At 63.0% G+C, this 57,671-nt stretch carries 39 protein-coding genes and 1 riboswitch (2 of these 40 cut by a window edge); of the genes, 16 read left to right on the forward strand and 23 right to left on the reverse strand.

Going from position 1 to position 57,671, the window contains the following annotated elements:
- On the reverse strand, positions 1-1,693 hold the 5' portion of the coding sequence (locus OGL93_RS05105) for a carbamoyltransferase (RefSeq protein ID WP_263261297.1). It extends 50 nt beyond the left edge of the window; 1,693 of the gene's 1,743 nt are visible here — the first part of the coding sequence; it begins with the start codon at positions 1,691-1,693; its stop codon lies off the left edge, out of view.
- Between the two features lie 165 nt (positions 1,694-1,858).
- On the opposite strand from OGL93_RS05105, the gene OGL93_RS05110 reads away from it, so the two are divergent.
- Positions 1,859-4,798 (forward strand): DUF6543 domain-containing protein, encoded by a 2,940-nt coding sequence (locus tag OGL93_RS05110; protein ID WP_263261298.1) that lies wholly within the window; start codon positions 1,859-1,861, stop codon positions 4,796-4,798.
- Positions 4,799-4,857: 59 nt separating this feature from the next.
- Here OGL93_RS05110 and OGL93_RS05115 read toward each other — a convergent pair whose 3' ends face one another.
- From OGL93_RS05115 to glnE, 8 genes are all read right to left on the reverse strand, one after another.
- A complete protein-coding gene (locus OGL93_RS05115; protein ID WP_263261299.1) occupies positions 4,858-6,294 on the reverse strand; it encodes a lipopolysaccharide kinase InaA family protein in 1,437 nt (478 codons plus the stop codon).
- Positions 6,294-7,046: a lipopolysaccharide kinase InaA family protein gene (locus OGL93_RS05120; RefSeq protein ID WP_263261300.1), complete on the reverse strand. Its 753-nt coding sequence runs from the start codon at positions 7,044-7,046 to the stop codon at positions 6,294-6,296. Before OGL93_RS05120 ends, OGL93_RS05115 begins: the two co-directional genes overlap by 1 nt.
- Positions 7,043-7,777 carry a lipopolysaccharide kinase InaA family protein gene (locus tag OGL93_RS05125; RefSeq protein WP_263261301.1) on the reverse strand — a complete coding sequence of 245 codons (735 nt, stop codon included), beginning with the start codon at positions 7,775-7,777 and terminating at the stop codon, positions 7,043-7,045. The genes OGL93_RS05120 and OGL93_RS05125 overlap by 4 nt, the downstream gene beginning before the upstream one ends.
- Positions 7,777-8,583, reverse strand: coding sequence for a lipopolysaccharide core heptose(I) kinase RfaP (gene rfaP, locus OGL93_RS05130; RefSeq protein WP_263261302.1), 807 nt, complete (start codon positions 8,581-8,583; stop codon positions 7,777-7,779). Before rfaP ends, OGL93_RS05125 begins: the two co-directional genes overlap by 1 nt.
- The gene (locus tag OGL93_RS05135; RefSeq protein WP_263261303.1) at positions 8,580-9,704 is read right to left on the reverse strand and encodes a glycosyltransferase family 4 protein; all 1,125 of its coding nucleotides are present in this window, start codon (positions 9,702-9,704) and stop codon (positions 8,580-8,582) included. The genes rfaP and OGL93_RS05135 overlap by 4 nt, the downstream gene beginning before the upstream one ends.
- Positions 9,704-10,765 carry a lipopolysaccharide heptosyltransferase I gene (gene waaC, locus OGL93_RS05140; RefSeq protein ID WP_263261304.1) on the reverse strand — a complete coding sequence of 354 codons (1,062 nt, stop codon included), beginning with the start codon at positions 10,763-10,765 and terminating at the stop codon, positions 9,704-9,706. Before waaC ends, OGL93_RS05135 begins: the two co-directional genes overlap by 1 nt.
- Positions 10,766-11,815: a lipopolysaccharide heptosyltransferase II gene (gene waaF, locus OGL93_RS05145; RefSeq protein ID WP_263261305.1), complete on the reverse strand. Its 1,050-nt coding sequence runs from the start codon at positions 11,813-11,815 to the stop codon at positions 10,766-10,768.
- Positions 11,816-11,876: 61 nt separating this feature from the next.
- Positions 11,877-14,747 carry a bifunctional [glutamate--ammonia ligase]-adenylyl-L-tyrosine phosphorylase/[glutamate--ammonia-ligase] adenylyltransferase gene (gene glnE / locus OGL93_RS05150; protein WP_263261500.1) on the reverse strand — a complete coding sequence of 957 codons (2,871 nt, stop codon included), beginning with the start codon at positions 14,745-14,747 and terminating at the stop codon, positions 11,877-11,879.
- A 437-nt stretch (positions 14,748-15,184) separates the two neighbouring features.
- On the opposite strand from glnE, the gene aceE reads away from it, so the two are divergent.
- The 4 genes from aceE to msrA all read left to right on the forward strand — a co-directional run bounded on the left by aceE (position 15,185) and on the right by msrA (position 23,582).
- Entirely contained in the window at positions 15,185-17,830 is a 2,646-nt protein-coding gene (gene aceE, locus OGL93_RS05155; protein WP_263261306.1) for a pyruvate dehydrogenase (acetyl-transferring), homodimeric type, read from the forward strand.
- 11 nt (positions 17,831-17,841) lie between these two features.
- Complete coding sequence (gene aceF, locus OGL93_RS05160; protein ID WP_263261307.1) at positions 17,842-19,821, forward strand: dihydrolipoyllysine-residue acetyltransferase; 1,980 nt, start codon at positions 17,842-17,844, stop codon at positions 19,819-19,821.
- 360 nt (positions 19,822-20,181) lie between these two features.
- Positions 20,182-22,875: an EAL domain-containing protein gene (locus tag OGL93_RS05165; protein WP_263261308.1), complete on the forward strand. Its 2,694-nt coding sequence runs from the start codon at positions 20,182-20,184 to the stop codon at positions 22,873-22,875.
- 59 nt (positions 22,876-22,934) lie between these two features.
- Positions 22,935-23,582, forward strand: a complete 648-nt coding sequence (gene msrA, locus OGL93_RS05170) for a peptide-methionine (S)-S-oxide reductase MsrA (RefSeq protein WP_263261309.1) — start codon at positions 22,935-22,937, stop codon at positions 23,580-23,582.
- 66 nt (positions 23,583-23,648) lie between these two features.
- Here the strand turns inward: msrA and rlmJ are convergent, their stop codons facing one another.
- Together rlmJ and putP are read right to left on the reverse strand one after the other, a co-directional pair.
- A complete protein-coding gene (gene rlmJ, locus OGL93_RS05175) occupies positions 23,649-24,485 on the reverse strand; it encodes a 23S rRNA (adenine(2030)-N(6))-methyltransferase RlmJ (protein ID WP_263261310.1) in 837 nt (278 codons plus the stop codon).
- A 72-nt stretch (positions 24,486-24,557) separates the two neighbouring features.
- Positions 24,558-26,045, reverse strand: coding sequence for a sodium/proline symporter PutP (gene putP / locus OGL93_RS05180; RefSeq protein WP_263261311.1), 1,488 nt, complete (start codon positions 26,043-26,045; stop codon positions 24,558-24,560).
- 329 nt (positions 26,046-26,374) lie between these two features.
- Here putP and putA point away from each other — a divergent pair, with 329 nt between their 5' ends.
- The 5 genes from putA to yccS all read left to right on the forward strand — a co-directional run bounded on the left by putA (position 26,375) and on the right by yccS (position 39,462).
- Positions 26,375-30,325: a trifunctional transcriptional regulator/proline dehydrogenase/L-glutamate gamma-semialdehyde dehydrogenase gene (gene putA, locus OGL93_RS05185; protein ID WP_263261312.1), complete on the forward strand. Its 3,951-nt coding sequence runs from the start codon at positions 26,375-26,377 to the stop codon at positions 30,323-30,325.
- A 178-nt stretch (positions 30,326-30,503) separates the two neighbouring features.
- Positions 30,504-32,246, forward strand: a complete 1,743-nt coding sequence (locus OGL93_RS05190; RefSeq protein ID WP_263261313.1) for a potassium/proton antiporter — start codon at positions 30,504-30,506, stop codon at positions 32,244-32,246.
- Between the two features lie 135 nt (positions 32,247-32,381).
- A complete protein-coding gene (mscK, locus tag OGL93_RS05195; protein WP_263261314.1) occupies positions 32,382-35,681 on the forward strand; it encodes a mechanosensitive channel MscK in 3,300 nt (1,099 codons plus the stop codon).
- Positions 35,682-35,721: 40 nt separating this feature from the next.
- The gene (locus OGL93_RS05200; protein WP_263261315.1) at positions 35,722-37,185 is read left to right on the forward strand and encodes a protein adenylyltransferase SelO; all 1,464 of its coding nucleotides are present in this window, start codon (positions 35,722-35,724) and stop codon (positions 37,183-37,185) included.
- Between the two features lie 75 nt (positions 37,186-37,260).
- Positions 37,261-39,462, forward strand: coding sequence for a YccS family putative transporter (yccS, locus tag OGL93_RS05205; RefSeq protein WP_263261316.1), 2,202 nt, complete (start codon positions 37,261-37,263; stop codon positions 39,460-39,462).
- Here the strand turns inward: yccS and OGL93_RS05210 are convergent.
- Together OGL93_RS05210 and OGL93_RS05215 are read right to left on the reverse strand one after the other, a co-directional pair.
- Positions 39,457-40,161 (reverse strand): transporter substrate-binding domain-containing protein, encoded by a 705-nt coding sequence (locus OGL93_RS05210; protein WP_263261501.1) that lies wholly within the window; start codon positions 40,159-40,161, stop codon positions 39,457-39,459. The genes yccS and OGL93_RS05210 overlap by 6 nt on opposite strands.
- A 160-nt stretch (positions 40,162-40,321) precedes the next feature.
- On the reverse strand, positions 40,322-42,439 hold the full coding sequence (locus tag OGL93_RS05215) for an EAL domain-containing protein (protein WP_263261317.1): 2,118 nt from the start codon (positions 42,437-42,439) through the stop codon (positions 40,322-40,324).
- A gap of 335 nt (positions 42,440-42,774) precedes the next feature.
- Between OGL93_RS05215 and OGL93_RS05220 the strand changes: the two genes are divergently transcribed.
- Entirely contained in the window at positions 42,775-43,449 is a 675-nt protein-coding gene (locus OGL93_RS05220) for a polysaccharide lyase family 7 protein (protein ID WP_263261318.1), read from the forward strand.
- A gap of 100 nt (positions 43,450-43,549) precedes the next feature.
- Here OGL93_RS05220 and fba read toward each other — a convergent pair whose 3' ends face one another.
- The 7 genes from fba to tkt form a co-directional block, all read right to left on the reverse strand.
- Positions 43,550-44,614, reverse strand: a complete 1,065-nt coding sequence (gene fba, locus OGL93_RS05225) for a class II fructose-bisphosphate aldolase (protein WP_263261319.1) — start codon at positions 44,612-44,614, stop codon at positions 43,550-43,552.
- A gap of 103 nt (positions 44,615-44,717) precedes the next feature.
- The gene (locus OGL93_RS05230) at positions 44,718-45,047 is read right to left on the reverse strand and encodes an MliC family protein (protein WP_263261320.1); all 330 of its coding nucleotides are present in this window, start codon (positions 45,045-45,047) and stop codon (positions 44,718-44,720) included.
- Positions 45,048-45,095: 48 nt separating this feature from the next.
- A complete protein-coding gene (locus tag OGL93_RS05235) occupies positions 45,096-45,299 on the reverse strand; it encodes a hypothetical protein (protein WP_263261321.1) in 204 nt (67 codons plus the stop codon).
- A gap of 64 nt (positions 45,300-45,363) precedes the next feature.
- Complete coding sequence (locus OGL93_RS05240) at positions 45,364-45,603, reverse strand: hypothetical protein (protein ID WP_263261322.1); 240 nt, start codon at positions 45,601-45,603, stop codon at positions 45,364-45,366.
- 6 nt (positions 45,604-45,609) lie between these two features.
- Positions 45,610-46,773, reverse strand: coding sequence for a phosphoglycerate kinase (locus tag OGL93_RS05245; protein ID WP_263261323.1), 1,164 nt, complete (start codon positions 46,771-46,773; stop codon positions 45,610-45,612).
- 10 nt (positions 46,774-46,783) lie between these two features.
- On the reverse strand, positions 46,784-47,842 hold the full coding sequence (gene epd / locus OGL93_RS05250) for an erythrose-4-phosphate dehydrogenase (RefSeq protein WP_263261324.1): 1,059 nt from the start codon (positions 47,840-47,842) through the stop codon (positions 46,784-46,786).
- A gap of 83 nt (positions 47,843-47,925) precedes the next feature.
- Positions 47,926-49,923: a transketolase gene (tkt, locus tag OGL93_RS05255; protein ID WP_263261325.1), complete on the reverse strand. Its 1,998-nt coding sequence runs from the start codon at positions 49,921-49,923 to the stop codon at positions 47,926-47,928.
- 185 nt (positions 49,924-50,108) lie between these two features.
- Between tkt and OGL93_RS05260 the strand changes: the two genes are divergently transcribed.
- The 4 genes from OGL93_RS05260 (at position 50,109) to OGL93_RS05275 (ending at position 54,574) form a co-directional block, all read left to right on the forward strand.
- Positions 50,109-51,104 carry a metalloregulator ArsR/SmtB family transcription factor gene (locus OGL93_RS05260; protein WP_263261326.1) on the forward strand — a complete coding sequence of 332 codons (996 nt, stop codon included), beginning with the start codon at positions 50,109-50,111 and terminating at the stop codon, positions 51,102-51,104.
- A gap of 20 nt (positions 51,105-51,124) precedes the next feature.
- A complete protein-coding gene (gene metK / locus OGL93_RS05265) occupies positions 51,125-52,315 on the forward strand; it encodes a methionine adenosyltransferase (RefSeq protein ID WP_263261327.1) in 1,191 nt (396 codons plus the stop codon).
- Positions 52,316-52,436: 121 nt separating this feature from the next.
- Positions 52,437-54,182 (forward strand): NAD-dependent DNA ligase LigB, encoded by a 1,746-nt coding sequence (gene ligB / locus OGL93_RS05270; RefSeq protein WP_263261328.1) that lies wholly within the window; start codon positions 52,437-52,439, stop codon positions 54,180-54,182.
- The gene (locus tag OGL93_RS05275) at positions 54,179-54,574 is read left to right on the forward strand and encodes a DUF1090 domain-containing protein (RefSeq protein WP_263261329.1); all 396 of its coding nucleotides are present in this window, start codon (positions 54,179-54,181) and stop codon (positions 54,572-54,574) included. The genes ligB and OGL93_RS05275 overlap by 4 nt, the downstream gene beginning before the upstream one ends.
- A gap of 21 nt (positions 54,575-54,595) precedes the next feature.
- Here the strand turns inward: OGL93_RS05275 and OGL93_RS05280 are convergent, their stop codons facing one another.
- The 3 genes from OGL93_RS05280 to OGL93_RS05290 form a co-directional block, all read right to left on the reverse strand.
- A complete protein-coding gene (locus OGL93_RS05280; protein ID WP_263261330.1) occupies positions 54,596-54,982 on the reverse strand; it encodes an MAPEG family protein in 387 nt (128 codons plus the stop codon).
- A gap of 14 nt (positions 54,983-54,996) precedes the next feature.
- Entirely contained in the window at positions 54,997-55,833 is an 837-nt protein-coding gene (locus tag OGL93_RS05285) for an EamA family transporter (RefSeq protein WP_263261331.1), read from the reverse strand.
- 386 nt (positions 55,834-56,219) lie between these two features.
- The gene (locus OGL93_RS05290) at positions 56,220-56,624 is read right to left on the reverse strand and encodes a hotdog domain-containing protein (protein WP_276583420.1); all 405 of its coding nucleotides are present in this window, start codon (positions 56,622-56,624) and stop codon (positions 56,220-56,222) included.
- A 175-nt stretch (positions 56,625-56,799) separates the two neighbouring features.
- Positions 56,800-56,928, forward strand: a riboswitch (S-adenosyl-L-homocysteine riboswitch).
- Between the two features lie 22 nt (positions 56,929-56,950).
- Between OGL93_RS05290 and ahcY the strand changes: the two genes are divergently transcribed.
- Positions 56,951-57,671, forward strand: the 5' portion of a protein-coding gene (gene ahcY, locus OGL93_RS05295) for an adenosylhomocysteinase (RefSeq protein ID WP_263261332.1). 689 nt of this gene lie beyond the right edge of the window; 721 of the gene's 1,410 nt are visible here — the first part of the coding sequence; its start codon is at positions 56,951-56,953; the stop codon falls past the right edge of the window.

The raw sequence follows: 57,671 nt of genomic DNA on the forward strand, positions 1-57,671 counted from the left end.
ACTGCAGGTCCGAGCCAAAGAACATGTTCAAGGCATCGGTTGGCGAGCAGATCATCGGTTCGCCGCGGCGGTTGAGCGAGGTGTTGAGCGACACGCCGTTACCGGTGAGGTCTTCCAGCGCCTTCATCATGTCGTAGTAGCGCGGGTTGTATTCGCGCTTGAGCACCTGAGCGCGCGAGGTGCCGTCTTCGTGTACCACTTCCGGCACGCGGGTTTTCCACTCGTCCGCCACTTCGAAGGTGAAGGTCATGAAGGGGGCGGGATGGTCGACCTTGATCATCTGCGGCGCCACGGTGTCGAGCATGGACGGGCAGAAGGGGCGCCAGCGTTCGCGGAACTTGATCTGGTGATTGATGCGATCCGCCACGCCCGGCACGCTCGGGCAGCCGATGATCGAACGGCCACCCAAGGCCCGCGGGCCGAACTCCATGCGCCCCTGGAACCAGGCCACAGGGTTGCCATCGACCATGATCTGGGCAATCTGCTGCGGCATGTTTTCGATTTGCCGCCACTTGGGTTTGCTGGGATGACGGGCGCAGGCGGCGATCACGTCTTCGTTGCTGTACGCGGGGCCGAGGTACACGTGCTCCATCTTCTCCACCGGCACGCCACGTGCGTGGGAGACATACGCCGCTGCGCCGACGGCGGTACCGGCGTCACCGGAGGCCGGCTGCACGAACAGCTCTTTCACGTCCGGGCGGGCGATGATCTTCTGGTTCAACTTGACGTTCAGCGCACAGCCGCCAGCGAAGGCCAGCTTGCCGGTTTCTTTCAGCACGTCGCCCAAGTAATGGTCGATCATCTGCAGCGCGAGCTTCTCGAACAGCGCCTGCATGCTGGCCGCGTAGTGAATATAGGGCTCGTCGGCGATGTCCCCTTCCCGCTTGGGCCCCAGCCATTCGATCAGCTTGGGCGAGAAGTAGAAGCCCTTGCCCTTTTCCTTGTAGCGGCGCAGGCCAATCACGTTGGCGTAGTCGGTGTTGATTACCAGCTCGCCATGTTCAAAGGTAGCCAGGCGCGAGAAGTCGTACTGGCTAGCATCGCCATACGGGGCCATGCCCATGACCTTGAATTCGCCATCGAGCATTTCGAAGCCGAGGAATTCAGTGATCGCGCCGTAAAGGCCGCCCAACGAGTCCGGGTCGTAGAACTCCTTGAGCTTGTGGATCTTGCCGTTTTCGCCGTAGCCGAAGAAGGTGGTGGCGTATTCGCCCTTGCCGTCGATCCCCAGGATCGCGGTTTTCTCGGTGAAGCCTGAGCAGTGGTAAGCGCTGGAGGCGTGCGCCAGGTGGTGCTCGACCGGCTCGATCTTCACTTTCTTGGGATCAAAGCCCAGTTGCTCAAGGCACCAGACGATCTTCTTGCGGTAGCGCTTGTAGCGGCGGTTGCCCATCAGCAGGGCGTCCAGCGCACGGTCCGGGGCATACCAATAGCGCTTGGCATAGTGCCAGCGGGCCTTGCCGAACAAGCTGATCGGGGCAAACGGAATGGCGACCACGTCGACATCCGCCGGGGTGATACCGGCCTGTTCGAGGCAGAATTTCGCCGATTCGTAGGGCATGCGGTTCTTGGCATGCTTGTCCCGCACGAAACGCTCTTCTTCGGCGGCAGCGATCAGCTTGCCGTCGATGTACAACGCTGCGGAAGGGTCGTGGCTGAGGGCGCCGGACAGCCCGAGAATCGTCAATGCCAAGGGTCAGAGCCTCTGTGTACTCAATACGCGCCAGCTGGGCGCCAATATTGCTGTTAATCGAAAACGCGCGAGTATAACCCAACCGCTCGCGAGCCAATACCTATGCACGCCCAGGCGCTCGCCGTGCAATGGCAGGCTGCCCCCCTTTTTCTCAGGGGCACGCCAATGACCGAACATTACCAAACCGACCCAATGACCCAGCTGGACACCCTGGATAACCTCCTTTCACAGGGCTTGGCACAGCTACCCACGTTACGCTCGGTCGTCGAGCAACGCTTCAGGGATGCCATGCCCACCCCGCTGGCCGAAGTGCCACTGGAACAGCTGTACCTCGGCGGAAAGTCACTTATTCAGCATCTATGTGCCGTGGCGCGAGGGGCCTCGTTGGTTGAAGGCCTTATACAACGCCGGCTTCCCAACGGCTTTGCACCCATCAGCGAGCAGGAACATCATTGGGCGCGGCGATTCCTCGAGCGCACTGGACATGATTTGAAGCAATTGCACCTCGACGGGCTCACGCGCTTTTGGGCAGTCGTTCGGGTAAGCGGGAAGCCGGCGCGCCAGTGGCTGATCGAATTGTGCCGGGAGCATCTGCGCAGCCAGGCTCGCCTGCGCCATGCCGACCGCACCTTAGGCGAAGTGGCCTACCGGCAATTGCTGGACGTGCTCGGGGGTGCGACTGCCGCCCCAACGTGGAAAGGCGCCGTGACCTTGCACAGCGGCTATGCTCGCTGGGTGCTGCCAGGGGCGTTCGTGGTCTGCCGGCTCGACCCTCGCCGGTCGCTCGCCGAGCCTGTGGTGCTGAGCACCTGGACCCACGGCCTGGAAACATTCGAGTCCCTGCAAGCGCTTTATCAGGAACTCGGCGAGCGTTTGGAAGACGATCGCCAGGGTGCCGCCCTGCTCGCCTCGCTCGACCCTGAACGGCAAAGCGCCTCACTGCGCTGCAACGGCTTGACCTTCGAACCCATCTCCGGCGATTTGCTTGTGTTTCTTCAGCTCAGCCTGGAGCGTCGCCAACACGCCGTCGTCCGCCACGCCTGGGCGCACGCCGAAAAATACCTGCAACAGGATGACCTCGGCTCCGCCAGCGATGTCCTCGCCGGCGCGGCCAACCCCTATGCACTGTTGTCCAGCCAAGGCCCAAGGCTCACCCGCTATATGCTCCTGCTGGAGCGGGACATGCCCGCCTGGATGACTCGCATGTCGCAACCGCAGCGCTTGGAGTTGCTGCAAGGCATGCGCGAGTTGGGGCTGGCCACTGCCAATGCGATCGCGCCAGGGCTGCCCTCCGCCCGAGAATTCGCCGACCCCCAGTGGCTGCGCCAATATGCCCATGACCAATTGACCCAGCTGCTGGAGCCGTTAGGCATCACGTTATCTCCGGAGCGGATCCTTATCTCCGTGACGTCGAGCGACCCAGGTGGCCCGCTGGTCAATCCGCTCCACCCGTCCGGGTCCGTGCCTGCACGGGTATCCGGGCATACCAGCAGTTCCGTCATTTTGACCACACAAACCCGGACCCTGGTTCAGCTGGCCATAGAAAACATATCGCCGCTCGACTGGGACTATTTCCTCACCGCCAGGGTACGGGACGACGCAGGGCGGCCCATTCCGGGGCTAAGCCCGGCCAAGGTACGCCAACTGGTGCGCCGGGCTAATGTCGGCGGCGAGTATGGGCGCTATCTGTTGCGCCGCCTGCGCTATGGGCCAGAAGCCGAATGGCGTCGGGAACGGCATGCCCGGTTGTTGCGTGCAAAGCTCCAGGTCGAAACCCTCAAGGCCCGCTATCGCGAGCAACTTGGGCCTGGAGGGCAGGCCGGGAGCTGGATATCGGCAGTGTTGGAGGCGCCCTCGCCAGCGCTACGGCGGAGGGTGGGCGGGCAGGCTGTCGGCGTATGGCAATTGTTCATTCGCAATACACCGATCGATGGGGTGTACCTGTTCGGCCCTGTGGGCTCCACCAGCGCGCAACCGGTTGCGCTCTACACCCCCGGAAGCCCGCTGCGACAAAGCTGGCGCTGGTTCAAGAACAGGCAAGCGGTCGCCACGCAGTGGTTGAACGATCCCGCTACCAAGCCGTACATCGTGCAACGTGTAGCTTTGGCTGAACGCGGCGCCATCGAGGCACTGCTCGGCACACCGGCATTGGCCTCGCATGTGGCAGCGCGGCCAGTGAGCCATAACTTTTTCGATAATGCCTACCGCTCAGAAACGCGGCTGGTGATGGCCAATGCCGATGCCCTGAGCGCGTCGAACCGGGAACTCAACCTGCAAGCCATCGCCGAAGTGGCGGTGACCCTTACTGAAATTGTTTGCCTGGTATTGCCCAGCCGCGTGGCAGGGGTGCTATCGCTGAGCCGGGCAATCTGGTCGTTCCTCCAAGCCTACCTGGCCGTTGGCGAGGAATCGGAGAGCGTAGTGCTGCTGCATGCATTCGATGGCTACGCGAACCTCTTCGAGGCCACGGTCGCCCTTTCAACCAGCCCACTGTTCGGCAAGCTCGCACGGCGCCTACCGTTAGGGGCGCCGGTTCCTTTGCATACCCATTATGCGATCAAGCAACAACGCGTTTATCTGCGTTACCGCCTTGTCACCGATTACGCAGAGGGGGTGTACGAAGCTCAGGGAATGGAAGGCGGCGCTTCGCAGTACTTCATTACTGATCGCGACGGACGTCAGTACGAAGTCCTTAACGACGGTGAGCACTGGCGAGTGGTTGATGCACGCATGCCACACGCTCGATACAAACCGATAGTGCGGCGCAACCGCGAAGGAAATTGGGAAATGGTCGATGAAATCCGCTGGCGTGGGCCGGTTCCGGATATCCCGGCGCTACTGCAACGTGTGCGGTTACCTGACCCGCCCGCGGGCGTGAGCCCGGGCTTACCGAGCGTTATCAATGGCCAGCATTACCTGCGCATTGGCGAGAGCGTGTTGGCGGTTCGCCCAAGCCTGCTGCCTGGGCGCTATACCGTCTTGATTCCACCGACTCAGCAGCCAGAGGCAGTGCTCACGGTGCTTTTCCGCCATGACCCCGCGCGCGGCTGGGAAGCGAAGGTACGGCAAAGCGACCTGAGCAGCGAGTGGTTCGAGCTCGGCTAAAACGCAGGGCCGTGCAACCGGCTCGCGGGATTCGCCACACCCCCGCAGCTCGGCTGACGCTACAAACGAGGCAGCCGTTCATCCAGCCGTTGATACAACGCGCTGGATGCCGGCCAGTTGCGCAAGAAACGCGCGCGATCCCGCCCATAGGCGGCAATGAAGCTGGCTTGGGAGGAGTACTGCTGCATGGCATCCAGGTCGATCATCGACCACTGGCCCCGCTCCCAGAACAGGTTGTACGCCTTCATGTCACCGTGGCTGATCCGCTCGCGGATCAAGCTGGCGAACAAGCGATCGAGCGCCTCCAACTGAGCTTCTGGAACTTGGGCATCGTCGACATGGGCGCTGAAGCACTGCATCAGGTCTGGCCCCTGCAAGTGCTCGGTGATCAGATAAGCGGAGCCCCGTAGGCCCAGCGTGCGGTGTTCCAGTACGCCCAAGGGGCGTGGCGTGGCAATGCCGAGAAAACCGAGGCGCTGCGCCTCGATCCACGAGTGCCAGGCGCGGCTGGGCCGCCAGAAGCGCTTGAACCAATGGGCCACGCCCTTGATGTTGTATCGCTTGATAAGCAGCGGGCGCCCATTGGCGTTGACCTTCGCAACCGTGGCCGCGCCGCCGGTCTTGTACAGATGGCCATGCTCGATCAGTTGGTCGGCATTGGCCAGCACGGGCAGGATCGCCGCCTCTTCATCGCGGGGGATCGCGCGCAGCATCGACGGCCCACGGCTAACGCTGAACAACGTGCAGTCGCGCCCCGCCTTGGCCAGCAGGTCGCGCAAGCGCCACGCGCGTACCTTGGCAATCTGTTTCTCCAGCGCCTCTAGCGGCAAGGCATGCTCGCTGTTGGCCAGCAGGTAGTACACCAGCAGCTCTTCAATAAAGGGCGATAACGCCTGAGGCAGCTGTGCGAAGAATACGCCCAGGTTCTCCAGCACCCGTTGCCGGGACAGGGGCTGGCCAGGTTGCTCGGCGCGCACGCCACCACCATCGACCACATAGACTCTCCCGCCGCAGCGCAACAGGTTGTCCAGGTGCAGGTCCTCCTGCCACAGGCCCTTGGCGTGCAGGCCGGCAATGGCCTGAAGGGCCTCGCCGAGCACTTGGGTCTGCGCATCGGCCAGCGGCTCCAGCGGCTCGATCTCGGCCCAGGCGGTGGCGAGGTTTTCAGCACCCTGGAGGAATTCGAACAGCAACCAGCCGCCTTCGCCCTCGCGCAGGCCCTCGGCCAGCAGCGTCGGCGTGGCCAAGCCTTGCGTCGACAGCAAACGGGCGCCCTCGCGCTCACGCTGGAACTGCCGCGCCGCGCGGGGCCCGACCAACAGCTTGGCGAGCACCGCGCGCCCGCGCCATACACCCGCCCCAACGTAACGCTGCCCCGGCAAAACCCGCAGCAAGGTAAGCAGTTGCAACTGGGCCGGGCCGGCGGCGTCGGCCAGGGTCAGGGAAAGTGGCAACGCCGGCGTTCGACCCGCCCGCGCCAACTGTTGCAAAGACATCAACGTGCCTCCTTGTGGCGCCGGCGCACAACCAGTTGCTCCATCCAGGCAGTGACCTGCGGGTCATTGGCGGGGGCTTGCAGATAAGCGGAAAGAAAGCCGCGTATATCCGTCTCGGACCAAGCCTGGGCCCGCCGCAGCAACGGTTCCAGATCCCGGACCCGGTCGCGCTGGCCAAGCCAGGTGCCGCGGGTTTTCTCAAGGTCGATCAGGCGTGCTTCGAAACCCTCACCCTCGGCACGCAAGAAGATGTGCTTGGGATAGAAGCAGCCGTGAACCAACCCGGCGCGGTGCAGCCGACGCGCCAGCTCACCGCATGCCTGCGTCAGCGCCGCACGGCGTGTGGAGGTGAGCACCGGCCACTGCGCCAGCCATGCGCCCAGCTCGCTCCAGCCATCCAGGGCACGGGTGAGCAGCATCGCTTGCCATTCACCATTGTGGTGGCGCTCGGCAAAGTAACTGGCTTCAAGGGCCGGGACCCCGAGCTGCTGGTAACGGCGAATGTTGCGAAATTCCCGGGCTACCGTTGGCTCCCCTAGTGGGTGGCGAAGGCTGCGGGTCAGGTAGTTGGCCTGGCGCTTGAGATAAAAGCCTTGATCGCCCAGGTCCAGGCGAAACACCTGGCTCCAGCCGCCTCGGCCAACATTGGCCTCATCGACGGCGGTCAACGGCAGCGCCCACAGCGTATCGAAAGCGGTGAAGCCCCGGCTGGCCAATAGGGCCTGGTCACCTGGCGCGATAAAGACCTTCATTCCCGGCCCTCGAAGAAACCGACGATATGCCGGATGCGTTTTTTATCCGAGGCATTGAGCCGATCGCGCCTGCGGTACTGCAGATAGAACCGTAACCGCTGAGTCGCGGACAGTTGGTACTTGGCAACCTTGTCCAGGCAGGCCAGGTCCTTGGTGATCCGGTAACGCAACATGAAACCCCACCAGAAGGCGCCATTGGGGCAGTCGATCAAGTACAGCGTGCCGTCGGCGTCGACCAGCAGGTTGCGCCACTTCAAGTCGTTATGGGTGAAGTGGTGATCATGCAGGGTGCGGGTATGCTGGGCGAGTTGCCGGCTGACGTGGTCGACCCAGCGACGGTCACGCAGGCGCGGGTCCTCGCGCCTGACCAGCAGCCAGAGGTCCTCGGTAGCCGGCAGTTCGCGGGTGATCATCGCGCCGCGCTCAAAGGAGCCGTTGTCTCGCTCCAGGCCAAAGCCCACCACCTGCGCCGTGGGAATGCCCCACTTGGCGAAGCGCTTGAGGTTCTGCCATTCGGCCTTTACCCGCGGCTTGCCCAAGTAACGGCGCAGGCCCTTGCCGGCACTGGTGTAGCGTTTGACGTAATACGCCACGCCCTGGTGCATCACTCGCACCAGCTCTGAGAGCGGGTCGCGGGTCAGCCGCTCGCCCTGAAGGGCGAACACCGCGTCCAGGCTACCGAATACGCTGGCCAGCTCCTCGCAGCCCGGGTCCAGTTTCCATCCGGCCATCAGAGCGCATCCCCGTAGCGTTGCTTGCGTGCGTACAGCTTGCTGGCCTTGTGCTCCAGCCAACTCAAGAGCGGTGCTTCGTCGCGAAGCACCTGGCGCAGCGGCTGCTGGAAGTAAGCGCGAAGAAAGCGCAGCTTGTCGCGGCGGGTAAGGCCGATGTCCAACGCAGAGAAATACAGCGCGGCCAAGTCCTTGTTGCGCCAGCGGCGAGTGATACGTGAGCGGGTCTGGGCGCGGTGCAGGTCGATCACCGACAAGCGAAAATCGGCCGGGTCGAATGGGCGATCGGTGTGCAGCAGGAAATGGCAGATATAGCAATCGCGGTGGTTGACCCCCGCGCGGTGCATGCCGCCGGTCATCTCTGCGACACGCTGGATCAACGCCCACTTCGTCCGCGGCGCCGGAGGCCGGGCGCGCCAGTCGAGGCTGTAGTCTTCCAGGCTGACGGTGGGCGCCAGTTCCTCGGTGACGATGAACGAGTGCTGCGCGGCAGGGTTGGCGCCACGCTCGCCATAAGCTACGGCGGTCATGGTCGGCACACCGGCTTCGTGCAAGCGGCGAATGGCAAGCCATTCCTGGCCGGCACCGAGCACTGGCAGCTTGGCGCTGAAGAGGTTCTTGAACACCTCGCCCCAGCCGATGCCACGATGGATCTTCACGAAGTACCCGCGCCCCTGAACCTCGGTACGCAACGTGCGGCGCCCTTCCAGCTCGCGGTATACCTGGCCCTGCAGGCCTTCGACCGCAACGAAGGGGTCCGCACCGGCCCACAGGCGCTTGAACGGCTCTGCCAACATCAGCTTCATGCTGCCCGCTCCTGCAAGATCACGTCGGCAGCATGTTCGGGCATGCTGTACAGGTCCGCATGGTCGGCGAAGGCCAGGCCGTTGCGCGACCACTCGGCGCGAGCGCGATCATCTTCGAGCAGCCGCTGCAATTGGCGGTTCAACTCACCCTGATCGAACGGCTCCGGGAGCACCACGCCGGCTTGCGCCTCGTCGATGTAATGGGCATACCCGCACACGGCGGTCACCAAGACCGGCAAGCCGGCCACCACGGCTTCGAGCAGCACGGTGCCAGTGTTTTCGTTGTAGGCCGGATGGATCAACGCGTCGGCACCCAGCAGGAAGCGCGGGATGTCGCTGCGCCCCTTCATGAAGCGGACCTGATCGTTCAGGCCCAAGGCGGTGCTTTGCAGTTGGAACACTTTGGGATCGTCCTGGCCGATCACGAACAGCCGGGTGCGCTGGCGCAGCTCAGGCGGCAGCGCGGCGAGCGCCTTGAGCGAGCGATCGACGCCCTTGGTCTTGAACCCCGAACCGATCTGCACCAGCAACCTGTCCTGCGCGCCCAGGCCGAACTCCTCGCGAAACGCGGCGCGTACTTCGGCGGCGTTGGCCGGCGCCCGGCGGTCGAGGGAGATGCCAGGGGGTAACAAGTGGAAACGGCTATCGGGTGTGCCGTAATGCTTGATGAACAGCGGCTGCTGTACCTGGGAAATCATCAGCACTTCGGTCCGTGCTTCAGGAGCGAACACCGCACGCTCGTACTCGGCGAAGTGCCGGTAGCGGCCCCAGCGGCGATACAGCGGGTTGCGCAAGGTTTGCGCCTTGTCTTCATAGCAACCGTCGGCGGCGTAGTAAACGTCCAGCCCCGGCATCTTATTGAAGCCAATCAGCCGATCCACCGGGCGCCGGGCCAGATCCGCGGCCATCCAGGCGCTGAGTTTTTCGTTGCGCCGATGATTGAACAGGGCCTTTACGGGCGCTACCAACACTTCGAAGCCAGCTGGCACATCGCCCTCCCAGATCAACGTGTACACGCGAATCTGGTGGCCGCGCCGCTGGCATTCAAGGGCGATGCGCATGAAATCGCGTTGCAATCCGCCGAACGGGAAGTATTTGTATAGAACGAAAGCCAATTGCATCAACGCAGGTCCTCGGCCAACAACAGCGCGCTCAGGCGTCCTGCCACTCGCTCGGGGTTCACGCGGGTGAAGCACAGCGGCCACTCGCGCTTGATGTCGTGCCGGCGCAGGTCTTCCGGCGTCGGCTTGTAAGTGCAGGTTTTCTGCAGGCAGGGTGCGCAGGGCCAGTCGCTGCCCAAGTGTTCCTGGGCGCGCCCGTAGGCACCGGTCAGGCCTGGATTGGTCGGCCCATACAGCGACAGCGTAGGCACGTCCAGCGCAGCGGCCAGATGGCCCAGGCCGGTGTCCACGGCCACGCAGGCGCGGGCCTTGACCAGCACGTCGGCCACGCCGGCCAGGTTAAGCTTGGGTAGCACCGCCACGTTGTTCAGGCCCGCGGCAATGCGATGGGCGCGGCGAAACTCCGCCTCGTTGCCCCAAGGCAGGCGCACGCCGATATTGGCCAGCCTTAGCCGCTCGGCCAGCTCGCGCCAATAGGCCTCTGGCCAGTGCTTGCTGTCCCAGGTGGTACCGTGCAGGAACACCACGAAGGGCACCGGATGCGGCACCGCCAGCTGACGCGAACGGCTTAGGCCGTATTGCCCCAGGGTATGCGGCAGGTCATAGCCCAACGCCAGCGCGAACAGCTGGCGTACCCGCTCCACGGCGTGCTGCCCACGCACCACGCCCAGCTTACGGTCATAAAAACGGCTAGCCAGCGGCTCGCGGGCCGAACGTTTGTCCAGCCCGGCTACCGGAGCCTTGACGTAGCGAGTCAGCCAAGCACTTTTCAGCAAGCCTTGGGCGTCGATCACCAGGTCGTAGTGGCGTTCGCGCAGCTGCTGCTTGAAGCGGCGCCACTCGCCGGTTTTTATCGTTTGCCAGAGGTTCTTGCGCCAGCGGCGCACCGCGACCGGGATGACCTTATCGACCGCCGGATGCCAGGTAGGGAGTTCCGCGAAACCCTCCTCTACCACCCAATCGAAGCGGATCCCGGGGATGGCCCTGGCGGCATCGGTAAGCGCTGGCAGGCTGTGGATGATGTCCCCGAGCGACGAAGTCTTGATCAGCAATACCCGCACTTAATCGGCCCCTGCCATGAGGTGGCCAGCGTCTGCCGGCTCCATGCCTTGCAGGGCGTCCACGACTCGCTGTGAGTCGAGCAGGCGCAGGCAGTTGTAATGGCCGAAGCGGCAGGTGCGCTCAAAGCACGGGGAGCAATCGATACCCAGGCGTACAACCGCGACCTGGTCGGCCAACGGCGGGGTAAAGCCTGGCGAGGTAGAGCCGTAGACCGCCACCAATGGACGGTTCAATGCGGCCGCCACGTGCATCAGCCCCGAATCGTTGGAAACCACCGCCGCGGCGCAGGACATCAGGTCGATGGCCTCGGCCAGCGAGGTGTTGCCGCACAGGTTGATGGCTTCCTCGCGAAGGCCTGGGATCAGCCGATCGCGGATAGCCTCTGCGACGGGCTGATCCTTCTGCGAACCGAACAGCCATACCTGCCAGCCCTGGCGGATACGCGCTTCGGCGACTTCCGCATAGTGCTCGGCCGGCCAACGCTTGGATTCGCCGAACTCCGCCCCTGGGCATAGTGCAAGCACGGGGCGGTCCAGCATGAGATCGAACCGCGCCAGTGCCTCGGCGCGGCTGGCCGGGTCGATGCGTAACCGCGGCTGCGGGTACGGCGTAGGCAGCTCTTCTCCGGGCGGGTAGGCCAGGGCCATGAAGCGCTCGATCATCAGCGGGTAACGGGCTTTGTCCAGCACGCGCAGGTCGTTCAGCAGGCCATAGCGGAATTCGCCTTTCCACCCGGTGCGCCGGGCTACACCGGCGAAGAATGGCACCAACGCGGACTTGAGCGAGTTCGGCAACACAATGGCCTGATCGTACTGGCCCCTGAACGAGCGGCCGATCTTGCGGCGAGTCGTCAGGTCCAGCACACCGTGGCCGAGCGGGAAGCTGAGTGCCTGCCGCACCTGGGGCATACGCTCGAGGATCGGCCGGCTCCACTCCGGGGCGAGCACGTCGATCTGGCAGTCGGGATCGCGGTCCTTCAGGCACTGGAACAGCGTCTGGGCCATCACCATGTCGCCGACCCAACTGGGCCCGATGATCAGAATTCTCATGGGTTTCCCGCAAACGATCGGGGAGGCCGACGCCTCCCCATGGATTTCAACAACATGCAATTCAGCCTAGCCCCAGCCCCGCCCAGATCCGCATGACTTCGCGGCGCTCGGCAACGAATTGGTCCCCGGCGATGACCCCCGCCTGTTTCTGCAAGGCGCGCCGGTGGGCGGCGGAGCGGTAGGCCTTGTAGGCTTCGCGCAGCAGGCTGGCATCGGCGGCGGGCAACAATTGCGCTTGCTCAAGCCCCTCGAGGATCCGGATGTTATCGGTGTAGCGCAACAACGCAGGGTGCTCGCGCGACCAGGCCAAGGCCGCGTATTGCACCATAAATTCAATATCGACGATACCTCCGGCGTCTTGCTTGATATCGAACGGCATGTGCGCATCGAAGGCGTTATCGCCACGCCCGGCCGCGGTGGCGCGGGTGCCGAGGTTATCGCGCATCTTGGCGCGCATTTCGGTCACCTCTTCACGCAGGCGGTGCACGTCGCGCTCACGCCCTAGCACGGCCCCGCGAATGCTTTCGAAGGCGCGGGCAACATCGGCGGCACCCACCAACACCCGCGCGCGTACCAGTGCCTGATGCTCCCAGGTCCAGGCTTCCTGCTGCTGGTAGCGCTCGAAAGCGCCCAACGAGCTCACCAGCAGCCCGGCCGCGCCCGAAGGCCGCAGGCGCATGTCGACGTCGTAGAGCTGGCCGGAGTTGGTTTGCGTGGTCAGCAGGTGGATGATCCGCTGTCCCAGCCGGGTAAAGTACTGAGCGCCATCGATCGGCCGCGCGCCGTCGGTTTCCGCCAGGCCATCGCCATCATGGATGAACACCAGGTCCAGGTCCGAGCCATGGCCCAGCTCCAGGCCGCCCATCTTGCCGTACCCGACGATGATGAAGCCGGGGTCGCACAAGCTGCCGTCGGGCCTCAAGGGTGTGCCATGCCGCGCCACCGTCTGGCGCCAGGCCAGGGCCAGCACCTCGGCGAGAATCGCCTCGGCCAGCCAGGTGAGGTAATCGCTGACTTTCATCAGCGGCAGGGTGCCGGCAATTTCCGCAGCTGCCACGCGTAAGCTATGGGCGAGCTTGAAATGCCGCAGCGCTTCCATCTGCTGCTCCAGGTCGTCCTCGGGGATGCGCGCCAACCGCTCACGCAACTCGGCGGCCAGCTCCGGCGCCAGCGGCGGGTTGAACAGCCGCGCCTCGTTGAGCAGCTCATCGAGCAACAGCGGGTAGCGAGTCATTTGCTCGGCAATCCACGGGCTGGCCGCGCACAGCGTGAGCAATTGCCGCAGCGCGCTGGGGTTCTCGGTAAGCAGCACCAGGTACGCGGAGCGGCGCGCCACGGCTTCGACCAGCGGCAACACCCGTTCGAGCACCAGGTCCGGCTCGGCATGCTCGCTGGCCTGGGCCAGCAGGCGCGGGATGAAGGCATCCAGGCGTTCACGCCCCATCCGTTGCATGGCCCGCAGCTGGCCGCTGTTGCGCAGGCTAGCCAGCCGCTCGAGGGCCTTGGGTGGGTCCGCGAAGCCACCTTCGGCCAGTTGCCGGCTCGCCGCTTCGTCGTCCTGGCGCTCTTCCCACAGCGGCAGCCATTCGGCACCCACTACGATATCGCCGCCGTCATCGTCTTCGTCGGGATCGGCGATCACGCCGCGAAAATGCCAATCGATCCGCCCTCGCCAGCGCATCAGCTCGGCGTGGAAGGCCGCCCAACCCTCAAAGCCAAGCATGAATGCCACGCGCGCCTGGTCCAGGGGAGTATCGGGCAGCATCTGGGTCTGGCGATCGGCGATCGCTTGGAGCGCGTGCTCCGTGTAGCGAAGAAATTCATAGCCCTGGCGCAACTCGGTGATCACTTCTGCCGGCAGATAACCTTGGCGCTCAAGGGTGGAAAGTACGCCGAGCAAAGGCCGCTGTTGCAGGCTCAGGTCACGCCCGCCATGGATCAGCTGGAATGCTTGGGCGATGAACTCGACTTCACGGATGCCACCGGCGCCCAGCTTGATGTTGTCCGCCATACCCTTGCGCCGGACTTCCTGCTGGATCAGCTGCTTCATCGTCCGCAGGGCTTCGATCGCCGAGAAGTCCAGGTAACGCCGGTAAACGAACGGCCTTAGCATCGCCAGTAATTGCGCCCCAGTGGCCTGGTCCCCCGCCACCACCCGCGCCTTGATCATTGCGTAGCGTTCCCAATCCCGGCCCTGGTCCTGGTAGTACTGCTCCAACGCATTGAAGCTCAGCACCAGGGCACCTACCGAGCCGTAAGGGCGCAGGCGCATGTCCACGCGGAACACGAAACCGTCCACGGTCACCGGGTCCAGCGCCTTGATCAGGCGTTGGCCGAGGCGAATGAAAAATGCCTGGTTATCGATCGAACGGCGGGCCCCCTGGGTTTCGCCGCCCTCTGGATACGCGAAGATCAGGTCGATGTCCGAGGACAGGTTCAGCTCTCCGGCGCCCAGTTTGCCCATCCCCAGCACAATCAGCGGCTGCGGCTCACCTGAGCGGCGGCCTACCGGCGTGCCCAATTGCTGGCAATAGCGTGGATATAACCATTGGTAGGCCTCGTCTATACAGGCATCGGCCAGGTCAGACAAATCGCGGCAGGTGCCTTGAAGGTTGGCCAGGCGCAGCAGGTCCCGCCAGATGATGCGCACCTGTTGCCGGGTTCGCTCGCGGCGCAAGGCACTGCCGAGGGTGTCCTCGTCAACGCAACGTGCCAGCGCGGTGCGGACCTGCTGGCGCAATTCACCGGGGGCGAGCTCGCGATCCAGCTCCCCGCTTTGCACCAGCCCGAGCAACATGGCGGGGTCGCGGCAGGCCTGTTCGTAGACGAAGTCGCTGGCAGCGCTGACCCGGCCGAAGGCTTCTGAATGCGCTGGCGACCAGTGAGCCGTGCCGTCAGCCACGCCAGCGAGGGCTTCCTGAAAGGCCGCCATACGCGCGGCAGCCGTTGCCTGCAGCACGTCGGGCAGTGGGATCGGCTCCGGACGGCTCATGGTCTATCCTTCAGGTCGCTCGCTACCACGCGGCGCCTTTGAAAGCCTGCGGCTGATCGGACTGTCCAACAAAGGTTATAAATAGCTGAAACTTGATGAGCTGTGGCAGTGGGCATCAATAAATACCTTTTTCAGGCTTATTTTCGATCAGCTGGATCGGCTATATACACAACCCGAGGTAGGGTTCGAGCGCAGCGACCTGTAGTTTTACTACTGCTCCCCCTACAACGGCACATGAAAAGAACATTGATTTGTAGTAAAACTACAGCACACCGGGCCAACCCACCGGTGATCCAAGAATTCATGTCGTCTGCCCACAAGGCCAGTCGCAAACTCAGGTCATCGATTCTGGTGGCCTTTCCGCCCTGGAGCAAGCCATGCAAGACCTCGATCCCGTCGAAACCCAGGAATGGCTGGACGCCCTGGAGTCGGTTCTCGACAAAGAAGGCGAAGACCGCGCTCACTACCTGATGACCCGCATGGGCGAGTTGGCCACCCGCAGTGGTTCGCAACTCCCCTACGCCATCACCACGCCATACCGCAATACCATCCCCGTGACCCACGAAGCGCGTATGCCCGGCGACCTGTTCATGGAACGCCGGATCCGTTCGTTGGTCCGCTGGAACGCGCTGGCCATGGTCGTTCGCACCAACCTCAGGGATTCGGACCTGGGCGGACATATTTCCAGCTTCGCCTCGAGTGCGACGCTGTACGACATCGGTTTCAACTACTTCTTCCAGGCACCTACCGAGGAGCACGGCGGCGACCTGATCTTCTTCCAGGGCCATGCCTCGCCCGGTGTCTACGCCCGGGCCTTCATGGAAGGCCGCATCAGCGAAGAACAGATGGACAACTTCCGCCAGGAAGTGGATGGCAAGGGCCTGTCCTCGTACCCGCACCCCTGGCTGATGCCAGACTTCTGGCAGTTCCCGACCGTTTCCATGGGCCTGGGGCCCATCCAGGCGATCTACCAGGCGCGCTTCATGAAGTACCTGGAAAGCCGCGGCTTCATCCCTGCCGGCAAGCAGAAGGTCTGGTGCTTCATGGGCGACGGCGAGTGCGACGAGCCGGAATCCCTGGGTGCCATTGCCCTGGCTGGCCGCGAGAAGCTGGACAACCTGATCTTCGTCATCAACTGCAACCTGCAGCGCCTGGACGGCCCGGTGCGCGGTAACGGCAAGATCATCCAGGAACTCGAAGGCGTGTTCCGTGGCGGCGGCTGGAATGTGAACAAGGTGGTCTGGGGCCGCTTCTGGGACCCACTGTTGGCCAAAGACGTCGATGGCATCCTGCAGCGTCGCATGGACGAAGTCGTCGACGGCGAATATCAGAACTACAAGGCCAAGGACGGCGCGTTCGTCCGTGAGCACTTCTTCAACTCGCCAGAACTCAAAGCCATGGTCGCGGACCTGTCCGACGACGAGATCTGGAAGTTGAACCGTGGCGGCCACGACCCCTACAAGGTGTACGCCGCCTACCACTCCGCGGTGAACCACAAGGGCCAGCCGACTGTAGTCCTGGCCAAGACCATCAAAGGTTACGGCACCGGCGCTGGCGAGGCGAAGAACACCGCCCACAACACCAAAAAAGTGGATGTGGACAGCCTGCGCAAATTCCGCGACCGCTTCGACATCCCTGTGCGCGACGAAGACCTGGAAAAAATGGCCTTCTTCAAGCCCGAGCCGGGCAGCGCCGAAGCCAAGTACCTGAGTGAGCGCCGCAGCGCGCTGGGTGGCTTCGTGCCGCAGCGCCGCGCCAAGAGCTTCAACGTGCCGGTGCCACCGCTGGAAACCCTCAAGGCCATTCTCGATGGCTCGGGCGACCGTGAAATCTCCACCACCATGGCCTTCGTGCGCATCCTGACCCAACTGGTCAAGGACAAGGAACTAGGCCAGCGCATCGTTCCGATCATCCCGGACGAAGCTCGCACCTTCGGTATGGAAGGCATGTTCCGCCAGCTGGGCATCTACTCATCCGTAGGCCAGCTGTATGAACCTGTGGATAAAGACCAGGTGATGTTCTACCGCGAGGACAAGAAGGGCCAGATCCTCGAGGAAGGCATCAACGAAGCCGGCGCCATGTCGTCCTTCATCGCTGCCGGCACCGCCTACAGCTGCCACAACCAGCCGATGCTGCCGTTCTACATCTTCTATTCGATGTTCGGCTTCCAGCGCATCGGCGACCTGGCCTGGGCCGCGGGCGACAGCCGTACGCGTGGCTTCCTGGTCGGCGGCACTGCCGGGCGTACCACACTCAATGGCGAAGGCTTGCAGCATGAAGATGGCCACAGCCATCTGATGGCGGCGACCATCCCTAACTGCCGCAGCTACGACCCCACCTATGGCTATGAACTGGCGGTGATCATCCGCGAAGGCATGCGCCAGATGATGGAAGAGCAGCAGGACATTTTCTACTACATCACCGTGATGAACGAAGCCTATGCCCAGCCAGCGCTGCCGGCTGGCGCCGAGGACGGCATCATCAAGGGTATGTACCTGCTCGAAGACGATACCCGCGATGCCGCGCACCATGTGCAGCTGCTGGGTTCGGGCACCATCCTGCGGGAAGTGCGCGAGGCCGCGAAGATCCTGCGCGAGGAGTTCAATGTGGGCGCGGACGTCTGGAGCGTTACCAGCTTCAACGAGCTGCGCCGCGACGGCCTGGCCGTGGAGCGCAGCAACCGCCTGCACCCTGGCCAGAAGCCTGAGCAGTCTTATGTGGAGCAGTGCCTGAGCGGCCGTAAAGGCCCGGTCATCGCCTCGACCGACTACATGAAACTGTTCGCCGAGCAGATCCGCCAGTGGGTTCCAAGCAAGGAGTTCAAGGTCCTGGGTACCGACGGCTTCGGCCGTAGCGACAGCCGCAAGAAACTGCGCCACTTCTTCGAAGTGGACCGCCATTTCATCGTGCTGGCCGCGCTCGAGGCTTTGTCAGACCGTGGCGATATCGAACCGAAGGTGGTGGCTGAAGCCATCGTCCGGTTTGGCATCGACCCTGACAAACGCAACCCCCTGGACTGCTGAGGAGAACATTCGTGAGCGAGCTTATTCGCGTACCCGACATCGGCAGCGGTGAAGGGGAAGTTATCGAGATTCAGGTCAAGGTCGGCGACCGCATCGAAGCCGAGCAAAGCCTGGTGACACTCGAGTCAGACAAAGCCAGCATGGAAGTGCCCGCCCCCAAAGCCGGGGTGGTCAAGGCCATCAAGGTCAAGCTGGGCGATCGCCTGAAGGAAGGCGACGAACTGCTGGAGCTGGATATCGAAGGCGGCCAGGCTGCTGAGCCTGCCGCCGAAGCGGCGCCGACCAGCGCTCCGGACGAGGCCGAGGAAACCCGCCCGGCGGCCCCCGCCTCGGCACCCGCGCCCAGCGCTGCGGGCCAGGGCGCCAGCCAGGACGTGAACGTGCCGGACATCGGTTCGTCGGGCAAGGCCCAGGTTATCGAGATCCAGGTGAAGGTCGGCGACACCGTCGAGGCGGATCAGTCCCTGATTACCCTGGAGTCGGACAAAGCCAGCATGGAGATTCCCTCTCCCGCGGCGGGCGTCGTTGAAAGCATCAGTGTCAACCTGAACGACGAAGTGGGCACCGGTGACTTGATCCTCAAGCTCAAGGGCGCGGGTTCGGCGCCCACCCAGGCTGCCAATACCGCGGCTGCTTCGGCACCCGCCCCCGCTCCCGCCGCGGCTCCGGCCGCCGCGAGCGCGCCTGCAGCTGCGCCAGTGGCAGATAGCGTGAAGGACATCCACGTGCCGGACATCGGCTCGTCTGGCAAAGCCAAGATCATCGAAGTACTGGTCAAGGCCGGCGACAAAGTAGAGAAAGACCAGTCGCTGATCACCCTGGAATCCGACAAGGCCAGCATGGAGATCCCTTCGCCGGAAGCGGGCGTGGTGGAAAGCGTGATCGCCCAGCTGGAAAGCGAAGTCGGCACCGGCGACCTGATCCTCAAGCTGAAAGTTGCCGGTAGCGCCCCGGCGCCAGCAGCCCAGGCCGCTCCGGCACCAGCGTCCGCTCCCTCGGCATCCGCGCCCGCGACCAGCGCGGCCAAGCCGGCCAGCGCACCTGCCCCCGCTGCCGCGCCCGCGGCACCGAGCGGCAAGGTACACGCGGGCCCCGCTGTACGTCTGCTGGCCCGCGAGTTCGGCGTGGACCTGGCCCAGGTATCGGCCACCGGCCCGCACGGCCGCATCCTCAAGGAAGACGTGCAGGCGTACGTCAAAACCATGATGACCAAGGCCAAGGAGGCGCCTGCCGCCACTGCGGCCACGGGCGGCGCGGGCATCCCGCCGGTACCGGTGGTGGACTTCAGCCGCTTCGGCGAAATCGAAGAAGTGCCGATGACCCGCCTGATGCAGGTTGGCGCGGCCAACCTGCACCGCAGCTGGCTCAACGTCCCGCATGTGACCCAGTTCGACCAAGCCGACATCACGGAGCTGGAAGCTTTCCGCGTGGCTCAGAAAGCCGTAGCTGAAAAGGCCGGCGTGAAGCTGACCGTGCTGCCGTTGCTGCTCAAGGCCTGCGCGCACCTGCTCAAGGAACTGCCGGACTTCAACAGTTCGCTGGCCCCGAGCGGCAAGGCGATCATTCGCAAGAAGTACGTGCACATCGGCTTCGCCGTGGACACGCCAGATGGGCTGCTGGTGCCGGTGATCAAGAACGTTGACCAGAAGAGCCTGCTGCAGCTGGCGGCCGAGGCCGCGGCCCTGGCAGAGAAGGCCCGCACCAAGAAGCTGGCTTCGGACGACATGCAAGGCGCCTGCTTTACCATCTCCAGCCTCGGCCATATTGGCGGTACGGGCTTCACGCCTATCGTCAACGCGCCGGAAGTGGCCATCTTGGGCGTGTCCAAGGCGACCATGCAGCCGGTATGGGATGGCAAAGCGTTCCAACCCAAGCTGATGCTGCCGCTGTCGCTCTCGTACGACCACCGCGTGATCAACGGCGCCGCCGCTGCCCGTTTCACCAAACGGTTGGGCGATGTGCTCGGCGACATTCGTACGCTGCTTCTGTAATGAACTCGCCGCGTAGCTTCTACGCGGCATCACTGTTTTGGGCTGCTACGCTCGAAAACCTCAACCCCGCTCCGGCGGGGTTTTTTTTGCAGCTTTACGTAAGCGATCTGCTACCCTCGGCTGCATCACAGACATGAAGTTCATCCATTTGACGCCAAATAGATGTCAACTATAGTGAAGCGGCTTCGTTGCCGGCATTTCGGCGCAATGTTTGTAAGAAAACCGACGTTTAACCTACCGCATGAAGGCATAGGGCCACTGTATCGCTTGTCAGCCGCAGCGGCATGATGCAACCTTGCTACACGCGACAACATCCACCAGACGGATCTGCGCAACCCGTATTTCTGAAGCGAGTTCTCGATGAAAAGCCAGCCGGATGCCGCCACTCGTATGGCGGCCGAGGTCGTTACGCAGCTGCCGGTGCCCTCGCGCCTAGGCATGCTGCGTTTCGAGCGGCTGAACGAGGCGAATTGGGCCCTGCTGTATCTGGACCCCAGCTGCGAAAAAGACTTCGGCCTGCCCGCGGCCGAGCTGTGTGCGCTCATCGGCTCGCCATACGCCAGCTTGATGGAACCAGAAGCCCGCTATCAGTTGCACGACGCCATCCAGGCGCAGCTGGCCAAGCGTGCGTATTACCTGGTGCGCTATGTGCTGCACGCCAGTGACGGGCCGATCAACATCCTCGAAGTGGGTGAACCTTATAAGCAGCACAATCGGCAGCTGCTGCGCGGGTACTTGCTGGCCGTGGACGACCTGGCCAGCGAAGCGCCGGACGTCGAGCACGGCGAACTGGAGACCCAGAACGGCCGCCTGCAGATCGCCCTGGAACTCAACCAGCGCGCCCAACGCGAGCAACTCCAGCACCTGGAGCGGGTGCGCGGCCAGCAGGATCTTATCCTGCGCCTGGCGCGCCAACGCTACAGCACCAATGATCCCCTGCGCGAAGCGGCAGAGCTGATCACCCGCAGCGCCTGCGAGATCTTCCAGATCGACGGCACCAGCATCTGGCACCTCGAAGGGCAGCGGCTGGTGCCGATCGTGGCCTACAACGCTTCCACCAAGACCTACAGCATTCCCGCCCCGATCGATGCGAGCCGTTACCCCGACTACCTCGATGCACTGCACCGCAGCCGTGCCGTGGACGCCAACAACCCCACCGGTGACCCACGCATTCGCGACCTGACTGCCGCCTCGCGGCGGGGAGACGCAGGTTCCGTGCTCGACGCCAGTGTTCGAGTGGACGGCCAGGTGGTGGGGGTGCTTTGCCTGGAGCAGCGCGGTGTAGAGCGCGCCTGGCAGTCGGACGAAATCGCCTTCGCTGGCGAGCTGGCCGACCAGTTCGCGCAAGTCATCACCAGCCACAATCGGCGCACCGCGGCGAGCGCGCTGCATTTGTTCCAGCGTGCCGTGGAGCAGAGTGCTAACGCCTTTTTGCTGGTCAACTGCGACGGCGTGGTGGAGTACGTGAACCCCAGCTTCACCGCCATCACCCAATACACGTCCGACGAAGTCCACGGCCATCGACTGGCCGAGCTTCCTGCGCTGGAAAACCTCAGCGAACTGCTGTTCGATGCGCCCTCTAGCCTGGCCAAGAGCAACAGCTGGCAAGGCGAATTCAAAAGCCGGCGCAAGAACCTGGAACCCTACTGGGGCCAACTGTCGATTTCCAAGGTATTCAATGACCATCGGGAGCTGACGCATTACATCGGCATCTACGAGGACATCACCCAGTCCAAGCTGGCGCAACAGCGCATCGAGCGGCTGGCCTATACCGACAACCTCACCAACCTGGGCAACCGGCCGGCCTTTATCCGCAGCCTGGACGAGCGTTTCGCCACAGACGTGGAAACACCGCTGGCCTTGATGCTGGTGGACATCGACAACTTCAAGCGCATCAACGATAGCCTCGGTCATCAAACCGGCGACAAGCTGCTGATCAGCCTTGCCCGCCGCCTGCGCAACAGCTTGAGCCCTTCGGGCACCCTCGCCCGCTTCGCCAGCAATGAGTTCGCCGTGCTGCTGGACGATACCGATCCCGAAGCCGGGCAGCAGCTGGCGTTGCAAGTGCTCAAAACCCTCGACAAGCCCATGTTCGTCGACAATCAGTTGATCAACGTTACGGCCTCGGTGGGCTTGGCGTGCGCGCCCCTGCATGGCCGGGACCCGCAAACGCTGATGAAAAACGCCGGCCTGGCGCTGCACAAGGCCAAGGCCAACGGCAAGCACCAAGTGCAGCTGTTTACCGAAGCGCTGAACGCTGAGGCCAGCTACAAGCTGTTTGTGGAAAACAACCTGCGCCGCGCCCTGACCCAGAACGAACTCGAGGTCTTCTACCAGCCCAAGCTATGCCTGCGCTCCGGCCGGCTGCTGGGAATGGAAGCACTGCTGCGCTGGAACCATCCGGAAAAAGGCATGATCCGCCCGGATCAATTCATCAGCGTGGCTGAAGAAACCGGGCTGATCATCCCCATCGGCAAATGGGTGGTGCGCCAGGCCTGCCGCATGAGCAAACAGCTTACGGCGGCGGGCTACGGGCCGCTGCATGTGGCCATCAACCTGTCGCCCAAGCAGTTTTCCGATCCGGACCTGGTCGCCTCGATCAGCCAGATTCTCACCGAAGAAAAACTCGCGCCCAACCTGCTGGAGCTCGAGCTGACCGAAGGCCTGCTGTTGGAAGCCACTGAAGACACCCGCCAGCTGCTGGGCCAGCTGAAAGGCCTGGGCCTGTCGTTGGCCATGGACGACTTCGGCACGGGTTATTCGTCGCTGAGCTACCTGAAGAAATTCCCGATCGACATCATCAAGATCGATCGCAGCTTCATCAACGACATCCCCACCAGCCAGGACGACATGGAAATCACCTCTGCGGTGATCGCCATGGCCCATAACCTCAAGCTCAAGGTGGTGGCTGAAGGGATCGAGACCGCCGAGCAGCTCAACTTCCTCCGCCGCCACCGCTGCGACGTAGGCCAGGGCTACCTGTTCGACCGGCCGATTCCGTCGGCGAGGCTGGTCGACGCACTCAAGCGTTACCCGCGGGGCCCGGCGACCTGACAGCCGCGCTCGGCTCGGGCACACTGTGAGCCTGTGACTGACCTTCTGCGGAGAACACCATGGTCTTGCGCTCGGAAATCCTCGTGAACAAAAACGAACTGCCTACGGCACAGCAGGCACTGCCTGGTCGTGACACACCCATGGCGGTGCCGGCTGAACATTTTGTAAACGGCCAGCCGTTGCAAGCGCCCTTCCCTGAAGGCCTCGAAGTGGCCTACTTCGGCCTTGGCTGCTTCTGGGGCGCCGAGCGGCGCCTGTGGCAACAACCCGGCGTGTACACCACGGCGGTCGGTTATGCCGGCGGCCATACCCCAAACCCTACTTATGAAGAAGTGTGCTCAGGGCTGACCGGGCACAGCGAAGTGGTGATGGTGGTGTTCAACCCTGGCGAAACCCGCTACGAAGACCTGCTCAAGGTGTTCTGGGAATCCCATAACCCCACTCAAGGCATGCGCCAGGGCAACGACGTTGGAACTCAATACCGCTCGGTGATCTTCACCACCAGCGAAGCTCAGTTGCATGCGGCGCTCGCCAGCCGCGAAGCCTTCCAGGGCGAATTGCGCAAGGCCGGGCACCCAGACATCACCACGGACATCCAGGCAGCGCCGACCTTCTTCTACGCCGAGGCGTACCACCAGCAATACCTGGCGAAAAACCCGGGTGGCTATTGCGGCATCGGCGGCACTGGGGTTTGCCTGCCAGCCTGATCCAGGCGTACGGGTTCGCGGACCTTAGGGTTCGGGGGCCCTAAGGTGCGTGGTTTTTGCTTGCTTCTATTCGGGAATCGGCCAATCCATGCGCCAGCTGCCACCGCTCTGCCCGAGCAACTCGGCGAGCCATGGCAGCAGCGCCTTGAGCTCATCCTCGAGCCCCCATGGCGGGTTGGCAATGGCCAGGCCAGAGCCGTTCAGCCGCTCGCCGCTGTCAGCCGGATGCACGAACAACTCGACCTTCAGCAGCTTGGGCGCGCCGGTACTGGTGAGCTCCTGATAAAAGCGTCGCAGGCTTTTCTCATCCTTGATCGGATACCACACCACCACGACGGTCTGGCGCATACGGGCAACGGCCTCCTTGACCGCCCGGGTGCAGCGCTGTAGCTCATCCGGCTGCTCGAAGGGGGGGTCGATCAGCATCACGGCGCGCTTTTCTGGCGTGGGCAGCAGCGCCCTCGGCACATGCCAGCCCTCGCCCCGGTGCACGGCCACGCGCGGGTCGCGCTTCATGTTGTCCTTGAGCGCAAGGCCATCGTCAGGATGCTTTTCATTGAACTGCAGGCTGTCCTGCTGCCGCGCTAGCCGGCGTGCCAGCTCGGGAGAGCCAGGGTAGTAACGCAATTCGCCATCAGGGTTGAGCTTGCGCAGGATGCGCAGGTAGTCGGCCGCCAGTTCCGGCGGGTTCTCGGCTTGCCACAAGCGGGCAACCCCCTCCAGGTACTCGCCGGTGCGGCTGGCCTGGTCACCTTGCAGGTCATACAGGCCCACACCGGCATGAGTGTCCAGATAGGCGAACGGTTGTTCCTTGCGCGACATCAGTGCAATCAGGCGGCTCAACACCAAGTGTTTGAAAACATCGGCGTGGTTGCCGGCATGGAAGGCGTGGCGGTAGTTCATGGTTACTCCTGCGGGGTGCCGGAGTTTACCGCGCACCGGCCCCAGAGCCAAAGGCCAGGGGCCGGGTGGCGTTCATCCGCGCTCAGCGCGCCAGGCTTTGTCCGCTGCGTCGAAACGCTGCTTTACGGTTTCGCACGGCGTGCCGAGGCGGCTCACCAATACGATCGCCAGGCAAGCCAGGGCAAAGCCGGGAATGATTTCGTACACATCCTGGTGGCCGTAGAGCTTCCACAAGACTACGGTGGTCGCGCCGGTAACGATCCCTGCCAAGGCGCCGTTGCGGCTCATGCCTTTCCACAGCACAGAGATGATCACCACCGGGCCGAAGGCCGCGCCAAAACCGGCCCATGCATAGCTGACCAAGCCCAGCACGCGGCTGTTGGGGTCCGCAGCCAGGGCGATGGAGACCAGCGCCACCAGCAACACCATGCCCCGGCCGACCCACACCAGTTCGCGCTGCGAAGCGGCCTTGCGCAGGAAGTGCCGGTAAAAGTCCTCTGTTAACGAGCTGGAGCACACCAGCAGCTGGCAGCTGAGGGTACTCATCACCGCCGCCAGGATGGCCGACAGCAGCACGCCGGCCACCCAGGGGTTGAACAGCAGTTTTGCGATTTCGATAAAGATCCGCTCAGGGTTTTCCGTGACCGCGCTGGCCAGCGCCGGGTTGGCATGGAAGTAGCCGATGCCGAAGAAGCCAACGGCGCAGGTGCCGCCGAGGCAGAGGATCATCCACGACATGGAAATGCGCCGGGCGCGGGTAATGGATTTCACCGAGTCCGCGGCCATGAAGCGCGCCAGGATATGCGGCTGGCCGAAATAGCCCAGGCCCCAAGCAAGCAGCGAGACGATGCCGATCCAGGTTTTATCGCGGAACATGTCGAAGCTCGCGATGTTGGCGCTTTCAATGTGCAGGAAGGTCGTGTCCACGCCCCCAGTGGCCAGCAGCACCACGATAGGGGTGAGGATCAGCGCGAAGAGCATCAGCGACGCCTGCACGGTGTCGGTCCAGCTGACCGCGAGGAAGCCGCCGATGAAGGTGTAAGCGATAGTGGCGGCGGCACCTACCCACAGCGCGGTTTCATACGGCAGGCCGAAGGTGCTTTCGAACAACCGCGCGCCGGCGACGATGCCCGAGGCGCAATAAATGGTGAAGAACACCAGGATCACTACCGCGCAAATGACCCGAAGCAGGCCGCTGTGGTCGTTGAAGCGGGCGGAGAAATAATCCGGAAGCGTCAATGCATCACCACTGTACTCGGTGTGCACTCGAAGGCGCCCGGCCACCAAGCGCCAGTTCAGGTAGGCGCCCACGATCAGCCCCAAGGCGATCCAGGCTTCCGACAGCCCGCTCATGTAAATGGCGCCTGGTAGGCCCATCAGCAGCCAGCCGCTCATGTCCGAAGCGCCAGCGGACAACGCGGTCACCACGCCGCCGAGCCGTCGGCCACCAAGGATGTAGTCGGAAAGGTCCCGCGTTGCGCGCCAGGCCAATAGGCCGATCAGCAGCATGACGCTGATATAGACCAGAAAAGCGATCAGGGTTGGGTTGCTCAGGCTCATTCGGTACTCAGGTCCTTGTTATTGGAGGTGCACCTTGGTTGCACCGAGAGGGCGCATCCTAGGGAGAGCGCAACTACCCTTTCAAGTGAGCTCCAGCGCTTTAGGAATAGTCCTACACATGTTTGGGAAGCGTCTTAAACCTCAAAGAAGCTGGGCAACGCTGAGCGCACTCTCTGAGTGCAGTGATCTGCGCGGCTCCGCGCCGCCGAACCGCCTGGGAAATAGTTCAACTATTTGGGTTGCACCGGGTTGCACCCCATTCGGGGCCCGGATAATCTTGCCGCCACGCACAAGCCACGCGACAGTGGCAACCCGATGAGGATAATTAAATGGCGACGACCACCCTTGGGGTCAAACTTGACGACCCGACCCGCGAGCGCTTGAAGGCTGCGGCGCAGTCCATCGACCGCACGCCGCATTGGCTGATCAAGCAAGCGATCTTCAATTATCTGGAGAAACTCGAGGGTGGTGCGTCCTTGACCGAGCTCGATGGCAGCGCTGCCATCGCCAACGACGATGCGGGTGAGGTGCAGGTCGACACGGCTCATCAGTGTTTCCTGGAGTTCGCCGAGAGCATCCATCCGCAGTCGGTGTTGCGTGCCGCCATTACCGGTGCCTACCGCCGCCCCGAGCAGGAAATGGTTCCGATGCTGCTGGAGCAGGCGCGCCTGCCGGCAAGCATGGCCGAGGCCGCGAACAAGCTGGCTGCCGGCATCGCCGAAAAACTGCGCAACCAGAAGAACGCCACCGGCCGCGCCGGCCTGGTGCAAGGCCTGCTGCAAGAGTTTTCGCTGTCATCCCAGGAGGGCGTGGCCCTGATGTGCCTGGCCGAGGCACTGCTGCGTATTCCGGACAAAGGCACTCGCGATGCACTGATCCGCGACAAGATCAGCAACGGCAACTGGCAGCCCCACCTGGGCAACAGCCCGTCGCTGTTCGTGAACGCCGCCACCTGGGGCCTGCTGCTGACCGGCAAGCTGGTGTCCACCCATAACGAGACTGGCCTGACCTCCTCGCTGAGCCGGATCATCGGCAAGAGCGGCGAGCCGATGATCCGCAAGGGCGTGGACATGGCCATGCGCCTGATGGGCGAGCAGTTCGTCACCGGCGAAACCATCGCCGAAGCCCTGGCCAATGCCAGCAAATTCGAAAGCAAGGGCTTCCGCTACTCGTACGACATGCTGGGCGAGGCAGCGCTCACCGAGCACGACGCGCAGAAGTACCTGGCGTCCTACGAGCAAGCGATTCATTCCATCGGCAAAGCCTCGCATGGCCGCGGCATTTATGAAGGCCCTGGCATTTCCATCAAGCTGTCGGCGCTGCACCCCCGCTACAGCCGCGCACAGTACGAGCGTGTGATGGAAGAGCTATACCCGCGCCTGCTGTCGCTTACCCTGCTGGCCAAGCAGTACGACATCGGCCTGAACATCGACGCCGAGGAAGCGGACCGCCTGGAGCTGTCGCTCGATTTGCTCGAGCGCCTGTGCTTCGAACCGCAACTGGCCGGCTGGAACGGCATCGGGTTCGTGATCCAGGCCTATCAGAAGCGTTGCCCCTATGTGATCGACTACGTCATCGACCTCGCTCGCCGCAGCCGCCACCGGCTGATGATCCGCCTGGTCAAGGGCGCTTACTGGGACAGCGAGATCAAGCGCGCCCAAGTCGAAGGCCTCGAAGGCTATCCGGTCTACACCCGCAAGGTGTACACCGACGTGTCCTACATCGCCTGTGCCCGCAAGCTGCTCTCGGTGCCTGAGGCCATCTACCCGCAGTTCGCCACGCACAACGCCCACACCCTGGCGGCCATCTACCAGATCGCCGGGCAGAACTATTACCCTGGCCAGTACGAATTCCAATGCCTGCACGGCATGGGCGAGCCGCTGTACGAACAGGTCGTGGGCAAGGTCGCCGATGGCAAGCTCAACCGGCCGTGCCGCGTGTACGCACCGGTCGGCACCCACGAAACGCTCCTGGCCTACCTCGTCCGCCGGCTGCTGGAGAACGGGGCGAACACGTCGTTCGTCAACCGCATTGCCGATCACTCCATTTCCATCCAGGAACTGGTCGCCGATCCTGTCTCCACCATTGAGCGCATGGGCAGCCAGGAAAGCGTCCTTGGCCTGCCGCACCCACGCATTCCATTGCCGCGTGACCTTTACGGCAGCGAGCGGAGCAACTCCGCCGGTATCGACCTCGCCAACGAACACCGCCTGGCGTCGCTGAGCAGCGCCCTGCTGGCCACTGCCCACAACGACTGGAAAGCCGGCCCGATGCTGGGCTGTGAACCTACGCCAGGCACCGCACAGCCGGTACTCAACCCCTCCGATCACCGTGACGTGGTTGGCCATGTGCAAGAAGCCGACGTGGCCGATGTGGACGCCGCCATCCAATGCGCGCTGATCAACGGGCCGATCTGGCAAGCCACTCCGCCGGCCGAGCGTGCCGCCATCCTGGAACGCGCCGCCGACCAGATGGAAGCGCAGATCCAGCCGCTGATGGGCCTGCTGGTACGCGAGGCGGGCAAGACCTTCGCCAACGCCATCGCCGAGGTACGCGAGGCGGTAGACTTCCTCCGCTACTACGCCGTGCAGGCGCGCCACGACTTCAACAACGACGCTCACCGGCCTCTGGGCCCGGTGGTCTGCATCAGCCCATGGAACTTCCCGCTGGCCATCTTCACCGGCCAGGTCGCCGCAGCCTTGGCCGCTGGTAACCCGGTGCTGGCCAAGCCCGCGGAGCAAACCCCCCTGGTGGCGGCGCAGGCCGTACGCCTTCTGCTCGAAGCCGGGATTCCCGAGGGCGTGGTACAGCTGCTGCCTGGCCGCGGTGAAACCGTGGGCGCCGGCCTTGTGGGCGACGAGCGCGTGAAGGGCGTGATGTTCACCGGCTCCACCGATGTGGCAAGGCTGCTGCAACGCAACATCGCCGGGCGCCTCGACAGCCAGGGCCGGCCGATTCCGCTGATCGCCGAAACCGGCGGGCAAAACGCAATGATCGTGGATTCCTCGGCGCTCACCGAGCAGGTAGTGATCGACGTGGTGTCCTCAGCGTTCGACAGCGCCGGCCAGCGCTGCTCGGCGCTGCGAGTGCTGTGCGTGCAGGAAGACAGCGCCGACCGTGTCATCGAGATGCTCAAGGGCGCCATGGCCCAGGCCCGCCTCGGCAACCCGGAGCGCCTCGCCGTAGACATCGGCCCAGTGATCGACGCCGAAGCCAAAGCTGGCATCGAGCAACACATCCAGGCCATGCGCGAAAAAGGCCGCACGGTGTATCAGGTGGCGATCGCCGACACCGCCGAATGCCGCCGTGGCACTTTCGTGATGCCAACGTTGATCGAGCTGGAAAGCTTCGATGAGCTCAAGCGCGAGATCTTCGGCCCGGTATTGCATGTGGTGCGCTACAAGCGCCGGGAACTCGATGCGCTCATCGGCCAGATCAACGGCTCGGGCTATGGCCTGACCCTGGGCGTGCATACCCGCATCGACGAAACCATCGCCAAGGTCACCGAAAGCATCAATGCGGGCAACATCTATGTGAACCGCAACGTGGTCGGCGCTGTGGTGGGCGTGCAGCCTTTCGGCGGCGAGGGCCTCTCGGGCACCGGGCCAAAAGCCGGTGGGCCGCTGTACCTGTATCGCCTGCTGTCCACGCGCCCGGCGGATGCAGTCAGCCGGACCTTCGACCGCAGCGACCTGAGCTCCCCAGACAGCCGCGTTCACGATGCACTGCTCAAGCCTCTGCACTCGCTCAAGGCGTGGGCCGAAAACACCCAGCAGTCGAGCCTGGTGGACCTGTGCAACCAGTTCGCGGCGCAGTCCCAGAGTGGGGTTTCACGCTTGCTGCCTGGCCCCACCGGCGAGCGCAACAGCTATGTGATCCTGCCGCGTGAACACGTGCTCTGCCTGGCGGATACCGAAGCCGACCTGCTCTGCCAATTGGCGGCGGTGCTGGCGGTCGGCAGCCGCGCGGTTATGGTCGAAGGCGACGTGGCACGCACGCTGTTTGGCCGGTTGCCCAAGGACGTTCAGGGCCGCGTGCAACTGATCGCTGACTGGAAGCGTGACGAAGCAGCGTTCGACGCAGTGATCCACCACGGCGACTCGGACCAGCTGCGCGGGGTATGCGAAACCATCGCGGCGCGTGCCGGCGCCATTGTCGGCGTGCAGGGGCTATCCCACGGCGAGACCAACATCGCCCTGGAACGCTTGGTGATCGAACGTGCGGTGAGCGTAAACACCGCTGCCGCGGGCGGTAACGCCAGCCTGATGACCATCGGCTGACAGCGGCCTGTAGCGCAAAACGGCTCGGCGATTCGCCGGGCCGTTTTCGTTTGGGTGGCTGCCGCTCGCGTGGTGTTATCGGCAATGCGCTTTGACAGAAGACCAAAGGCGCGGGTTAGAATCGGTTGGCACGTTCTCTGCACGTGCCTCCCCCTGGATTTTGAACGGAGTACTGCCCTTGGATGCCGCTACCATCAACAGCCTGTTTCTGATCGGCGCGTTGCTGGTCGGTGCGAGCATTCTGGTCAGCTCGCTGTCCTCGCGGCTCGGCATCCCAATCCTGGTCATTATTCTTGCGGTCGGCATGGTGGCGGGCGTCGACGGCGCCGGGATCGTGTTCGACAACTACCCCACTGCCTACCTGGTCGGCAACCTCGCGCTGGCCGTGATCCTGCTCGATGGCGGCCTGCGCACGCGCGTGGCCAGCTTCCGAGTCGCCCTCTGGCCGGCGTTGTCGCTCGCCACCGTAGGGGTGCTGATCACCACCGGGCTGACAGGCTTGGTGGCCGCCTGGCTGTTTAACCTGAACTTGATGCAGGGCCTGCTGATCGGCGCGATCGTCGGTTCCACGGACGCCGCCGCAGTGTTCTCGCTGCTGGGCGGGAAGGGCCTGAACGAGCGGGTGTCCGCCACCCTGGAGATCGAGTCCGGCAGTAACGACCCGATGGCGGTGTTCCTCACCGTCACCTTGATCGATGCGCTCGCCAGCGGGGAAAACGGCTTTCACCTGAGCCTGCTGCTGCATTTGGTGCGCGAGTTCGGCATCGGTAGCTTGCTGGGGCTGGGCGGGGGCTGGGTAATGCTTTATCTGGTCAACCGCATTAACCTCGCGAACGGGCTCTATCCCTTGCTGGTCATCAGCGGCGGCCTGGCGGTGTTCGCGCTGACCAACGCTGTGCATGGTAGCGGTTTCCTGGCGGTGTACTTGTGCGGGTTGGTGTTGGGCAACCGGCCGATTCGCAGCCGCCACGGCATCCTCCATATGCTCGACGGCATGGCCTGGCTGGCGCAGATCGGCATGTTCCTGGTGCTCGGGCTGTTGGTTACCCCGCACGAGCTGTTGCCGATCGCCTTGCCGGCGTTGGGTTTGGCGCTGTGGATGATCCTGTTCGCACGGCCGCTGTCGGTGGCGGTCGGCTTGATTCCGTTCAAGGCCTTCCATGGCCGCGAAAAGGTCTTCATCAGCTGGGTGGGCCTGCGCGGCGCAGTGCCGATCATCCTGGCCGTGTTCCCGCTGATGGCGGGGCTACCCCAAGCCCAGCTGTACTTCAACCTGGCGTTCTTTATCGTGCTGGTTTCGTTGCTCGTGCAGGGCACCAGCTTGCCGTGGGTTGCCAGGCTGTTGAAGGTCACGGTACCGCCAGACCCGGCACCTATTTCCCGTTCCGCCCTGGAAGTGCACCACACCAGCGAGTGGGAGCTGTTCGTCTACCGTCTGGGCGTAGAAAAGTGGTGCATCGGCGCTGCCTTGCGGGAGCTCAAGATGCCCGAAGGCACGCGCATCGCCGCGCTGTTTCGCCACGAACAACTCTTGCACCCCTCGGGGAGCACGGTACTGGAGGTCGACGATATTCTCTGCGTCATCGGCCATGAGCATGACCTGCCTGCCCTGGGCAAGCTGTTCAGCCAGGCACCGCAGCGAGGGCTGGACCTGCGTTTCTTCGGCGACTTCGTTCTCGAAGGCGATGCCGAGCTGGGCGCGGTAGCGGCGCTCTATGGCCTTCAGCTCGACGGCGAAGACCCGCAGACCACCCTTGGCCGGTTCATCAGCCACCGCGTTGGCGGGGCGCCAGTGGTCGGCGACCAGGTGGAATGGAACAGCACCCTGTGGACCGTCGCCGCCATGGATTCCAACCGCATCGCCAAGGTGGGTGTGCGCTTCCCCGAGGGAGCCAAGCCAGGGCCAGGGCTGTTTTTGTAGCCGCGCATGGGCGTGTGCGTAGCCTGCGAACAGCGCCACAGCGGTTCGCGGGCATCGCCCACGCCGACAGCGGTGGCCGTAGTTGGTCTAAAGCCCGTAAAATACCGCGTTCAGTCATTTGACCTGCCTCTGAACATGCCAATCTTGCGCGCTCTACTGTGCACCGCCCTGCTCGGGTTGCTAACCATTCCGGCGTTCGCGGCGGATGCCCCAACGACCGATACCATCCAGCAAAGCCTGGACCACATCGCCGACCGCAAGCTGTCGGATGCGGACCAAAAAGCCCTGGAGCAGGTGCTCGAGCAAACCCTGACCTTCCTGGCGCAGAAGGCTGATCGTGAGCAGCAGCTCACCGCGGTCAAGCAGCAGATCGCCGAAGCGCCCCGGCAGACCGCTGACAATCAGCGTGACCTGGATCGCCTGAAGGCCACTCGTATCCTCCCGGTTGCGCAGCGCTATGCCACCATGACCGTGCCTCAGCTCGAACAACTGCTGGCCGACCGAGGCGCCCAGCAGAGTGACCTGCAGCGAGCGCTCGGCGACGCCAACACCCTGAGTATCGCGGCGCAAACGCGGCCGGAGCGCTCCCAGACCGAAATCGCCGACGCGCAAAGCCGCATCCAGCAGATCAACGCCACCCTTAAGAACGGCAGGGAAAGCGGCAAGCTGGTCAGTGCCGACCTGCGCAACCAGTACCTCGCCGAGCAAGCGTCACTGGCCGCACTGATCGCCTTGCGTCGCCAGGAGCTGGCCGGCAACAGCCTGCTGCAGGACCTGGGCAACAGCCAGCATGACCTGCTGATCGAGAAGATCGGCCGCCTCGCCCAAGAGGTGCAGGACCTGCAATCGCTGATCAACCAGAAGCGCCTGGCGCAGTCCCAGGAAACCGTCACCCAGCAGTCGCTGGAGGCGCAGAAGGCTGGCAACAGCAGCCTGTTGGCTACCCAGAGCGCAACCAACGTCAAGCTCTCGGACTACCTGCTGCGCAGCACGGATGAACTCAATGAGCTGACCCAGCGCAACCTGCATACGCGGCAGCAGCTCGATACCCTCACCCAGGCCGACCAGGCGCTGGACGAACAGATCAGCGTGCTCAAGGGCAGCCTGCTGCTGTCCAAGATCCTCTACACGCAAAAGCAGGCCCTGCCCGCGCTCAAGGTGGACCGTAACCTGGCGGACAAGATCGCCGACATTCGCCTGTATCAGTTCGAGGTCAACCAACAGCGCGAGGCACTAAGCAGCCCGGCGGCCTATGTGGACAGCCTGATCGCCACCCAGCCGGCCGAAGACGTCACCCCCGCGCTGCGCAAGTCTTTGCTGGACATCGCGGTGACCCGCGCAGACCTGCTCGAGCGGCTGAACCGCGAGCTGAGCGCCTTGCTGAACGAATCCATCACGCTCCAGCTCAACCAGAAGCAATTGCTTGATACCGCCCAAAGCCTAAGGGCCACGCTGGACGAGCAGATGTTCTGGATACCCAGCAACAGGCCGCTGGACACCGAATGGCTGGGCAACCTGCCGCGCCGGCTGGCCGCGCAGGTCACAACCCTGCCTTGGGCGTCGAGTGTCAGCGAACTGGCCGAAGGTCTGGCCCAGCGCCCGCTGCTGTTTCTCCCGCTGCTGCTGGTGATAGGCGCGCTGCTGTGGCGGCGCAGTTACCTCTACGGCAAGCTCAACCAGGTGCACCGCAACGTCGGGCACTTCCGCCGTGACAGCCAGTGGAATACCCCCCTGGCCATTCTGGTCAACGTGCTGCTGGCGATGCCCGTCGCATTGGCCCTCGCGGTGTGTGGCATCGCCCTCCAGATCGACGCCCGCGGGCAGAACCTCAGCCTGGGCTCGGCCTTGCTGCAAATGGCCAAGGCCTGGCTGATGTTCTATACCGCCTACCGGGTGCTGTCACCCGGCGGGGTGGCGGAGCTGCACTTCCGCTGGGACAAGGCGCAGGTGGCCTTTCTACAGGGCTGGGTGCGCAGGCTGGGTATCGTGGTCATGGCGCTGGTGGCCGTGGTTGCGGTAGCGGAGTTGCAACCGTCCGGCCTCGCCGAAGACACCCTGGGCATCCTGGTGGTGCTGACCTGCTTCGCCCTCATGGCCTGGCTGCTCAGCCGGTTGCTGTTGTCGAGCCCCAACCACAGCAATGCCTCGTTGTTCCGCAAGCTGATCGCCGTGCTCTTCACCTTGCTGCCGGTCGGCTTGTTCCTGGCGGTGTGCTTTGGCTACTACTACACCGCCCTCAAGCTCACCGACCGCCTGATCGCCACCCTCTACTTGCTGATGTTCTGGCTGGTCATCGAGGCGGCGTTCGTTCGCGGCCTGAGCGTCGCGGCCCGGCGCCTGGCCTATAACCGCGCCCTGAGCAAGCGCCAGGCAACGCGCGAAACCGGCGGCGACCCGGAAACCCTGATCGAGGAGCCCACCCTGGACATCGACCAGGTCAACCAGCAGTCGTTGCGGTTGATCCGGCTGGTGCTGCTTGGCAGCTTCCTCGGCGCGCTCTACTGGGTATGGTCGGACCTGATCAGCGTGTTTGCCTACCTGGACAACATTACCCTGTACGAATACACCAGCGGCACCGGCACCAGCATGAGCAGGGTGCCGATCAGCCTCGGGGATCTCCTGGGCGCCCTGGTGATCATCGGCATCACCTTCGTGCTCGCCGGCAACCTGCCTGGTTTGCTGGAAGTGTTCGTGCTGTCCAAGCTCAACCTGGGCCAGGGCAGCGCCTACGCCACCACGACCCTGCTGTCCTACACCATCGCCGGCATCGGCTTCGTCACCACCCTGTCCACCTTGGGCGTGAGCTGGGACAAACTGCAATGGTTGGTGGCGGCCCTCTCGGTAGGGCTGGGGTTCGGGATGCAAGAGATCTTCGCCAACTTCATCTCCGGGATCATGATCCTGTTCGAGCGACCGGTGCGCATCGGCGACACCATCACCATCGGCAACCTCTCCGGCACGGTCAGCAAGATCCGCATCCGCGCCACTACCATTACCGACTTCGACCGCAAGGACATCATCGTCCCCAACAAAACCTTCATCACCGGCCAACTGATCAACTGGTCGCTGACCGACACCATCACCCGGGTCACCCTGAAGGTGGGCGTGGACTACGGCTCAGACCTGGACACCGTGCGCCGGCTGTTGCTGCAGGCCGCTGATGAGAACCCGCGTGTGCTCAAGGAGCCAGCCCCTATCGTATATTTCCTGGCGTTCGGCGAAAGCAGCCTGGACCACGAGCTGCGCATGCACGTGCGGGACCTGGGCGACCGGAACCCGGCGCTGGATGAGATCAACCGGTTCATCAACCGCGAGTTCAAGAAGCATGGCGTGAACATTTCCTTCCGCCAGCTCGAAGTCCATCTGAAAAACCCGGAGGGCTTCGAACAACTGCTGGTGGGCAGGGCCAACCCTGATCAAACCGATCCGGTATAGAGCAGTCCCATACGTAATGGCTGATTTCCAGGGGGCGTCAATGAAAGCGTTGGACGAACTAGAGTTCGATAACCGCTTCGCTCGCCTGGGCGACGCCTTTTCGACCCGCGTGACGCCGGAGCCCATCGAGGCGCCGCGGCTGGTGGTTGCCAGCGAAGCGGCCCTGGCGCTGCTGGACCTGGACCCTACCGAAGCGTACACCCCGCTGTTCGCCGAGGTTTTCAGTGGGCACCAGCTCTGGGCCGACGCCGACCCCCGGGCCATGGTGTATTCCGGCCATCAATTCGGGCACTACAACCCGCAGCTGGGCGACGGCCGCGGATTACTTCTCGGCGAAGTATTCAACGACGCAGGCCAGCACTGGGACCTCCACCTCAAGGGCGCGGGGCAAACGCCTTGGTCGCGGATGGGCGACGGTCGAGCGGTGCTGCGCTCGTCGATCCGCGAGTTCCTTGCCTCCGAAGCCTTGCACGCCTTGGGCATCCCCACCACCCGGGCCCTTTGCGTGATCGGCTCGGACACCCCGGTATGGCGTGAACGGCAGGAACGAGCGGCCATGTTGCTGCGGATGTCGCCCAGCCATGTGCGCTTCGGTCACTTCGAGTACTTCTACTACACCCGCCAGCCTGAGCTGCACAAGCAGTTGGCAGACTACGTGCTGGCCGCGCATTTCCCGGACTGCCTGGCTGCCGAACAGCCCTACCTGGCCATGTTCCGCACGGTGGTCGAGCGCAATGCCGAGCTGATCGCCAAGTGGCAGGCCTATGGCTTTTGCCACGGGGTCATGAACACCGACAACATGTCGATCCTCGGCCTGACCTTCGACTTCGGCCCCTACGCGTTCCTCGATGACTTCGACGCGCAGTTCATCTGCAACCACTCCGACGACCAAGGCCGCTACGCCTATAGCAACCAGGTGCCCGTGGCCCATTGGAACCTCAGCGCGCTGGCGCAGGCCTTCACCCCGCTGATCGAGGTCGACGCGCTGCGCGATGCGCTGTCGCTGTTCCTGCCATTGTTCCAGGCGCACTACCTGGACCTGATGCGCCGACGGCTGGGCCTCACCACTGCCGAGGACGACGACCAAGCCCTGGTGGAGCGGCTGCTCAAGCTGATGCAGGGCAGCGCCGTGGACTACACGCTGTTCTTCCGCCGCCTGGGCGAACTGGCGCCACAAGCGGCCCTCGGCCTTTTGCGCGACGACTTCGTCGACCTTGCCGGGTTCGACGCCTGGGCCGCGGCCTATGTGGCCCGGCTGGAACGCCAGCCGGCCGAGGCGTCCACCGCCCGAAGCGCTCGCATGAACGCCGTGAACCCGCTGTACGTGCTGCGCAACTACCTGGCGCAGAACGCGATCGAAGCGGCGCAAGCTGGCGATTACAGCGAGGTGCGCCGGTTGCACCAAGTGCTATGCCGCCCCTTTGAGGCGCAAGAAGGCATGGCAGCCTATGCCCAACGGCCACCGGATTGGGGCAAGCATCTGGAAATCAGCTGTTCGTCCTGAGCAGCGGGCCGGCTCCTCGCTTAAACGCGCCCTTGTTCCTGTATGATCGCGACATCAGGACCAGGCCCTACCCCCATGGCTTCGAAACCTTTCGGGAATACCCTGCGCCGCCTCTGGGCGCGAGACAAATTCAGCTACAGCATTCGGGTATTCATCGCCCTCACCGGGAGCATGGCGCTGTGCTGGTCGCAGAACGAGCTGCATATGCTGATCCCGTTGTTCTTGGGGATCATCGCAAGCGCCCTCGCCGAAACCGACGATAACTGGCAAGGCCGCCTGACCGCCTTGCTGGTGACGCTGGTGTGCTTCAGCGTCGCCGCGTTCTCGGTGGAGCTGCTGTTCCCTTACCCGATCGTATTCGTTACGGCGATGGCCCTGGCGAGCTTTTCCCTGACCATGCTTGGGGCTTTGGGCGAACGCTACGGGGCGATCGCCTATGCAACCTTGATTCTCTCCGTGTACACCATGATCGGGGTGGACCAACGCGGCGGCGAACTCACCAGCTACTGGCACGAGCCTGCGCTGCTGGTGGCCGGCGCGGCGTGGTACGGGGTGCTCTCGGTGCTATGGCAGGCGATGTTCTCCAACCAACCGGTGCAGCAAGGGCTGGCCAGGGTGTTTCGTGAGCTGGGCCTGTACCTGAAGATCAAGTCTTCACTGTTCGAACCCATCCGCGGCCTGGATGTTGAAGGCCGGCGGCTCGAGCTGGCTCGGCAGAATGGCCGCGTGGTGGCGGCGCTGAACACCTCCAAGGAAATCATCTTCAACCGGGTGGGCAGCTCACGCCCTGGCTCGAAGGTCAGCCGTTATTTGAAGCTCTATTTCCTTGCCCAGGATATTCATGAGCGCGCCAGTTCCACCCATTACCCCTACAACGCCCTGGCCGAGGCCTTCTTCCACAGCGATGTGCTGTTTCGCTGTCAACGCCTGCTACGCCAGCAAGGCAATGCCTGCCAGCGGCTAGCCGAAGCCCTGCAGCTGCGCCAGCCCTTCGTTTACGACGACACCTTCGCCGAGGCACTGAGCGACCTGCATGCCTCTCTGGAGCACCTGCGCATCCAGAGCAATCCGGCCTGGAAAGGCCTGTTGCGCTCATTGGGGGCACTAGCCACCAACTTGGGAACCCTGGACCACGTGCTCAGCGACGCGAGCAACCCCGACACCCTGGCAGAGGCCACCGACAGCAGCCTGCTGGACCGCTCGCCGCGCAGCCTCAAGGATGTGTGGCTGCGGCTGCGCCAGCAGTTGACTCCAACCTCCTTGCTGTTCCGCCATGCGCTGCGCCTGCCATTGGCGCTGACTATCGGCTATGTGATGGTGCATCTGATCCACCCGAGCCAAGGCTATTGGATCATCCTGACCACGCTGTTCGTGTGCCAGCCCAGTTACGGCGCCACGCGTCGCAAGCTGGGCCAGCGCATCATCGGCACGGCGATCGGCCTGACGGTCGGCTGGGCGCTGTTCGATCTCTTCCCCAGCCCGGTCATCCAGTCCTTGTTCGCGATCGCCGCGGGGCTGGTGTTCTTCGTCAACCGCACTACCCGTTACACCCTGGCGACGGCGGCCATTACGCTGATGATCCTGTTCTGCTTCAACCAGACCGGCAACGGCTACGGGCTGTTCCTGCCGCGCCTGCTCGATACCCTGCTGGGTAGCTTGATCGCCGGCTTGGCAGTGTTCCTCTTCCTGCCGGACTGGCAGGGCCGCCGCCTGAACAAGGTGCTGGCCAATACGCTGAGCTGCAACAGTGCTTACCTGCGGCAGATATTGCGCCAGTACGCCGAGGGCAAGCGAGACGACCTCGCCTACCGATTGGCCCGGCGCAATGCGCACAATGCTGATGCGGCGCTGTCCACCACGCTGTCGAACATGCAGCTCGAGCCAGGGCATTTCCGTAAGGAGGCCGATGCCGGCTTTCGCTTTCTGGTGCTCTCCCACACCTTGCTCAGCTACCTCTCCGGCCTGGGCGCGCACCGTGGCACCAGCTTGCCGGAACCGGTACGCGATGAGCTGATCGCAGGTGTGGGCGAACAGTTGGCGGCGAGCCTGGAAGAAATCGCCAAGGGCTTGGCCGAACGCAGCAGCGTGGCCGTACACAACGAGCAGGAGCAGGCATTGGCTGAACAACTGGAGCAGATGCCCGAAGAACTCGATGAAAGCCAGCGGCTGGTGCAAACCCAGCTGGCCCTGATCGCCCGCCAGCTGGCGCCCTTGCGGACCATGGCGGCGCATCTGGCACAGCCGCGGCCTGCCAACCGGCCCGCACCGGGCCTATAGGCCGTAGCGCTTGAACAACCGAGCCAGCGAACCATCGTCGCGCATGGCCGCGATGGCCTGGTCGAACCCAGTAACGATGGCGTCGTGTTCAGGGTGCTTGAGGCTCACCAGGATATGCAGGCTGTTCTCGGCCAGCGGCGGCTCCAGCAGCTCAACCTGATTGCGCACCGCCAGTGGTTCCTGGTTGAGCTGGTAAGTGGCAACGTATTCATCTTCGATGGCCAGCTTGACCCGCCCCCCGAGCAACATAGTGATTGCCGCGGCAAAGTTCTGCACAGGGACTTTCTGCAGCTGAGTGGCGTTATCGAAGTCTGGGGAGTAGGCATAGCCACGCACCACTGCGATAGGGTATGGGGCCAGCCCTTGTAGACCGTTGCTGAAGTCGACATTGCTGTCACGCCGGCGGATAAAGCGGACGCGGTTGGTCAGGTAACCGCTGGAGAACTTCCCTAGCCGGGCTCGCTCGGCGGTGTACCAGGCGTCGACCAGCACATCGTAGCGGCCGTCGCCAATGCCTAACAAAGCACGGGCCCACGGCACCTCATCAACGTGAACGCTATAACCCGCGCGTTCCAGGGCCATGCTCACGATGGCCGTTGCCAGGCCGCCTCCTTCCATCCTGGCGTCGGAAAAAGGCGGCCAGGGGTCTGCAACCAGCCGAAGCGTTTCGCTCCAACCGCTGCCCGGCGCTATCAGCATGACCACAACACAACAGCATCGAAGCGATCGCCACATGCTTTTTATCCTGTTCGGCCGGTGCCTCGGGCGCGCTGCGGTTAGGCCAACTCCGCTGGCAGCCGTGATGGCCAGGTGGTGCTCCCGGCTCGCTTTCCGTAATACGCCACGCGCTACCTGGGAATCAAGCGAAATCCGATTGGTATCGGGAAGGGAAATGGCTGGCATCCGTGGCCGTCAGCGGGTGCGCGATCATGAAGCCTTGAACATATTCACAGCCGTTATCGACCAACCAACGGTATTGCTCGGCAGTCTCCACCCCTTCGGCAACAACCGTGATAGAGAACTGGCGGCACAGGTCGATGATCGCCCGCGCAATCCCAGCGTCGCGCTCCGACTGGGGCAACCTGGCAATCAGCTGGCGGTCGAGCTTGATCGTGTCGATAGGTAGTTCGCGCAATATGGTCAGAGAGCAGTGCTCCCAGCCAAAGTCGTCCAACGCCACGCGCACACCCAGGCCTCTGAGCAACAGCAGCTGACGGCGGGTTTCGTCCAGGTTGTGCAGCAAGGAGGGCTCCACGACTTCGATTTCAAGCTGATGAGGCATCAGGCCGTTGGCGGAAATCGCATACTGCAACTCGGCCACAAGGTTAGGCATGCTGAACTGAGCGTTACTCAGGCTCACGCCCAACACCAAGTCGTCGTCAAACCGCTCACGCCACTCCCGCCGCTGGGACGCGCCCTCTTGGTAGATCCAGGAGGTCAACCGGCTGATCAACCGTGCCTCCTCGAGCAAGGGGATAAACAGGCCAGGGGGCACATCGCCAACACTGGGGTGCTGCCAACGCAGCAGCGCCTCGAAGCCCCGCAGGCGGCCATCGGCGAGGCGGATCTGCGGCTGGTACACCAGCGAAAATTCCTTGTGCTCGATGGCCGCTGAAACGCTTTCTTCGAGCAACAGCCGTGAACGGGCGCGGACGTTGAGGTCCTGGTCGTAGTAGCGGTACTGCTGCTTGCCGGCCTGCTTAGCGGCATACATGGCGATGTCCGCTGCGCGCAGCAGGTGCTCGAGGTTGACCCCGCATTCCGGATAGGTGGCAATGCCGATACTTACCCCCAGGGTGACTTCCAGACCGTCGATCTGGCTGCAGCTGCGCATGCGCTCGAGGATTTTCTCTGCGACCTTGGCGGCCTGCTCGGGGTAGTCCAGGGTGTCGAGCAGCGCCGTGAATTCGTCGCCGCCAATACGCCCGATGATGTCGTACGGGCGTAGCAAGTCTTTCAACTGCGTGGCGACCCAGCGCAGCACTCGGTCGCCGGCATCGTGACCATGGGTGTCATTGATCCGCTTGAAGCCATCCATGTCCAGGTACAACAGGGCCTGGCTCTTCTCCGGGCGTTCGTTGCGCACCAAGGCACTTTCGACGGTCTGGTAGAAGCCGCGGCGGTTGAGCAGCCCGGTGAGCGGATCGGTGACCGCCTGGAACTCCAGCTGTTGGTGAAGGTTGCGCACCACGGACATGTCTTGGACCGTGAGCACCATGGCTTTTTCCGAAGCCAGCGGCGCGCACGACAGCGAGACCGGCAGGGACTGGCCGGCATAGGTGCGCAGGATGGCGTCGTGCACCCTGTGGATATCCCGCAGCGTGTAAGCGCGGAAGAACTCCGATTCATGCCAGCTGGCAACGCTGGGCTTTTCAATGAAATCCAGTAACCGGGCGCTTTGCAGCTCATCGATAGTCGCGCCCAATAGACGGGAAATGGCCGGGTTGGCGAAGCGGATGTTGCCCACCTCATCAATGACCAGGATGCCTTCGGCAGCGTTCTCCAGCACGGAGGCATTGAATGCCCTGGCCGTCTCCAGGTCGCGCGTCAGCCGCTGTAATTCGCGGCGGCTGCGCTGCTGCTCGAGGATGGCCTGAACCTTGGGCTTGAGGATCTCCGGGTCGATCGGCTTGAACAGGTAGTCCACCGCCCCATTGGCGTATCCCTTGAGGACCGCGGCATCCGATTGTTCATTGGCAGTGAGGAAGATGATCGGGGTGAGGCGAGTACGCTGGCTTCCCTTCATCAGCCGGGCCACCTCGAAGCCGTCCATGCCAGGCATCTGCACGTCCAGCAGCACCAGATCGACCTCATGCTGCAATAGCAGGCCCAGCGCTTCCACGCCCGACGGTGCCGTCATCACCTGCCAGTCCTGGCGCTCCAGCAGCGCCCGCATGCTCAGGAGATTCTCCGGATAGTCGTCCACCACCAGGATGGTCGAGCGGTCTTCGGTCGGTTTGGTGTGCGCGCGATCCATGCTACTTCTCATCTACAGGGTGGCCACAAGCCAGCGTTCGCTGGGCATGGGTAGAAGACACTCTAGCCGCGCTTTTGTCGCATAACGCAACGGTAAAACTCACAAATTGTGACGTAGCTGACGAACGGTATTTTGCTGAAACGCCCCAAATCAAGGGGTTATGCAAGGCCGACAAACGGCTGGCGCCAAAGGGATGGCGGGAAGCTTTGGAGCGTGTATCGTTCTTTTCATACAAAGGGAGGCCACCTTTTATATGCCCGGATTGTTCCGGGTTTTTTGATCACTTCATTCGGCCATTAACTTTTCTTCAGCTTTAGTAGTGTAGGTGAATTATCATGATCGACCTCTCCACCTGGAACCTCAGCATCCCTGTCGGCACTCCCGCTACCACTATCGATACCCCGGTTTTGGTAAAGGGCTACAAGGACCAGTACTTCCATGCGGACACCAATACCCTTTTCTTCTGGGCACCGGTTACCGGCTCGGTTACCAAGAGCGCCAAGTATCCGCGTAGCGAACTGCGTGAAACCAACTCTGATGGTTCGGTGCATAACTGGAAGTACCCCGCTGCCGATAACTATCTGCGCGCTACCCTCACGGTCAACCAAGTGCCGTCCAGCGGCAAAGTGGTGATCGGCCAGATCCACCAGAACGGCAGCAACGAGCCGCTGATCAAGCTGGAATACCAGTACAAAACCAGCAGCAAAACCGGCAACATCGTGGCAAAACTGCGCTCGTCGCCATCGCAGGACGAGCCGACCGTTATCCAGATCGGTACTGGTGTAAAACTGAATACCAATTTCGATTACACCATCCACCTGGACCCGAACGGAACGCTTTCGGTAAACGCAGCGAACTACCAGTGGACTACCAAGCTTAACAGTGCGTGGAAAACCAAAGACCTGTACTTCAAGGCAGGCGTATATGTACAAGACAACACGGGTTACGCTACGGAAGGTGGCCAAGTAACATTCAGCAAGCTGGCCATCAGCCATGTTAAGCCGTCTTGATGTAACTATTATGTCGCTGTCTTAAGCGCAAAATAAAAAGCGGCTGGTGCCGCTCCGTTAAACGGAGCAGGCACCAACCGCTTTTTTTATGCCTGGCTGCTTAGTTTACTTTTGCTGCCAGCTCGCCCTTGGCATAACGCTGGAACATGACTTCCAGGGACAGCGGTTTGATCTTCGAAGCCATACCGGCGGTACCGAATGCCTGATAGCGGTCGATGCACACGTCGCGCATGGCAGTGACGGTGTGCGCCAGATATTTACGCGGATCGAACTCACTAGGGTTCTGAGCCATGAACCGACGGATAGCACCGGTGGACGCCAGGCGCAGGTCGGTATCGATATTCACCTTGCGCACGCCGTACTTGATGCCTTCAACGATCTCTTCAACAGGCACGCCGTAGGTTTCTTTGATGTCGCCACCAAACTCATTGATGATCGCCAGCCAATCTTGCGGCACAGAGGAAGACCCGTGCATTACCAAATGGGTATTGGGGATGCGCTTGTGGATTTCCTTGATGCGGTCGATCGCCAGGATGTCGCCGGTTGGCGGCTTGGTGAACTTGTACGCGCCGTGGCTGGTACCGATGGCGATAGCCAGGGCATCGACCTGGGTTTGCTTGACGAAGTCTGCGGCTTCTTCCGGGTCGGTCAGCATTTGGCTGTGGTCCAGAATGCCTTCAGCGCCCACGCCATCTTCCTCGCCGGCCTGGCCGGTTTCCAAGGACCCCAGGCAACCCAACTCACCTTCCACGGACACGCCGCAGGCGTGAGCGAAGGCTACGGTTTGCTTGGTCACGCGCACGTTGTATTCGTAGTCTGACGGGGTTTTGCCGTCTTCCTTGAGCGAGCCATCCATCATCACCGAGCTGAAGCCCAACTGGATGGAGCGCTGGCAAACATCGGGGCTGGTGCCGTGGTCTTGGTGCATGACCACCGGAATATGCGGAAACTCCTCGACCGCGGCGAGAATCAGGTGCCGAAGGAACGGGGCGCCGGCGTACTTGCGAGCGCCAGCGGACGCCTGCACGATCACCGGCGAGTCGGTCTTGTCGGCCGCTTCCATGATCGCGCGCATCTGCTCAAGGTTGTTCACGTTGAACGCTGGCACGCCATAGCCGAATTCGGCGGCGTGGTCCAGCAACTGGCGCATGCTAATCAGTGCCATGGTTTGTCTCTCTCCCGGTCCAGGGTCGTTAAAGTTGCAAGCGCGGCCACCCAAGCGACCGCCCTACAGGCTATTTACGGGCCATCACGAGGCCCGCGTATGTTCACGGGGCCTTGCAACCCCGGCCAATCAAATCATTGGTAGCGACCCAGTACACCAGCCCGCTCTCGCCCCGAAGGTCGACGGCCAATACCCCGTCGCTATACAGCTGCCCCTCGGTGCCTGGCTCGGCGTGCAGGCGGTAAAGCCGGTCGCTGCTGCCAAGTTTCACCTCAATCACCGAGCGGTCTGCCTCGGCATATCGCCAGTCGAGCTCGGCCCGGCTATCACACTGCCAGTGCGCCCAGGGGCCCACTGGCGCCGGCGATAGCATCGAACACCCCGCCACTGCCAGCAGAGCTGTCAGGGCGCCCAAGGCCGCAAGGCTCCTCATCGCCTACCCTTATCAAAATGCCTGCTTTGCCGTGGCGAAGCAGCCAGGTTAATGCGACTGGCAATCCTGAAGGTTGTTATTACCGCCAGTCGGGTCGCCCGTCGCGTTGGTTTGCACGCGCTGGTCGTTCTGGTTGCTGGGTAAATCAACAGGGGCTGGGCTGAATACTTCACACGCACTGTGCTCGCCACCGAACATCGAGCACCCTGAAAGCGCAAGCATGAAACAGGCCGAAGCTACAATCGACTTCATGGAGGACTCCTTTCACAAACCGGGAATGACCTTCAGAAGACCGCCTCGCTGCGTGTTCGTTGCCTCAGGGGCAGGGCTTGTGACCCTCCTCGCCATTTTCCGTGTCGTAGTTATCCAACGCTTCCTGCCCCTGGCGCTTGTTGATCACCGCGGCTGTCTGGGCCTGCCAATCCGCCTCGGCGCATCCGCCCTCGGCGGTACCGGCAGGCGGCGCCGCTTGCACAGCAGGCTGGCTGGCCGCGTTGTCGTGGCTACAGCCCGCCAGCGCATACGCCACTGCCAGCACCACAAAAGCGCGATACATGCCTGGTCAGCCCTTCGCGCGCTGTTCGAGCACTTCAACCGCAGGCAATACCTTGCCTTCCACGAACTCCAGGAAAGCGCCACCGCCGGTGGAGATGTAGGAAATCTGCTCGGCTACGCCGTACTTATCGATGGCGGCCAGGGTGTCGCCCCCACCCGCGATGGAGAATGCAGCGCTTTGGGCGATCCCTTCAGCCAGCACCTTGGTGCCATTACCGAACTGGTCGAACTCGAACACGCCAACCGGGCCATTCCACAGGATAGTACCGGCCTTCTTCAGCAGCTGCGCGAACTGTTCGGCGGTCTTCGGGCCAATGTCCAGGATCATGTCGTCATCGGCCACTTCGTCGAGCGTCTTGACGGTCGCAGTGGCGGTCTCGGCGAACTCCTTGGCCACAACTACGTCCACCGGCAACGGCACGCTCACCTTGGCGGCGATGGCCTTGGCGGTTTCGAGCAGGTCCGGCTCGTACAGGGACTTACCCACCTTATGGCCCGCAGCCGCCAGGAAGGTGTTGGCGATGCCGCCACCCACGATCAACTGATTGCACACCTGGCTGAGGCTGTTGAGCACGTCCAGCTTGGTGGAAACCTTGGAGCCGGCCACGATGGCAACCATAGGCTGGGCCGGTGTTTTCAAAGCCTTGCCCAAGGCGTCGAGCTCAGCGGCCAGCAATGGGCCAGCCGCCGCAACCTTGGCGAACTTGGCCACGCCGTGGGTCGATCCCTCGGCACGGTGAGCGGTGCCGAACGCGTCCATCACGAAAACGTCGCACAGCGCAGCGTACTTCTGCGCCAGCTCGTCAGCGTTTTTCTTTTCGCCTTTGTTGAAGCGCACGTTTTCGAACAGCACCACGTTGCCCGGCTCTACGGTGTATCCATCCAGGTAATCGGTGACCAGAGGAACCTCGCGGCCAAGGGCCTTGCTGAGGTAGTCCGCTACCGGCTTGAGGCTGTTCTCCGCGGAAACCTCGCCTTCGGTCGGCCGCCCCAAGTGCGAGCAAACCATCACCGCCGCGCCCTTCTCCAAAGCCAGGCGAATGGTCGGCAGCGAAGCGACGATACGCGCGTCGCTGGTGACAGCGCCGTCCTTGACCGGAACGTTCAGGTCTTCGCGGATCAGCACGCGCTTGCCTTGCAGGTCCAGGTCGCTCATTTTCAACACGGTCATGTGTCAGTCCTTAGGCGTGTTCGTTTGTTGTGGTGGCGATGCCGAGGAAGTGGCCTGCGACATCAAGCATTCGGTTGGCAAAGCCCCATTCGTTGTCGAACCAGGCCAGCAAGTTGACCAGCCGTGGGCCAGACACCCGGGTTTGGCTGGCGTCGACGATGGCCGAATGCGGGTCATGGTTGAAGTCACAACTGGCGTGCGGCAGCTCGGTGTAAGCCAGCAATCCTTGCAAGGGCCCGCCCGCGGCGGCTTCGCGGAGCACGCGGTTGACTTCCCGCGCATCGGTATCGCGAGCGGTTTGCAGGGTGATGTCCAGGCAAGACACATTGACGGTGGGCACGCGCACTGCTTTGGCCTGAATTCGACCCGCAAGTTCCGGAAGCAGCCGCTCTATTCCCCTCGCCAGCCCGGTAGACACCGGAATCACCGACTGGAAGGCCGATCGAGTGCGGCGCAGGTCTTCGTGATGGTAGGCATCGATCACCGGCTGGTCATTCATGGCCGAGTGGATAGTAGTGATCGAGGCATACTCGATGCCGAAGGCAGCGTCGAGCAGGCGCAACAGCGGCACCGCGCAGTTGGTGGTGCAAGAGGCATTGGACAGCAGCCGTTCGGTGCCGTCGAGATGATGCTGGTTGATGCCGTAGACCACGGTGGCATCCACGTCCGCCTCGCCAGCCATGGGCTGGGAGAACAACACCCGCGGAGCGCCGGCGGCCAGGAACCGCTCGCCGTCGGCACGGGTGTGCCAGGCGCCCGAGCACTCCATGACCAGATCAAGTTCCAGGCTTGCCCAGTCCACGCCCTCCGGCGTCGCGCTACGCAACACTTGCAAGCGGTCCCCGTTGATGCACAGCTCGCCGCCTGCGATTTGCACGTCACCCGGAAAGCGGCCGTGGGTGGAATCGAAGCGGGTCAGGTATTCCAGGCTTGGAAGGTCAGCCAGGTCGTTGAGCGCGACCACTTCGATGCCGCCGCGATCACGACGCTCGTACAGCGCCCGTAGCACGCAACGGCCAATGCGGCCATAGCCATTGAGAGCGACCCGGTAAGGGCGGGATAAAGACATGGCGTGGTTCACACCTTATAGGGGCCGGCACTGCCGCGGTGCCGCCCCTGATTCCCGGGCCAGACCGCGGCAGCGCGGCGGCGTCAGTCTTCCAGCAGTTCGTTGGCGATACCGACGATGTTTTCCACGGTAAAGCCGAACTCCTCGAACAAGGCCGGGGCCGGGGCCGACTCACCGAAGGTAGTCATGCCAACGATGCGCCCCTCGAGGCCGACGTACTTGTACCAGAAGTCCGCGTGGGCCGCCTCGATGGCGATACGCGCGCTCACTTCCAGCGGCAGCACAGACTGCTTATAGGCGGCGTCCTGGGCGTCGAACACGCTGGTGCTCGGCATGGACACAACCCGCACTTTACGGCCTTCGCCGGTCAGTGCATCGGCGGCCAGCACGGCCAGGCCGACTTCGGAGCCGGTGGCGATGAGGATCAGTTCCGGTTCGCCGTCGCAATCCTTGAGGACATAGCCACCCTTGGTCACGTTGACCAATTGCGCGGCGTCGCGCGGCTGGTGCGTGAGGTTCTGCCGCGAGAAGATCAGCGCGGATGGCCCATCGTTGCGCTGCAGCGCGTACTTCCAGGCAATGGCCGACTCCACCGCATCGGCTGGGCGCCAGGTGTCCAGGTTTGGAGTGCCACGCAGGCTCGCCAGTTGCTCGATCGGCTGGTGGGTTGGGCCGTCTTCGCCCAGGCCGATGGAGTCGTGGGTGAACACATAGAGCACACGCTTTTTCATCAGCGCGGACATGCGCACGGCGTTACGCGCGTACTCCATGAAGATCAGGAAGGTTGCGCCGTACGGAACGAAACCACCGTGCAGGGCAATGCCGTTCATGATGGCGCTCATGCCGAACTCACGCACGCCGTAATACAGATAGTTGCCTGCGGCGTCTTCGGCGCTGATGCCCTTGCAGCCTTTCCACAGGGTCAGGTTGGAACCGGCCAGGTCGGCCGAGCCGCCCAGCAACTCCGGCAGCAGCGGGCCGAAGGCATTCAGGGTGTTCTGGCTGGCTTTGCGGCTGGCAACGGTTTCGCCCTTGGCGGCGACTTCAGCGATATAGGCATCGGCCTGCTCGGCGAAATCAGCCGGCAGCTCGCCGCTCATGCGGCGGATCAGCTCGTTGGCCAGGTCCGGATGCGCAGCGGAATAAGCGGCAAAACGCTGGTCCCATTCGGCCTCGGCGGCGGCGCCCTTCTCACGGCAGTTCCACTCTTTATAGATGTCCTGCGGGACTTCGAACGGGCCGTGGTTCCACTTGAGGTTGGCGCGGGTGAGAGCGATCTCGTCATTGCCCAGGGGAGCGCCATGGCACTCTTCCTTGCCCTGCTTGTTGGGCGAGCCAAAGCCGATGGTGGTCTTGCAGCAGATGAGCGTCGGTTGGGCGCTCTTGCGCGCCGTTTCGATCGCGGTCTTGATTTCGTCGGCGTCGTGGCCGTCTACGTTACGGATGACTTGCCAACCGTAGGCTTCGAAGCGCTTGGGGGTGTCGTCGTTGAACCAGCCTTCGACCTCGCCATCGATGGAGATGCCGTTGTCGTCATAGAAGGCAATCAGCTTGCCCAGGCCCAGAGTGCCCGCCAGCGAGCATACTTCATGGGAGATGCCTTCCATCATGCAGCCATCGCCCAGGAACACGTATGTGTTGTGGTCGATGACCTTGTGGCCCGGGCGGTTGAACTGCGCTGCCAGGGCTTTTTCGGCGATAGCGAACCCTACCGCGTTGGCAAGGCCTTGGCCGAGCGGGCCGGTGGTAGTTTCAACGCCCGGGGTGTAGCCGTATTCCGGGTGCCCCGGGGTGCGGCTATGCAGCTGGCGGAAATTCTTCAGATCGTCGATGGACAGGTCGTAGCCGGTGAGGTGAAGCAGCGAATAGACCAGCATGGAGCCGTGGCCGTTGGACATAACGAAGCGGTCGCGGTCCACGAAGGCCGGGTTGGCCGGGTTGTGCTTGAGAAAGTCACGCCACAATACTTCGGCGATATCGGCCATTCCCATGGGGGCGCCGGGATGGCCGCTGTTGGCTTTCTGCACGGCATCCATGCTGAGGGCACGAATGGCGTTGGCACGCTCACGACGGCTGGGCATCGCTGATCTCCACTTGAAAGGATGAAACTGCAAAAGCGGCATTTTCGCTGATGGCCGGGTGTGCTCGCAATCGAAGTTAGCCGGCAGCACACATATTTCGCCCTTAAACGGTTCACTGGGCAATATCAAAACTTTTTGATATTAGCCTTGCGAGGTGCTCAGGGCCGCACTAGACTCCCGCCACTATGAGCCTGCGCGTACCTTCGATCCGCCACGAACCCGCCGACGATCTGGCCAGCCTGTGCAAGGCCGGCGGCGATCCGCTGCGCTTGAACGTGCTGCGGGCCTTGGCCTGCGATTCGTTTGGCGTACTGGAACTCGCGCAGATTTTCGATATCGGCCAATCGGGGATGAGCCATCACCTGAAGGTCTTGGCCCAGGCTGGGCTCGTGGCTACGCGTCGTGAAGGCAATGCCATTTTCTACCGCCGCGCGCTTCCCGCCGATCACCGCCTTGGCGGGCGCCTGCACGGTGCGCTGCTCGAAGAAGCGGACACCCTCGAGCTGCCGGCAGATGCCCAGCGGCGGCTGGCCGAGGTAGAGCGCCAACGCGCCGCCGCCAGCCAGGTGTTTTTCTCGCGGGTGGCGGATCGGTTTCGCGCGCAGCAAGACCTGATCGCCGGCCTGCCTCAGTACCGCGACAGCTTGCTGGCGCTGCTTGACACGCTGACCCTCGGCCCTGCCGCGACCGCACTGGAAGTCGGCCCGGGTGACGGCGGTTTTCTGCCCGAGCTGGCGCGCCGCTTCAGCCGGGTGACGGCTGTGGACAATAGCGCCGAGATGCTCGACCTGGCGCGCCAGCTGTGCCAGCGCGAAGCGCTGGGTAACGTTGAATTGAAGCTGGACGACGCTCTGGGTGAACTGGCCCTCGGCGCCGATTGCGTGGTGGTGAACATGGTGCTGCATCACTTCAGCGACCCCGCCTACGCCATGAAACAGCTCGCTGCCCGGGTCAACCCCGGAGGCAGCCTGCTGGTGACAGAGTTGTGCAGCCATGACCAGGATTGGGCCAGGACGGCCTGCGGAGATCTCTGGCTGGGCTTCGAGCAGGAAGAACTGGCCCGCTGGGCCACCGCTGCGGGGCTTCGCCCCGGGGATGGGCTCTATGTGGGCCTGCGTAACGGTTTCCAGATACAGGTTCGCCACTTCCGGCGGCCGGCTGGCGACACTCACCATCGGTAATTTTTCAGGAAGCCGTCGAGATGAGCGAATACTCCCTTTTCACCTCCGAGTCTGTGTCCGAAGGGCACCCGGATAAAATCGCCGACCAGATTTCCGATGCGGTGCTGGACGCTATCATCGCTGAAGACAAACACGCCCGGGTCGCCTGCGAGACCCTGGTCAAAACGGGCGTTGCGATCATCGCCGGCGAAGTGACCACCTCGGCCTGGGTCGACCTCGAAGAAATCGTCCGCAAGGTGATCATCGACATCGGCTACAACAGCTCTGAAGTCGGCTTCGACGGCGCCACCTGCGCGGTCATGAACATCATCGGCAAGCAATCGGTAGACATCGCCCAAGGCGTGGACCGCAGCAAGCCGGAAGACCAAGGCGCGGGCGACCAGGGCCTGATGTTCGGCTACGCCAGCAACGAAACCGACGTGCTGATGCCTGCGCCGATTCGCTTCTCTCACGCCCTGGTCGAACGCCAGGCCGAAGCGCGTAAATCCGGCCTGCTGCCGTGGTTGCGGCCGGATGCGAAGTCGCAGGTGACCTGCCGTTATGAAAACGGCCGCGTGGTCGGTATCGATGCGATCGTGTTGTCCACTCAGCACAACCCAGAGGTCAAGTATCACGACCTGCGCGAAGCGGTGATGGAGCTGATCGTCAAGCACAGCCTGCCCGCCGAGCTGTTGCACAAGGACACCCAGTACCACATCAACCCGACCGGCAACTTCATCATCGGCGGCCCGGTCGGCGACTGCGGCCTGACCGGCCGCAAGATCATCGTGGACACCTACGGCGGCATGGCTCGCCACGGCGGCGGTGCCTTCTCCGGCAAGGACCCCTCAAAGGTTGACCGTTCTGCGGCTTACGCAGGCCGCTACGTGGCCAAGAACATCGTTGCCGCCGGCCTTGCCGATCGTTGCGAGATCCAAGTGTCCTACGCGATAGGCGTGGCCCAGCCTACCTCCATCTCGCTGAACACTTTCGATACCGGCAAGCTACCGGACGAGAAGATCATCCAACTGGTGCGCGAGCATTTCGACCTGCGCCCATACGCGATCACCCGCATGCTCGACCTGCTGCACCCGATGTACCAAGCCACCGCCGCGTATGGTCACTTCGGCCGCAACCCGTACGAAATGACCGTAGGCAGCGATACCTTCACCGCGTTTACCTGGGAGAAGACGGACCGCGCAGAGGCACTGAGAGCGGCGGCCGGCTTGTAAGGCCAACGAGTGGCCCTGAACGGGCCCCACAGCAACAACTGGAAAAAGCCTCCCCGCTGCGGGAGGCTTTTTCCGTTCTAGGCTTTGGCTCCTGGACCCCTCTGGAGCAAGGATGCTCACCATGCGGCTAATCACGTATTGGGCCGGCGCGGTCGCGCTGCTGTTTTCGTCGTCTCTGCTGGCATGCCCAGCCTGGCTTCCCGAACAGGCTTTCACTCAGATCCAAGCCCTGCAGCGGCAGGTGGATGAATGGAACCGCGCCTACCACCGCGACGGTGTTTCACTGATTGCCGACGAGCTCTATGACCAGGCCGAAGCGCGCTTGCGGGCGTGGCGCTTATGCTTCCCTGGCACCCAGCCACCTTCGCCCACCGCCGGTGCAGGCGGGCCGCAAGCGCATCCGGTCGCCCATACCGGCGTTGGCAAGCTCGCCGGGGCGGCTGATGCGCGGGCTTGGCTGGCCGGCCGCGAGGAAGTCTGGGTGCAACCGAAGATTGATGGCGTAGCAGTTACAGTGAGCTATCGACAGGGGGCACTGTTGCAGGTAATCAGCCGGGGAGACGGCGTGCACGGCCACGACTGGACAGCCAACGCACGGAAAATCCCTGGTGTGCCCGGCCAACTCCCACGGCCAATAGACCTGGAGCTGCAAGGCGAGATTTATCTGCGCTTGGACGGCCATGTGCAGGCGCAGGCTGGCGGCCGCAATGCCCGCAGCCAGGTCGCGGGCATGATGGCGCGGCGCGATCTTACGGCCTCCGAAGCTTCCCATTTAGCTTTCTTCCCCTGGGAATGGCCAAAGGGCCCAGACACCCAGGCCGAGCGCCTGGCGAACCTGGCCGCGCTGGGCTTCACCGAGCCGCAGCGTTTCAGCCATAAAGTGAACAGCTTCGAAGAGGCCAGCCACTGGCGGGACCACTGGTATAACAACCCGCTGCCCTTCGTGACCGATGGGATCATCCTGCGCGATAGCAAGCGGCCAGCCGCGCATCGCTGGCAAGCGCGAACTCCTTACTGGATAGCCGCCTGGAAATACCCTTGGCAAAGCGCTCTGGCAGAGGTGCGCGACATCAGCTTCGAAGTGGGGCGAACCGGGCGGATCACCCCCATGCTTGAGTTGCACCCCGTGCGGCTGGATGACCGCACCGTCCGGCGCGTCAGCCTAGGTTCCCTGCGCCGCTGGCAGGGTTTGGACATCCTGCCAGGTGATCAGGTATCGCTCGAACTCGCCGGCCTGACCATCCCTCGGCTGGGAGAGGTCATTTGGCGCAACCCGATGCGCCAGCCGGTCATGGCCCCGGACCCTACCCGCTACACTTCATTGAGCTGCTGGCAGCCCACAGACGGCTGTCGCAGCCAATACTTGGCCAGGCTGCAATGGCTGAGCAGCAATAAAGCGCTGGGCATCGCTCACGTGGGCAAAGGCACCTGGAGCCGCTTGCTCGATGCCGGCCTTCTGCCAGAGCTGCACAGCTGGCTGATGCTCGATGAACAAACCTTGGCCTCCGTTAACGGCATAGGCCCGGTTTCAGCCCGGCGCATCGCTCAAGGTTTCGCTAGCACCCGGCGCAAAGGCTTCAGGAATTGGCTGAAAGCGATGAGCGCGCCGCCGACAGGGAGTGCGCGGCTTCCCTCGAATTGGGCGCAGCTGGCCAAACGGAGTCCAGCTGATTGGGCCAATGAAACCGGCATCGGCAGCGGCAGAGCGGCGCAATGGGTGGCGTTTTTTCAGCATCCGCCGGTACAACGCATGGCCGCTGCGCTTCACCAACTGGGTGTAGATGGCTTCGTTGAAGGGTTTGAACTTCCCCCCTACATCCGTTCCAATAGCGCAGAACCTAGTGCGACAACCCCGGAGACCTCATGAAAGCTTTGCTCACCCTGGCCCTTCTTTTCGGTGCGATGGCCCAGCCGGCCCTTGCCGCAGTGCCGGATGAAAGCATCGAGCTCAAGGGGTGCGCCGCGAAGGAGCAACGGGTGCAGGACGAAATCGGCCGCGCCCGTGAGGCCGGCAACACTAGCCAGCTAGAAGGGCTGCAAATCGCGCTCGGCGAACTGCAAGCCAACTGCACTGACGAGAGCTTGAAAAAAGAGCGGGAGAAAAAGGTGCTCGACGCCAAGCGTGAGGTCAGTACCCGCCAGGCCGACCTCGACAAGGCCATGAATAAAGGCGACCCGGAGAAGATCGACAAGCGCAAAAACAAACTTGCCGAGGCTCGCAAGGAGCTGCAGGAAGCCGTGGACGAACTGGACAAATAACGGCCCGCGGCTGCCGGTGCTTCAGGCGGCGACGCAGAATAGGCTGATGATTAGCCCAAGGCCTGCGAGCCAGGCAATCGAGCGCATGGTTCCCTGGTCGACCAGGTAGCAAACGATATAAACCACCCGGCTCACGATAAACAGCAGTGCCAGAAGGTTCAGCGTGCCCTGTTCGGCACCGCCCGCCAGGTGGGCGATGATCACTGCCGCCGCAAAGGCTGGGGTTATTTCGAAGCCATTGAGCTGTGCGGCATGGGCGCGTCGAGGCAGGCCTTGCAGCTTGTCCAGCCAGGCCCGCGGGTCTCGATTGGCATTGGGCCCGTAGCGCCCGCCCGCCGCTTTAGCGGTTACCGTGCAGAGGTAGGGCAGCAGGATGGCAACCAACACGCACCAGTAAGCAACTGTCATTTTCGCCTCGCTTGTCAGTGAATTTTCATGATCATGATGCCCGCCAAGACGAGCCCGCACGCCAGCAAACGCGGCAGCCCCAAGGGTTCCTTGAGGTAGCGCATGCCGAACAGTACCACCAGTATCACGCTGGTTTCGCGAAGCGCGGCGGCCTCGGCCACCGAACCTGCCGCCATCGCCCACAGCACCAGAGCGTAGCTTGCCAGCACGCACACACCGACTGCCGTACCCAACCGCCATTGGGTACGCCAAAAGTGAGCGAAGCTTTTGCGCCGATTCGCCAAGGCCGCCGCGGGAAAGGGCCAGGCACTGATGAACGTCAACCACGCCAGGTAGTCCAGCGGCTGAGCCCAGCGCTGCAATGCTTGGCCGTCGATCCAGGTGTAGCTGCCGATGCATACGCCTATCAGCAGCACCACTGGCAATACCGCCCAAGGCAAGCGCTCACCGCCACCGCCCTGCCAGAGCAGGCAAGCCATGCCGCACGGGATCAACAGAATGCCCAGCACCTGATGAGGCCCGAGGGGCTCATTGCCGACCGCCAGCGTCAGGCCGAGCACCACCAGCGGGGATAGCCCTCGCATCAGCGGATAAACCATACCCAGATCGGCCGCCCGGTAAGCCTGGATCAACAGATAACGATAGAGCAGTTCGAACAGCGCACTGGCGATCAACCAGGGCCAGATCTCGGCAGGTGGAAAGTTGACGAAGGGTAGTAGCGGCACGGCCACCACAAATGCGATCGCATCCATGCTGGCAACGACCAGCAAGCGTTCAGCACTGAATTTGACCAGGGTATTCCAAGCTGCATGCAGCACAGCGGCCAGCAGCACGAGGGTAGTGGCGAACAAACGAGGTCCTTATCCCGCCGCGGCCGTACCAGCCGGGCCCTGTCTCATTAAGAGCTGGAACCCCTGGGAGCTCCAGCGGCGCTATCGTAGCGGAAAAACGCGGCCGGGCCCCTGACTTGAACGCGTACCCCTGGCGCTTCATGAACGCAGCGAGGTTGTAGCGGCGCCTCTCGGCAGTCGAGCAAGGGCACAGGCACAGGGCCACGCGGTTGCTCATGAGGCAGTTCGGTATACGCCATCTGGCAGCCAGCGAGAAAGGATAGAGCAAGCAGCAGTAGGGGCACGGGAACAACAACCAGGACGGAAGGTGCGAATTCTCCACCCATACCCTATAGGCCGCAGCGCTCGCCTTCCGAAGAACATGTGGGAAGCGCCCGATAAGGCCGTCAGTCTTCCCGGCCTTCCTCGGCGAACTGGTCCTTGATGTAACGGATCTGCGTGCGGCCGTGGGGCGCTGGCAGGCCATCTTCGCCCAGGTTGACGAAGACCAGTTTGTCCACGGTCAGAATGCTTTTGCGGGTGATCTTGTTGCGCACCTCGCAGGTCAGCGTGATAGAGGTACGGCCAAACTCAGTCGCGGTAATACCTAGCTCAATGATGTCGCCCTGACGTGATGCACTGACGAAGTTGATCTCGGAAATATACTTGGTGACTACCCGCTGATTGCCCAACTGAACGATGGCATAGATCGCGGCTTCTTCATCGATCCAGCGCAACAGGCTGCCGCCGAACAACGTACCGTTGGCGTTCAGGTCTTCGGGCTTTACCCATTTGCGGGTGTGGAAATTCATGCGCCCCCCTTAGAGCGATAAGTAGTTGCCTTTCACCGTAGCAGCAGGCCTCGGCCGCGACCAGACGCAACAGCGCTCTAAAGCCGACCGCCAGGCGGATTCGACACCCTCCCCGGGCACCCTATATACTGGCCAACGTTTCACCGCCCGCAGGCTATGCGGGCGTTCCCGCCACCCAGCCGAGGGGCGCTGCAGCAGGTGATCCTGTCAGGCTCGGTTGGGGCGTTTGCAAGGCCGGCATCCCCGGCCCCGGGTAGCTCAGGTACAACCTGTTACCCTCAACGCACAACGGCGCCCATTCGCATACTACGAATGGAGACTCTCAAATGAGTGCTGTACTGACGCCCGCCGGTTTTTCCGATTACAAAGTCGCCGACATCTCCCTGGCCGCCTGGGGCCGCCGCGAGATCATCATCGCTGAATCGGAAATGCCCGCGCTGATGGGGCTGCGCCGCAAGTATGCCGGCGAGCAACCACTCAAGGATGCAAAGATCCTTGGCTGCATCCACATGACCATCCAGACCGCTGTGTTGATCGAAACCCTGGTTGCCTTGGGTGCCGAAGTACGCTGGTCGTCGTGCAACATCTTCTCTACCCAGGATCAGGCCGCTGCCGCCATCGCCGCCGCCGGTGTTCCTGTGTTCGCCTGGAAAGGTGAAACCGAGGCCGAATACGAGTGGTGCATCGAACAGACCATCCTCAAGGACGGCCAGCCGTGGGATGCCAACATGGTCCTGGACGACGGTGGCGACCTCACTGAAATCCTGCACAACAAATACCCGGCGATGCTCGATCGCATCCATGGCATCACCGAAGAAACCACCACCGGTGTGCACCGCTTGCTCGACATGCTCGCCAAAGGCACGCTCAAGGTTCCGGCGATCAACGTCAACGACTCGGTCACCAAGAGCAAGAACGACAACAAATACGGCTGCCGTCACAGCCTCAACGATGCCATCAAGCGCGGTACCGACCACCTGCTCTCGGGCAAGCAAGCGTTGGTCATCGGCTACGGCGACGTGGGCAAGGGCTCGGCGCAGTCCCTGC

The sequence above is a fragment of the Pseudomonas sp. RIT-PI-S genome (assembly GCF_025642975.1).
Taxonomy (GTDB): domain Bacteria; phylum Pseudomonadota; class Gammaproteobacteria; order Pseudomonadales; family Pseudomonadaceae; genus Aquipseudomonas.

Bases quoted from the DNA above. Each gene is read 5' to 3' on its own strand.
- rlmJ (WP_263261310.1), bottom strand. From the start codon at position 24,485: ATGAACTACCGCCACGCCTTCCATGCCGGCAACCACGCCGATGTTTTC.
- OGL93_RS05215 (WP_263261317.1), bottom strand. From the start codon at position 42,439: ATGGATCGCGCGCACACCAAACCGACCGAAGACCGCTCGACCATCCTG.
- OGL93_RS05165 (WP_263261308.1), top strand. From the start codon at position 20,182: ATGAAAAGCCAGCCGGATGCCGCCACTCGTATGGCGGCCGAGGTCGTT.
- OGL93_RS05110 (WP_263261298.1), top strand. From the start codon at position 1,859: ATGACCGAACATTACCAAACCGACCCAATGACCCAGCTGGACACCCTG.
- putP (WP_263261311.1), bottom strand. From the start codon at position 26,045: ATGAGCCTGAGCAACCCAACCCTGATCGCTTTTCTGGTCTATATCAGC.
- epd (WP_263261324.1), bottom strand. From the start codon at position 47,842: ATGTCTTTATCCCGCCCTTACCGGGTCGCTCTCAATGGCTATGGCCGC.
- aceE (WP_263261306.1), top strand. From the start codon at position 15,185: ATGCAAGACCTCGATCCCGTCGAAACCCAGGAATGGCTGGACGCCCTG.
- OGL93_RS05245 (WP_263261323.1), bottom strand. From the start codon at position 46,773: ATGACCGTGTTGAAAATGAGCGACCTGGACCTGCAAGGCAAGCGCGTG.
- metK (WP_263261327.1), top strand. From the start codon at position 51,125: ATGAGCGAATACTCCCTTTTCACCTCCGAGTCTGTGTCCGAAGGGCAC.
- glnE (WP_263261500.1), bottom strand. From the start codon at position 14,747: ATGGCGGCCTTTCAGGAAGCCCTCGCTGGCGTGGCTGACGGCACGGCT.
- waaF (WP_263261305.1), bottom strand. From the start codon at position 11,815: ATGAGAATTCTGATCATCGGGCCCAGTTGGGTCGGCGACATGGTGATG.
- OGL93_RS05260 (WP_263261326.1), top strand. From the start codon at position 50,109: ATGAGCCTGCGCGTACCTTCGATCCGCCACGAACCCGCCGACGATCTG.
- yccS (WP_263261316.1), top strand. From the start codon at position 37,261: ATGGCTTCGAAACCTTTCGGGAATACCCTGCGCCGCCTCTGGGCGCGA.
- OGL93_RS05275 (WP_263261329.1), top strand. From the start codon at position 54,179: ATGAAAGCTTTGCTCACCCTGGCCCTTCTTTTCGGTGCGATGGCCCAG.
- OGL93_RS05220 (WP_263261318.1), top strand. From the start codon at position 42,775: ATGATCGACCTCTCCACCTGGAACCTCAGCATCCCTGTCGGCACTCCC.
- OGL93_RS05210 (WP_263261501.1), bottom strand. From the start codon at position 40,161: ATGCTGATAGCGCCGGGCAGCGGTTGGAGCGAAACGCTTCGGCTGGTT.
- OGL93_RS05235 (WP_263261321.1), bottom strand. From the start codon at position 45,299: ATGAAGTCGATTGTAGCTTCGGCCTGTTTCATGCTTGCGCTTTCAGGG.
- rfaP (WP_263261302.1), bottom strand. From the start codon at position 8,583: ATGAAGCTGATGTTGGCAGAGCCGTTCAAGCGCCTGTGGGCCGGTGCG.
- OGL93_RS05290 (WP_276583420.1), bottom strand. From the start codon at position 56,624: ATGAATTTCCACACCCGCAAATGGGTAAAGCCCGAAGACCTGAACGCC.
- OGL93_RS05135 (WP_263261303.1), bottom strand. From the start codon at position 9,704: ATGCAATTGGCTTTCGTTCTATACAAATACTTCCCGTTCGGCGGATTG.
- OGL93_RS05200 (WP_263261315.1), top strand. From the start codon at position 35,722: ATGAAAGCGTTGGACGAACTAGAGTTCGATAACCGCTTCGCTCGCCTG.
- msrA (WP_263261309.1), top strand. From the start codon at position 22,935: ATGGTCTTGCGCTCGGAAATCCTCGTGAACAAAAACGAACTGCCTACG.
- tkt (WP_263261325.1), bottom strand. From the start codon at position 49,923: ATGCCCAGCCGTCGTGAGCGTGCCAACGCCATTCGTGCCCTCAGCATG.
- OGL93_RS05120 (WP_263261300.1), bottom strand. From the start codon at position 7,046: ATGAAGGTCTTTATCGCGCCAGGTGACCAGGCCCTATTGGCCAGCCGG.
- OGL93_RS05280 (WP_263261330.1), bottom strand. From the start codon at position 54,982: ATGACAGTTGCTTACTGGTGCGTGTTGGTTGCCATCCTGCTGCCCTAC.
- OGL93_RS05230 (WP_263261320.1), bottom strand. From the start codon at position 45,047: ATGAGGAGCCTTGCGGCCTTGGGCGCCCTGACAGCTCTGCTGGCAGTG.
- OGL93_RS05240 (WP_263261322.1), bottom strand. From the start codon at position 45,603: ATGTATCGCGCTTTTGTGGTGCTGGCAGTGGCGTATGCGCTGGCGGGC.
- fba (WP_263261319.1), bottom strand. From the start codon at position 44,614: ATGGCACTGATTAGCATGCGCCAGTTGCTGGACCACGCCGCCGAATTC.
- putA (WP_263261312.1), top strand. From the start codon at position 26,375: ATGGCGACGACCACCCTTGGGGTCAAACTTGACGACCCGACCCGCGAG.
- OGL93_RS05125 (WP_263261301.1), bottom strand. From the start codon at position 7,777: ATGGCCGGATGGAAACTGGACCCGGGCTGCGAGGAGCTGGCCAGCGTA.
- mscK (WP_263261314.1), top strand. From the start codon at position 32,382: ATGCCAATCTTGCGCGCTCTACTGTGCACCGCCCTGCTCGGGTTGCTA.
- OGL93_RS05115 (WP_263261299.1), bottom strand. From the start codon at position 6,294: ATGTCTTTGCAACAGTTGGCGCGGGCGGGTCGAACGCCGGCGTTGCCA.
- ligB (WP_263261328.1), top strand. From the start codon at position 52,437: ATGCGGCTAATCACGTATTGGGCCGGCGCGGTCGCGCTGCTGTTTTCG.